Here is a 46,584-nt window from a genome sequence, read left to right on the forward strand (position 1 = left end):
AATGATGTTCGTGGTCAAGCGACGGCCTATCGGCAAGACACAGTCAAACCCCTCACCTCCCCGGCCTTGCCAGCGACCTTGCGATATCGATGATGTCGTCACATCCAGCGGTCGGATCTTCCCGGTTCCAGGCGACGCCGAGCCCGATCTTGAAGTCGATCCCCCTCACCTTCTTCAGCTCGAAGCCGCGGTTCGGCAGGTCCTGCGTCCATTCCGGCACGAAGCCGATGCCAAGACCGGCTGACACCAACGACACCAGCGAGAAGGTGTCGTCGCAGGTATAGGCGACATTGTCGGTGAGATCATGCTCCTCGAACTTCTCCGCAAAATAGCGCTCGCTGTAGGAGAGGTTCTGGCGGGAAAACGAGATGATCTTCTCGGACCGCAGATCCGCAAGATCGATCTCGCTCTTCAAGGACAGCGGGCTCTGCTTGGCGACGGCCAGCAGGTAGCGTTTATGGGCAATCGAGAAGAAGCGCAAGGAGCCGATATTCTCCACAGGCCGGATGAAGCCGAGATTGATGCGGCCTGCCTCGATATCGCGGATGATGTCATTGGTGGTGCCGCTTTCGATATGCAGGCGGATATCGGGATATTTGCGGGCAATGCGCGCAAGGAACGCCGGCAGCACGCCGACCGTGGCGGGATCTGCAATTGCAGTCGCCTCGCATTTGGTCCGCCGCGCTCAGGTCAGTGGCATCGCCACTGGTCGCATCGGCGTGCCCGTCGCTCCGCGCAATTTGATGCATGCGCCGAAGAAGGCAAATTCGTAGAGCTTCTCGCCGGCAAGTTCCTCGAGGTAAGCCATTTCCAGAATGGGAACACCTGCTTCCGCCAGCAGATAGGTGTGTACGGGAAAGAAGTTCAATTCATGCGCCGAGGGCGTCTGTTCGAGTGTCAGGTTGTCGGCGCCGATCATGATGGCACCGTGCTTGGCAATAAACTCGGCTCCCTCGCGGTTGAGGCCAGGTGTATTCCTGGTGAAGGCCAGGTCGGGCCATAACAGCATCTGGCCAGTGCGAAGCAAAACGACATCGCCTGGCAGAATTGTTAGGCCCTGCTTCTTAAGGCAGTCCACGATGTCGGATTTGCCGATTGGATGGCTCGGCGGCAGCGTATCGACACCATACATAGCCGCGATATCGAGAAGAATGCCGCGTGCAAAAATCGGCGGATATTTTTCCGGACCGCAAACATCCCAGGCACGGCTGCCGAGGTGATCACGCGCCGTGAAGCCATTGAAGATCTCGCCATTGTAGCCGAAGTGGTTGAACGTATCGATATGGGTGCCGCAATGGGTGTACATCGAGATGCTGTCGCCGGAATAGGCGACAAGCTCGTTTTGTTCGCGCGTCACGCCCATCGTGTTGGCGACGATTTCACCCTGCGGCGTGTGGGTCATCCATATCTGATAAGGCTGGTCGCCGGCACCGAACCAGCCGGGCATGCCGACGAAATGGTCGACCGAGAGGTCAAAGACCTTCGAGGCATCGGTGCGGCCGATGATCGCCGAGCGCGACCGGGCGTCGATCAGGTTGAGCATGCCGATTTCGTCATCGCTGCCGTAGGGGCTCTTCGTCACCTTATGGAATTCGGCATTGTAAGCGATGATCTTCCTTTTTGTCGCCTCGTCGACATAGCATGCCATGCACATTGCAACTCTCCTTGTTCGCGTTCGCAGCCGCGGGAGCGACCGCCTTCAGATCGTTTCGCCGCGAATGATCGGCTCGGCGCCAAGCGCCACCGACAGCAGCTGTTCATCAGTCCGCGCCAGCCCCGACAACAGGAAGCCGACGGGCATGCCGGCGTCACCCGCTCCGCAGGGGATCGACACGCCGCACCAGTCCAGAAAATTGCCGAGCAGCGTGTTGCGCAGTGTCTTGCCATTGGTGGCGACGAAGAGTTGGTCATCCGCCTTCAAGGCTTCGAGCGGCGGCGCCACATGCGCAACCGTCGGGAAGGCGATCAGTCGGCCGCCGACTTGGCGATCCACCGCCGCGATCAGCCGCGTGCGGGCGGAGAGAATGTCGAGATAGTCCGAAAGGGTGATCCTCTCCCCCAAGCTGGTGCGCGAGACTACGCGCGGGTCGATCAGTCCGGCATCCGGCCCCGTGATCCGCGCCCGGTGCAACCAGTAGGCCTCCGCCGTCACCAGGGCTCCATGGCTTGCCATCAGCTGCAGAATTTCAGCAAAGGCCGGGATCTCCAACCGCGTGAACACGACGCCGGCGCCCGACATACGCTCGACCGCCGACTCGAAGGCTGTAACAACACCCGGCTCGGCATCGTCGAAGACGGTGTTGGTGGGAATGACGACCTCCAGCCCGGCAAGCGGATGGCGTCTGACCGTCGGCGCCGTGGCTCGACGCATCGCCGCGTCGATCCAGACGGCATCCTGCACCGAGCGGCAGAACGGCCCGAGCGAATCGAGGCTGCCGGCAAGCGGAAATACGCCCGCCATCGGATAGCGCCCACGCGTCGCCTTGTAGCCGACGATGCCGTTCAGCGCGGCCGGGATCCGCACCGAACCGCCGGTGTCGGAGCCGATCGAGACTGGCACGAGACCAGCCGCCACCGCCACGCCCGAACCGGAGGACGAGCCGCCCGGAATGCGGGCGACATCCGTGCTGCGGGGGTTTTTCGGCGTGCCGAAATGCGGATTGATCCCAAGGCCAGAGAAGGCGAACTCGCTCATGTTGACCCGGCCCATTGCGAGCATGCCGGCCGCAGCGAGCGCAGAGACGACGGCGGCATCCGCCTCAGCCGCTGCCTGATCGCGAAGAAGCAGCCTGGACCCTGCCGCCGTGACGCTACCGGCAACATCGAATAGATCCTTCCAGGCAACCGGAATGCCTTCGAGCAAGCCACGTGAACGACCTTCTTTCAGCCGCTTCGACGAGGCATGCGCCTCCGCCATTGCCCGCTCCCGCGTCAGCGAAACGAAGATCGCTTTGTCGTCATGGTCCTCGATCGCCCCAAGGACCTGCTCCGCCACAGCAACAGGATCGACGCTGCCGCCCTGGATGAGGGTGGACAACTGGGCGATCGAGAGGGAGCCGTAAGAGAGTGTCATTTTGTCGTTCCAGTTCTACTCACGCCGCCACGAACTGCATCCAGCGGCGCACGAGGTAATTGTGTTCGTCCATGGTCGTGTTCCAGACGGCGATCGAGTTGGCGCGCTGCCAGTAGGAGCCGCCGCTGCGCACCGCCCCCGCTTTGACCCGAAGGAGCCCGTCAGGGCCTGGCAGGTCAGTCGCGGCCGGCAGGCCTTCGTACCAATAGTCCCATTCGGCCGGCGTCATGTGCGGCCGCGAGCGTGCCGGCGTCGACATGTAATAGCCCTGCCGGGCCACCACCGCGCCGGGCCAGCCGGAGATCCACCAGTTAAGATAATCGTAGGCCGCGTCGAGCATCCGGCCGGAGAGCCGCTTCGACAGGCAGAGCCCGCCATGCCAGGCTCGGTAACCCTCGGCGGGATTGGCGAGTTCGACGGGAAAGCCGCGCAGATTCAGCTTGCTGATCCCGAGCGACCACATCGACTGGATCTGCGTGTCGCTCTTTGTCATCAGGTTCGCCGCGTCCTCGGCCGAACGCCAGAAGCCGCGGAAAAAGCCGGCCTTCTTGCGCTCTTCCAAAATGTCCAGCAACCGGTCGATCTCCTCGATACTCATGTTGCCGAGATTGTCGAAGGTCATCAGCCCGGCGGACTGCGCCGCAAGCGCTGCATCGAAGATGCCGATCGCCGGCTCGTTGACGAGGGCTGCGCGTCCGTGCCAGCGCGGGTCGAGCAGTGCCGCCCAGGAGGTCATCTGGTTGGAATTCGCCGCATCCGTCCGGTAGGCGAAGCTGTCAAAATTATGCGTCGTCGGCAGCATCGAAATGCGCTGCGAGGGCGTCTCGGCAAGCGCCAGGTTCGGCTGGACGAAAAGCTTGGTCACCGGCGCATCGCCCTGCCCGATCCGCGCATTCGGCCCGATGCGGCCCGTCTTGGTCAGATCAGTGATCTCGTCCCAGAGAGTGATCCGCTCGATGTCTATCGGCYGCACGGCGCGCCAGTACCAGACGATATCGAGATTGTGGAAGCACTGGTCGTAGATGTCGTAGGTCATCGGCTCCAGCGCCGCCTTGTGCTGGGCGGTCATGAAGTCCTGGTTGTCGAATTCAATGTCCATGCCGAGATCGCGCTCGGCACCGAGCCGAAGTTCTTCCAGCAGCGAAATCGCCGTGCCCAGGATGCGCAGCTTGATCCGGCCCTCTGTATGGAGAGCGGGCGTCGGAAAACTCTTCGGCGTCGGCATTTTTCTCATGGCTGCATCTCCTCGACCCGCTCCGGCGCGCGCTGTGCCGCACCGAGCCCGTTGAAGGCGTTGAACGATCGCTCGATCGCCGCGGGCGCGATGCCATCGACGATGAAGACGATAAGGGAACGCCGGTCCCCGCCTGGCCAGGATTGCATATGAACGGGCGTATGGACCAGATGCTGCACCCCGTGGATCGCTACGGGAAAGTCTTCGCCCTCGATGTTGAGAATGCCCTTGACCCGAAGGATACGGTCGCCGTGCCGGTTCAGCAGCATGGTCAGCCAGATGCCGAAGGCTGTCCAATCGACAGTGCCTTCGCTCACCAGCACGATGGACCGAATGCCGCCAGAATGTTCGCCGGCAAGAACAGGCCCCGGATCGTCGCAATAAAAGCCGCCCGGCGATTGCATCGCCTCGGCGCGGCCGGTTGTCGTGTCCTCCAGCAGCCTGATGACATCGAAGACATTGTCCGACGAAAGGACGATCGGCGCATCCGGATTGATCTGCCGGATCATCGCCATGACCCGCGCGACTTGGCCAGCCTCGGCGATATCGGGCTTGGTCAGCACCAGAATGTCGGCCACCGCCACCTGCCGCATAGGCTCGCGATAGGCGGCAAGCTGTGTCCCCGCATTGACGGCATCGACGGTGGCGATGATGCCTGAGGACCTGAAATGATGCCGCAGAACCGGATCGGCCTTCAGCGTCGAAAGAACGGGGAAAGGATCGGCAAGCCCCGTGCTCTCGATGACGATCCGGTCGAAGGGCGGGACGATGCCGCGCTCGCGCTTCGAATGCAGGTCGCGGATCGCGTCTGCCAGTTCGCCCCGCACCGTGCAGCAAAGGCAACCGGATTGCAGCAGCACCATGTTCTCGTCGATACGCTCGAGCAGGTGATGATCGAGCCCGACCTCGCCGAATTCATTGATCAGCACCGCGGCGTTCGAGAACGCCGGATCGGTCAACAGCCGGCGCAACAGCGTCGTCTTGCCGGATCCGAGAAAACCGGTCAGCAGCGTGACGGGCGTGAATACCGGAAAAGTATCAGTCATGGCCGCTCGCCTCCAGCCGGTCGAGAAGCGGCTCGGCCAACGGATCGAGCGGCCGGCCCGCAAGCCGCTCGGCCGCCGGCCAGAGGTGTCCGAGATCCTCGATGATCTCGGTCTTTCCGGTTCGGGTCGACAGCAGGAACGATGATCCCTGCCAGTCTGAGATGGAGAGACCGAAGGCATCGAGGATGCGGTTGGCGATCACAACGCGGCGGGCGCGCTCGCGTCGGCGGTCGATCCGCTCGGCGGTGCGGGTATAGACCCCGGGCCGCGCGACCGCGTCGGCCCAATGCTCGCTACCTCCCAGAACGCCGCAGAGCGAACACATTGCCTTTGCCTCCTACTTCTTGCGCGGGAAGCGTTTGGCGAAATCGTCGGCGATCTCGTTCATCGTCACGAACTTGACGCCAGGATGCTTGATCATGTGGGCGTAGAGACGCTCCAGCATCATCAGAACCTGCGGCCGGCCGGCGACATCAGGGTGGATCGTGATCGGAAAGACGGCGTAGTCCATCTCGCGATAGACCCAGTCGAACTGGTCGCGCCACATCTGCTCGATGTCGTGTGGGTTGACGAACCCGTGGCTGTTCGGCGCCTTCTTGATGAACATCATCGGCGGCAGGTCATCGAGGTACCAGGACGCCGGGATCTCGATCAGGTCGGTCTCGTGTCCACGCTTCAGCGGCACCATCCAGTCGGACGGCTTTTTCGAATAATCGATCTTGGTCCAGCTGTCGCCGACGCGGACATAGTAGGGTGTGAAGTCGTTGTGCATGAGCGAGTGGTCGTACTTGATGCCGCGCTCGAGCAGGAGCTCATTGGTGACGTTGGAGAACTCCCACCAGGGCGCCACATAGCCGGTCGGCCGCTTGCCGGAGAGCTTGGTGACGAGGTCGATGCACTTGTCAAGCACCTCCGTCTCCTGCTCGCGCGTCATGGCGATCGGATTTTCATGGGTGTAGCCATGGATGCCGATCTCGTGGCCGGCATCGGCGACGGCCTGCATCTGTTCCGGGAACGTCTCGATCGAGTGGCCGGGGATGAACCAGGTGGTCTTGATGCCGAAACGATCGAAGAGCTTCAACAGCCGCGGGCTGCCGACTTCGCCGGAAAACAGGCCGCGCGAGATGTCGTCCGGCGAATCCTCGCCGCCATACGAGCCGAGCCAGCCGGCGACGGCGTCCACGTCGATGCCGAAGCTGCAGAAGATTTCTTTTGCCATTGCGGGGGTCTCCTTGTGATGGTCTCGTTGGTCCGGCTTTGATCGGCCGGTTTTCAGTGGGCGGGAATGAYGGTGGCGTTTTCCGGCTTCCAGGCGAGCGCGACCGGCGCATCGACCGGAAAGGCGCCGGGCGGATACTTGTCGACATGAGCTTCGAGCGCCAGCATGCGTCCATCCGGCAGGGCGACCGAAAGATGCGAGATATGCCCGACCATGTCGAAGCGGCGGATCCTGGCATCGATGACATTGCCACCGGAAGCCTGAGCGATCGCGTCGCGGCCGCCCTTGTCGAGCGCATGCACCTCGATCGCTTCCGCCGGGATCACGACACTCACCGCATCTCCGTCGGCGACCGCGCCGTTGGCATCGCCGGTGAGAAGGCCGAGAGGTGTATCGACCACGACATGTCCCTTCTCGTGGCCCTTGACTGCACCGTTGAAGATCGTGTTGCGGCCGATGAACTGCGCGACGAAAGGCGTGTTCGGCCGCGTATAGAGCTGGTGCGGCGGACTGATCTGCTCGATCCGGCCCTGGTTCATCACGACGATCCGGTCGGACAGTGCCAGCGCTTCGGACTGGGCATGCGTGACGAAGACGAAGGTCACGCCGAGTTCGTGCTGCAGCAGTTTCAATTCGCTCTGGATCGTCTTGCGCAAATTGGCGTCCAGGGCGCCGAGCGGCTCGTCGAGCAGCAGGATATCAGGCTCGACCACAAGGCCACGTGCAAGCGCGATGCGCTGTCGCTGGCCGCCGGAAAGCTTGTCGCATCGCTTGTCGGCGACGCCCTCGAGACCGAGCTTTTCGAGGATACGATCGACTTTTGCATTCCGCTTCGCCTTCGGCATGCCCTTCACGTCGAGGCCGTAGCCGATATTGTTGCGCACCGTCATGTGCGGGAAGAGCGCATAATTCTGGAAGATCATCGAGGTCGGCCGCTGAGCCGGGCCTATATCGTTGATCCGCTCGCCCCTGATCATCAGATTGCCGGAAGAGATGCTTTCGAAGCCGGCGATCATCCGCAGCGTCGTCGTCTTGCCGCAGCCGGACGGACCGAGAAACGCGATGAACTCGCCCTTATCGACGGCGAGGTTGAAGTCGATCACGGCCGGCGTTCCGTTATCGTAGACCTTGCCGATCTGGTAGAGTTCGAGGTCATGTATCATGTCTGTCATTCCGGGTTGCGGGTGGAAGGACAGGCGACCGGAGCCGCCTGTCAGGTGGCGCCTTCACCGCATCGCAGATGGGATGAAGGAGCGCTGGGAGCGACGCATCAGGCGCTGAGGAATTCGTCCCACTTCTGGATAAGGTGATCGTATTCGTCCGGCCACTGGTGCCAGTAGGCGACGTTTGCCGCGCGGGTCTCGAGCGAGCCGCCATCGCGCAGATCGCCCTCCTTGATGCCACGTTCCGCCGCACCGACCCACGGCTTGCCTTCGTACCAGAAGGCATATTTCTCTGGTGCCATCTTCTGCTTGATGTTGGTGGTCGGCGAATAGTAGCCCTGCTCGGAGACCGTGATGCCTGGTTCGCCCGACAGCCAGTAGTCTGCATAGGCGACAACGGCTTCCTTGTTCGGCGTGCCCTTCAGCATGGTATTGCCGATGGACCAGGCGCGATAGCCTTCCTTCGGGATGGCGTATTTGCAGGGCTTTCCCTGCGCCTTGACGGCCATGACGGCCGGCTGCCAGGCGTCGCAGACGACGATTTCGCCGGATGCCAGGAAGTTGACGAGTTCGCCGAAATCGCCCCAGAGCGCGCGGAACTGGCCCTCCTTCTTCTTCGAGATCAGGAACTTTGCGGCTTCGTCGATTTCCGCGGCGGTCGGATTGCCGGGGTTCTTGACGTTGGAGAGGCCGAGCGTGTTCATCGCCATAACCGCCTGGCCGAAAGCAGTCAGCGGGTCGGTGTTGAGGCCGGACTTGCCCTTGTACTTGCTGTCGAAGATCGCAGTCCAGCTGTTGGCTTCCTCGTCGGAGAGCACGTCCGGATTGTAGCCGACGGAGTCGAAGTTGAAGACCGAAGGCACCATCCAGAGCGCCGTCTGCGTCTCGTCCGTCCAGATCTGGCCGACGATCTGCGCCTTGGCGTCGAATTTTGGATCGGGCTTGGTGAATATCTCGCGGATATTCGACCAGCTCTTCAGGCCCGAGGTTTCGATCGGGTCGGCATTGTCGGTCATGACGACGGAGGGAAGGCGCTCGCCGATCGTTTCCCAGACGTCATAGTCCTTCGAACCGGAAAGGATGCGGGTCTGCGCATCCGGGAAGGTCGCCGCGGTGCCTGATGTCGTGCCGACGCCGCTTGCCGCCTTAAAGTCGGCCAGGATGCGTTCCTGCACGGTGACCGAAAGGCCGATCGTGCGCAGCTGCTCGCCGGCAAGGCCGGTGGCCTGGGCATAGGCTGTCCGCGAGGAGAGGAAGTGTGTACCGCCGCCGATGGCAAGCGCCATGGCGCCCGCGGATCGTTTCAGCAGCGAACGTCGATTCATGTCCATCGAAATTGTCATTGTCGTTCTCCGGTTTTTTGTTCCCCGGGATGGCCTCCATGACCACCCATCGTTCTCGTCCGGCCTCGGCGTCAGGGCGGGATCGGTCCTGACGCACCCTCCGTCAGTATCGGCCCACCAGGAGCCCCCCATCCACGACCAGCGTCTGGCCGGTCATGTATCTCGCGTTGTTCGACGCCAGGAAGACGATCACGTCCGCGATGTCCTCCGGTTCGCCGAGCCGCCCCATCGGGATGAAGGCGCTTGCCGCTTCGGCGCCCTTCGGTCCCAGCGAATTTTCTTCCGAGAGAAGCTGTGCGGTGCGGATGTAGCCGGGTGCCATGCCGTTGACGCGGATGCCGTCGCGGGCAAGTTCGACCGCCAGGCCGCGCACGAGGCCGACGACGCCAGCCTTGGCGGCGGAATAATGCACATGCTCGTCCCAGCCGTAAGCAACACCCATGATCGAGGAAAGCGCCACCACCGCGCCCGATTTGCGTGCCTTCATGCCGGGTGCGGCTGCACGGATCACCCGGAAGATGCCCTTGAGGTCGATGTCGAAGGTCAGTTCCCACCGGTCGTCATCGAGCACATCGAGCGGCGCCTTGTGGGCGATACCGGCATTGGCAATGATCACGTCGAGGCGGCCGTGACGTTTCTCCACGTCGGCGACCGCAGCATCGACCGCCGACGTCGAGCGAACGTCGAGCTCGATGAATTCTGCCGAACCGCCCGCAGCCTCGATCGCCGCCGCGGCAGCGCGCCCTTCGTCCTTCAGGACATCGGTGACGATCACGTGATCGCCGAGGACGGCGAATGCCTTGGCGGTCGCCTTGCCGATGCCGATGCCGGCTCCGGTGATCAGCACGATGCGGGGTGTCGAAGAAATCGCGGTCATTGTGTTTTCCTGACTAGAGCATGACATCGCCGGAGTTCGGGCCAAGCGTTTGGCCGACGAACAGGCTGGCGGCGGGCGATGCGAGAAACGAAACGGTGGCGGCAACCTCTTCCGGTTCGCCGAAACGGCCGAGCGGCAGTTCGGCGGCCTTGCGGACGCGCCACTCCTGCGAGAGTTCGCGCACCAGCGGCGTATTGATCGGCCCGGGAGCAACGGCATTGACGCGCACGCCCCGCGTCGAGACCTCGCGGGCGAGTGATTTCGTCATGCCGATGATCGCCGCCTTGGCGCCGGCATAGTGGACGAGCTCGATGCCGCCGATCTGGCCGAGCTGAGAGGCGACGTTGACGATGACGCCATTCCCGGCAGCGAGCATCGATGGCAGAGCGAGCTTGGTCATCAGAAAGGTACCGCGCACATGGATCGCGAACATCCGATCGAAATCCGCGACCTCGAGGTTCTCGAACAGTGCCTGGTGGACGATGCCGGCACAGTTGACGAGCAGCTGCGGATGGCCGAAGGCCGAAACTGCGACCTCGTAGACGCGCGCGGAATCCATCTCGGAAGAGACGTCGCCAGCCGCCGCTGCCGCCGTGCCACCGGCAGCCGTGATCTCCTCGGCCACCGCTTGCGCACGGTCCAGGTGGAGATCGTTGACGAGCACGGCGTACCCGTCCCCAGACAGCCGGGCTGCAATTGCGCGGCCGATGCCGGATCCTGCGCCCGTGACGATGGCTGAGGGTATAGACATCACGCCTCCTCCTGGATCGCGACGCGCTTGGCGCGGCGCATGGAAAGCATCATCAGGACGGCGTAAATGCCGAGCAGCGCGAAGGAGAAGATCGTCGTCAGCACCCCGAAGGCGAAGACGTTCGGATGCACTTCCACGGAGAAGGTGCCGTAAATGGCGAGCGGCAGCGTCAGGTCGCGGCCGGAGGCAAACAGCGTGCGCGAGAATTCGTCATAGGACAGCGTGAAGGCAAAAAGCATGGCCGAGAGCACGCCTGGAAAGATCAGCGGGAATGTTACCTTGCGGAAAGTGCGTGCCGGCGACACGCCGAGCGACCACGACGCCTCCTCGACACTCTGGTCGAAGCGGTTAAGGATCGCCAGCATGACGAGAAAGGCGAAGGGATAGGTGTAGACGACGTGCAGCACGAAGGCCGTTCCCCACCAGTGCCGGTCGATGCCGAGTGCATTGGCGACGAGCGCCATGCCGAGGCCGACCAGAACGCCGGGAACCATCATCCCGAGAACGATGAGGTAGAAGACGACGCCCGAGCCGGGGAACCGGCGACGGAAGGCCTGCGCCGAGGTGACGCCGAGCACGGTGGAGACGATCATCGTCATCACCGAGAGCACAAGCGAGCGCACCAAGGCTTCGTTGATCGGCAGCGGCGCGATGCGCGACGGCGGCGTCAGACCGAAGAGATGCTTGTACCAATAGGTCGACCATTCGATGATCGGGAATTGCGGTCCGCCTTCCGGCCCTGTCTGGAAGGACAGAATGGCGAGCACTACCATCGGCGCGTAGAGGAAGATCAGGAAGAGCGCCGTGTAGACGCCGAGGGAGAACTTGATGCCGCCAGCCTGCATGTCAGAGTTCCTTCCTGAGATCGACGACGCGCAGCAGTGCGGCGACGACAATGCCCATGAGCACGGTGAGCACGACACCGACGACGGCGGCGAAGGCCCATTTCAGCGATCCGACCTGGGTGACGATGATGTTGCCGAGAAGGTTCACCTTGCGGCCGGAAAGTGCGGCAGCCGTCGCGAACTCGCCGAGCACCATCACGGAGACGAAGATCGCACCGACCACCACGCCCGGCATGGTGAGTGGCAGAATGATGGTGCGGAAGATGCGCCAGAAGCCGGCGCCGAGATCCTGCGCCGCCTCGATGACGCTCTGGTCGATGCGGCCCATCATGAAGGCGATCGGCCCGACCATGAAGACGCAATAGATCTGCGTCATGCCGATGATGACCGAGAGCTCGGAAAACAGGAGTACCTCGATCGGCTGGTTGATGATGCCGAGACCTTGCAGGATGAGATTGATCGCCCCCTCCTTGCCCAGCATCGGCCGCCAGGCGAGCACGCGGATCAGGAAAGAGGTCCAGAAGGGGATGACGCAGAGAACGAGAAGTGCCGTCTGGATCGTCTTGTTCTTGACGAAGAGACCGACATAGAGCGCTGCCGGGTAACCGACGACCAGCGTCGAGACGAGTACGATCAACCAGATCCTGACGGTCGTCCAGAGAGCGCTGAGATAGGTGTCCGTGGTAAAGAAGGTCACCCAGCTCTTGATGKTGAGATCAGGCGTGATCTTGAAGGTCGTCTGCGTCCAGAAGGACACGTAGATCATCATCAGGATAGGAGTCACCAGGAAAAGCAGCATCCAGATGACGCCCGGCGCCAATAGCCAGAGCGTCTTGCTGGATGCCTTCTTGACCGGTTCCACGACTGTTTCGGACTCGGCTGTTGTGGCACTTATCGACATCAATCAGTCTCCCGTCCCGCGCTGCGCGGCAAGAGTGTCAGGCATAAACGAGGGCATCCCGGCGCTTCCAGACGAGCGCGTAGCGCGACTGTGGCGTACAGGCCGGCGGCTTGCTCCGGCTGAGGTGCGATTCCACCTCGAAGACGCGGCCGTCATCGAGCGAGAAGAAGGAGTTGATCGCGGCGCCCGAATATTCGTCGGCGACGAAGGTCGCCTCGAGCTTCACCTCGTCGTCGGCGACCGGCGCTTCGGCCGGGCGGATCGCGACACGGTCGTAGCGGATGGCGTAGCCGGTGCGGTCATCGCGGAATTGTGTCTGGTCGCCGAGAGGGAAAGCGCCGTAAGGGCCGAGGAAACTCCCGCCGGCGAGCCGGCCTTCGAAGAGATTATAGCAGTTGAGGAAGCCCGCCACCGACAGCGATTTCGGCCGATTGTAGATCGTGTCGGCGTCAGCCGCCTGCGCAATCCGGCCGCTGTCGAGCACCAGCACCATGTCGCCCATGGCAAGCGCCTCGCTCTCGCTGCCGGTCACGTGCAGGAAGGTGACGCCGCAGCGCTCGCGGATCAGCTTGAGCTCGCTACGCATGCGGGCGCGAAGATTGGCGTCGAGCGCGCCAAGCGGCTCGTCGAGCAGCACCAGCGACGGTTCGGTCACGAGCGTTCGCGCCAGCGCCACGCGCTGCCGCTGCCCACCGGAGATCTGCGCAACGCCGCGATCTTCGAGGCCCGACAGGCCGACGAGAGCAATCATGTCCTTGACCCTGGCCTGCACGATAGCGGGATCGGTTATGGGGTTTTCGACACGGTTTTCCAGCCCGAAGGCAATGTTGCCGGAGACCGACAGATGCGGAAAGAGTGCAAAATTCTGGAAGACGAAACCGATATCGCGCCGGTGCGGCGGCATCGTCTCGATCCGTTGCCCCTTGAACGTCACCGTGCCGAGGTCCGGCTGCTCGAAGCCGGCGATGACCCGCAGCAGCGTCGTCTTTCCCGATCCGCTCGGCCCCAGAAGAGAAACGTAGCTGTCATTCGGCAGCGACAGGTCGATGCCGTCGAGCGCGTTCAGCATACCATAGGTCTTCGTGACACCTGCGAGCTTGAGAACCGAAGACAAGAGCCTCTCCATTTTGCGCCGGGCACGGATCGTCCGCCCTACCGTCGCGCCTTGCGAAACGGCAGCCGGAACCGTTCGTGTGCGGTAAGCACACGGCGGAAATCGATCGGCAGTCTGACGTTTTTGTCGTTCACCTCAGGAATGCTTCTGGCGGCATCCCTATGATGAATTGATGGCATAAATGATTTTTGTATTCAATAGACTTTTTCTAAAACAATTGACCTTTTGGGACAGGTGACACGCAGCCGCAGATCAGTAGCATTGCAATGAGAGGAAGACCAAAAAGCGAGACATCGGAAACCACATCAAATATGCGCAGTTTTTGAGCGTATTTCTGCCGTAAACCGCATATTTCCGCACCAAATGCGCTTTCATCGTGCAGCCATTCGCCCCGCCCTGGTCCTTTGCAACGCAAAATAGTCTGGACGACTGCGGAGCAACCCGCTCACTCAACGTCACTTAAAAATGCAATTTGGGTATGCAAAAGACATTTATTTTGACATGGTCTGAAATGACAAAATAAACTAAAGAGAATTCCCGCTTTGTTGCCATCCGCTCTTGGATGGAGGATGCCCCGCCCGATGATACGCAATCTCCCAGGACAGACGGCCCAGCGTCGGTACGAGATTGCCGAGCACATTCTGCGCGACAATATCGTCGGCGGGCAGCTGCCGCTTGGGCTGGTTCTGCTCGAGGGGCCGATCGCCGATATTCTTCAAACGTCCCGCGCGCCGGTGCAGCGCGCCCTGCTTCGTCTGGAGGCCGATGGCCTCGTCCACCGCTTCCAGGGACGTGGCTTCCTCGTCGGTCCGCAGGATGCGGGTCTCATCCCGAACCGCACTGATATCAAGTCCTTCGGCCTTGTCATCGCCCAGCACGCCGACGAGGCGTTGCAGAGCCGCTCGTCCTGGGCACGCATCTACAACACGGTGGAGCGCGACGTGGCCGGCTGCGTCGTCTTCGGCCAGTACCGCATTATCGAGATCGAACTCGCCAATCATTTCAAGGTCAGCCGCACAGTTGTGCGCGACGTCCTGAGCCGTCTGCAGGAACGCGGTCTCGTCCGGAAGAACCAGAGTTCCCACTGGATCGCCGGTCCGCTGACGGCCCAGACRATCAAGGATCATTTCACGCTCCGACACATGCTGGAGCCCTCGGCACTGAAGGCCGGCGCTGGCGCCGTCGACCGCGAACGCCTGACCGAACTCTTCATCCGCCTGGCTGGTCTCGAAGCTTCGCAGCCGGTCGACCACCTCGAGAAACTCGAGGAACTTCAGGAACAGATGATCGACATCTGCGTGCTGACGACGTCCAACGAGAAGACACGGGAGCTGATCCGAAACAACCTGCTCCCCGTCAACGCTGCCGAGCAGCTGCTGCGTCATCTGGGCTTGCCTGATGATCCGACCGCCATCACCGAGATGCGGCTGATCGTCGAGCTTCTTATGCGCGGCGCCGTCGACGCTGCGGCCGCGATGCTGGGGACCCATCTCGACGCCTCCATGAAGCGCATGATCGCCCAGATGAAGATCGTCGCCATCATTCCCGGTCCGAGCGTGACCGCCGATTACCTGACGCGCGTCGAGTGATCGGCCAGCCATCGTCGTCACCTCACGCTAGGCTTTGGCGGAGGCGGTCGAGCAATTTCGCCTGATCGGCCCTCGCCTTCAACGCCTGATCCATCGTCACCTCGACGAACCGCGCCGGCGTATGCGGCTGCAACTGACCGATAAGGTCCATGTCCGCCGAAATCACCGTACCGACCATGAAATAGCCGCCGCCGGAGACCGCGTCGCGATGGAGGATGATCGGCTCCGTCCCGCCCGGCACCTGAATCGAGCCGTAGGGGTAGCAGCTGTCAACGATGTTCGACGGATCCGAACCGGCTCCAAAGGGCTGCTTGCGGTCCAGGAACTCGAGCTTGCGCCCGCCACGGAAGCGGTAGCCCATGCGGTCGGCCTCAGGCGCAACTTTCCACTCGTCGGCGAAGAAGCTTGCCTTGGCGGCATCCGTCAACCGGTCCCAGTAGAGCCCCGGCAGTACACGCAACTTTGCCGGCGTCTCGGGCCTGCGCCGCAGCTCCTCGGCGACGCTTTTTCCGTCTTCGGCAAGGCCGGCCTTTCCGACAGGCAGTTCGTCACCGGCCGCCAGTGCCCTGCCATTGTAGCCCCCGAGTGCACCGATCGGATAGGTGGACCGACTGCCGAGCGCTTCCGGCACGTCGATACCGCCCGCGACCGCAATCAGGATGCGTGCGCCCGATTTCAGGAAATCGAAGCTCAACACCTGGCCAGCCTTGACCTTGAAGGCCGTCCAGCCGGGCTGCGCCACGCCGTCGACCTTGGCCGGTATGTCGGCACCGGTAACGGCTACGAGCCTGTCCTCGGTAAATTCGAGCTTCGGCCCCATGAAGACCGCCTCGAGACCCGCCGCCCCTTCGTCGTTGCCGACGAGCAGATTGGCGGCCCGCATGGCGTAGCGGTCCATGGCACCACCGATCGGGATGCCGAGGTGGAAATAGCCGGGACGGCCGAGATCCTGTACGCTCGTCGATAATCCCGGATGCAGCACCCTAATGGTCATTGAGAATGCCCTCCAGCGCGGCGTTGTAACCGTCGATGTCCTTGCTGAATTCGCGCAGATCGAACTGGACTTCGCGGATCGGCGGGCTGAAGAGCCTCTTGTCGACCTGCTCGACCGCCGTGTCGTATCCGTCGCGATCGACTGGCTTGAACTTGACGATGTCGCCTGGCCGGAAGAACACCATGAAGTCGCGCAGGTAACTCGTTTGCTGCGTCGGGTCGAAGATCGGCATCGGCGTTACGCCGAACATCTGGTAGCCGCCGGCGCCACGCACCGAATAGATGCAGCCAAAGCACCCGCCATGGCCGACCGTCAGTTTGGGCGTATCGGTGCGCGGCCTCAGATATTTCGGCACTTCGATCTGCCGCTGTCGCTCTACCATCTGGTACATGAAGGGCAGCCCCGCCACGAACCCGACCATCGACACGAACCAGGGGGAACCGGCATGCGCGGTAACGAAATCATCGACGCCGCCGTAGCCGTTGATCCGCGCGGCATAGTCGAGATCCGTTCCACCGGGCTCCTGATGCCGCTCGCGAAAGCGCATCAGCGTCTCATGCGTCCACGGATCATTGTAGAAGACCGGGATCTCGATGATGCGGGTCTTCAGGACTGGCTCGGACTTTTCCGCCACGCCCTCGATCGCCTTGACCTCCCGCAGGATGTCGTCCGGCTTGATGAGATCGGGATTGAACCTCACCTGGAACGAGGCATTGGCCGGGCAGATCTCGGTGACGCCCTTCATCTGGCTTTCCCGGACCGCGGTCGCCATGGACAGGCTCTTGAAGAAGGCTTCGAGCGACATCTCGTTGCTGCACTCGACGAAGAGGTGTTCGTCACCTCCGAACGTATATCGCGCAGGCATCAGGCAACCTCCTGGGTCCGGCTGGCCAGAGCGGGGAAATCCTGCTCGAGCCATTGTTCGAGAAAGCGCGTGTGGACGGCACCCTTGGCGATACTTGCGTCACGAGCGAGCGCCAGATGCAGCGGCACTGTCGTCGGCACGCCTTCGATGGTGAGAGCCGTCAGCGCCGCGGCGAGCCTTTCAAGGCAGGCCTCGCGTGTCTCTGCGTGCACGATCAGCTTGCCGAGGAGGGAATCGTAGAAGGGCGGGATCGTGTAACCCTCATAGAGCATCGTATCGAAACGGATGCCTTCACCTTCCGGAACGGACAGCGACGTGATCGTGCCCGGCGATGGCTGGAAGGCCTTGAACGGGTCCTCGGCATTGATGCGGCACTCGATCGCATGTCCTCGGGCCACGATGTCTCGCTGGGCGACCGATAGGGGCGCACCACCAGCGACCTTGAACATCTCCTGTACCAGGTCGAACCCGGTCATCATCTCGGTCACGGGATGCTCGACCTGGATGCGGGTGTTGACCTCGATGAAATAAAAGGCGCCCGTTTCGTCGTCGTATAAATACTCGACCGTGCCGGCGCCGTGATAGCCGACCTCGCGTGCAAGCGCCACGGCGCTCATGCAAAGCCGTTCGCGCACTTCGACAGGCAGCACGAAGGAAGGCGCCTCTTCCCACACCTTCTGGCGCCGCCGCTGCAACGAGCATTCCCGTTCGAAAAAATGCACGAAATTCCGTCCGTCGCCGAAAATCTGTACCTCGACGTGCCGGGCGCGGCCGATGACCTTTTCCATATAAAGCCCGCCATCGCCGAAGGCGGCCAACGCCTCGGACGAAGCCAGCGGAAACTGCTGTTCCAGCTCGGCGATGCTGTCGACGATACGGATGCCACGTCCGCCGCCGCCGGCCGCCGCCTTGATCATGACAGGAAAACCGATCTCGGCTGCGAACAAACGCGCCTCGTCGAGCCGAGCGATCCGCCCGGTGCTGCCGGGCACCGTCGGCACGCCCGCCTGTTCTGCCACCTGCCGCGCCGCCACCTTGTCGCCGAGCGTGCGGATCGCATCGCCGGACGGGCCTATGAAGATCATCCCGGCATCGCGCACCGCATCGGCGAAGTCACCGTTTTCGGAGAGAAAACCATAGCCTGGATGCACGGCATCGACGCCGGCCGCCTTGGCGGCGGCAATGACGGCATCGATGTTCAGATAGGATTTCTTGGGCGCCGGCGGACCGATGTTTACCGCCTCATCGGCCAACTTCACGGCCAGCATGTCCGCGTCTGCTGCGCTGTACACCTGCACGGTCCGGATGCCGAGCGCCTTCGCCGCCTTGATGACGCGAATGGCAATCTCCCCGCGATTGGCGACGAGCACCGAGCCGATCGTCATGCCTCGACCTCCGCGATGACCTGTCCGGCCATGACAGGCTCCTCATTGTCGACCAGGAATGAAATCGCCTTGCCGGCAACTCCGGCTGGAACCTCCTGGAATGTCTTCATGACCTCGATGACGCCGATCGTCTCGGCCTCGGTGACATCGTCGCCATCCGCTTTGAAAGGCGGCGCATCCGGGGCTGACGCCCTGTAGAAGGTGCCTGGCAGCGGTGAACGGATTTCAATCTTGCTCATGGTCGGTCTCCGCAAAAGTCTAATGGCCAAGGATCTGCGACACCGGCGCGATCCGGATTCCGGCACCGACCAGCAGTTCGCGCACGCTGAGAACGATATCGAGCGCGCCGAGCGTATCGGAATGAAAGCAGATGGATTCAAATTCGATGTCGATGTCGTTGCCCGTGACAGTGCGGACCCTGCCTTCCTGGCAGGCGCGCAGCACTTTGTGGGCCAGCACCATCGGATCGGGACGGCCGGCATCGCGGGTAAAGACGATCGAGCCACTGTCGTCGTAGTCGCGATCTGCATAGAACTCTCGCACGACAGGCTGACCCGCATCAAGCGCTGCCCTGTGCGTCGCCGAACCGCCCATGCAAAAGACAAAGGCATTGGGCGAGACGGTGCGCATATACTGGACGAAGATCTGCGCCAAATCCGGATTGACCGCCATCTCCATGTAGAGCGCTCCATGCGGCTTGACATGCTGCACCGGTACGCTGTGACGGCGGGCGAACTCGCGCAGAGCCCCCACCTGATAGATGATGTCGTTGACGAGCTCCTTGCTGCTGGAGACAATCTTGCGGCGGCCAAATCCCTGCAAGTCGTTATAGCCGGGATGGGCGCCGACCCCGACGCCATGGGCAGCCGCAAGTGCCACAGTCTCGTTGATGAGGTTCGGATCGCCGGCATGGAAGCCGGTGGCGATATTGGCCGAGCTGATGTGCGAGATCAGCAGCAAATCCTGCGTATCGCCGATCCGCCAGCGGCCGAAGGCTTCTCCCATATCGCAGTTAATGTCGATGATGCTCTTCAAACTGTCTATCCGCCGTTACCCTCTGACAAAACGCTACGTGACAAAACAGGATTTGAAAAATTCAATTTTTGGGTCATCATTATCGATAAATCAGATAGCAACGCTTAAATCGGAGGCAAAAAATAGCTTTGAATTTCAATCGCYTGCTTCGATTTCCCCTCTGTTGCGCAGTCTCAGGCATAAAACGAATGCAGCCAATCGAATTTATTGACGCCGGTTTCAGATATTTCGATGGGAGATACAGACCATGAGCCTCAGCTTCCGCCAGCTCCGCTATTTCGTCGCAACGGCCGAACAGGGACAGATTTCTTATGCGGCCTCACAGCTCTCCATCTCTCAGTCGGCAGTGACCACCGCTATCAAGGAGCTGGAAAAGTCGATCGGCGTTTCTCTTTTCATCCGCATGCCGCAGGGCATGGAGCTGACCGCTGCCGGCCGGCAGTTTCTTTCCTATGCCTACGAGATCCTCGCCAAGGTCGATGAGGCGACGCATCTGAACTATGTCAGCAGCGATATCGAAGGAGATCTGACGGTCGCAGCAACCTACACTGTGATTGGCTATTTCCTGCCACTTCACATCGAGCGCATGCGCCGGCTCTACCCCAAGCTCCGCATCCAGCTCTACRAGGTGAACCGCGAGTCGATCGAGGAAGGCCTGCTTGCCAACCGCTACGACATTTCGGTGCTGCTAACCTCGAATATCCTCAACAGCGCGCTCACCACGGAAACGCTTTTGCGTTCCATTCGAAGGCTTTGGGTGCCGGCACAGCATCCGCTGCTGAAGCGCGTGGGCGTCGGTTTGCGGGATATCGCCGAGGAGCCCTACATCATGTTGACCGTAGACGAGGCGGCCTACTCATCGCTGAAGTACTGGAGTACGACGCCCTATCAGCCGCGGGTGATGCTGCGCACCTCTTCGATCGAGGCGGTGCGCTCGATGGTCGCCAACAGCCTCGGCGTCGCGATCCTGTCTGATATGGTGCACCGCCCCTGGTCTCTGGAGGGCCGGCGGATCGAGACCGTCAGTATCAAGGATCCCGTGCCACCGATGGACGTTGGTCTCGCCTGGCGCGCCAATATCGAGTTCACACCGGCTATGCATGCCTTTCGCAGGTATTTTCAGCAGGCATACGGCCTGCCGGGTACCAATGCATGAGTTTTGCGTTTCATCATGTGCCATCGACAGGACAATTTCAGAAGCCGGGACCGACTGCGTCGGACAGGGCCATTCGCTTCAGGCTCCTGTCTGGTCGTCGGTGGCACCCTCCATCAAGCCATCGAAGACCTCCATCATCGCATTGGTGATGGCCTGCCCGAGCGCATTGCCGGCCCCACGGACATCGTCCTCGGTGCCATCGCGCGCCGCGCGGGCGAGCTCGAAACCCTGATCAGCTACAATCTGCTTGGCCACCTCGATGGCCCAAAGCCCGAAGTCCCCACGATTGTCGATCTGCATTGCCTCTTCCATTATCCGCTCCTATGTCTGGATCGCCTCCTGTTCCACAGGCTCAGATGGATGGCAACCGAGCCCTGCGGCAGGATCGGAGGGTACTCAAAGATACGTTCGGCGGGAGATCAGTGTCATTCGGCATGTGCCCTCGCATTCCTCGGTGGCAGCGGGTGGGGGGTGCCGCAGCTGTCCCCTTCCTGATCAAATCTTGCCAATCGGTCATCAAGCGCTCCTTCGCGCCCTGATGAAGCCGACGCCATTGATAATGTCCTCGACAATCTCAAAGGCGTTAACGCGTTTACGTACATTTGCTGACACGAAGCGGCGATGGGGCGCCCTGCGCCTCCTTGGAAGTAATTCGTGGCAGTAGATGGATCACACCGCGAGCATGGCGAACGCGGCAAGAGCCATTACAGCCGTAGCGGCCCATCCAAAGATCCTCATGACGACCGGGCGGTGTGGTAAAGGAGCTTGCGTTCTAGAGCCAGAGCGCGATACTGGGGCGCGGTTTTTGATCCGTCGGCGTGCCTGACGATTACCTCCCTGCGTATTTAGAAGCTCTGAGCGCTTCTCTTACCTAGAGGTTCGCCGCGTCCGATAACGTTCTTCCTGGAGGTCCCAATGCGCCGAGTCACTTCTCAATACATTCAATTCCGAAATTTTGAGAAGTTGATGGATCATGCGCACATTGAATTTGGGCATTCTGGCCCATGTGGATGCAGGCAAAACCAGCCTTACTGAACGACTACTTTTTGATACCGGCGCAATCGACAAGCTCGGCAGCGTCCACGGTGGAAACACACATACCGACAGCCTCGAACTCGAACGACAACGCGGCATCACCATCGCAGCAGCGGTGGTGTCGTTTTCGGTAGGCGACCTCATCGTCAACCTCATCGATACGCCCGGGCATCCAGATTTCATCGCGGAGGTTGAGCGGGTGCTCCAAATGCTGGACGCTGCTGTGGTCGTCGTTTCAGCTGTCGAGGGGGTGCAACCGCAGACCCGCGTGCTGGTGCGGGCGCTTCGACGCCTTCGTATTCCGTTTGTCTTCTTCATCAATAAGATCGACCGTCTCGGCGCACGTTACTTCGAACTCCTCGACGAGGTGGCCGCGCAATTGGCGGTTCGGCCTATTGCAATGGTAGATATCGCCCACCCGGGGAGCCGAGGGGCGAAGGTCCGTCTCTCAGACATGGCGCAAGAGCCCTTCTTTTCCACGCTCTGTGAAGCTCTCGCGGCGAACGACGAGGCACTGCTCGATGACTATGTCTCATTTCCTGATCGGCTGGGCGTCGCAAGACTGAAGGCGGCTCTGACAGATCAGGTTGCGAAGGGGCTGCTGCACCCGGCTTATTGCGGGATAGCGATGACTGGTCTCGGCGTGCCGGAATTGATCTCGGCTGTCGAAACCTTGCTACCGAGTAAGCAACCGGACACAGATGGGCCGGTCAGGGGAAAAATCTTCAAAATCGAACGCGGATGGGGCAGCGAAAAGATCGCCTATCTCAACCTGACATCAGGTACCATTACGACCCGCAACCACCTCGAGCTGCCGTGGGGATCACCGAAGGTGACGAGCATACAGCTCTTTGGTGAAGGACGATTGGAAAAGGTAAATCAATTCAGCGCAGGACGCGTCGCGAAGATCGGGGGACTGAGCGGTGCCCGCATCGGTGACGAAGTTGGGGGCGGCAGACCTCTGTCGGTAGATTTTCATTTTGCGCCACCTGCCCTTGAAAGCCGTGTTCTGCCGCTTCGACCGTCGGACAACGCGGCACTATGGGTAGCGATGCAGCAACTGTCGGAACAGGACCCATTGATCAATTTGCGCACCAATGATGATGCCAGCGAGATGTTCGTCTCGCTCTATGGCGAGGTGCAGAAGGAAGTCATCCAGGCGACACTGCTGAATGACTTTCGCCTCGAAGTGACCTTTGAGGCAAGCACGACAATTTGCGCGGAGAGATTGTTAGGCACCGGATGCGGACTTGAAGTGATCTTCAAGGAGTCGAATCCGTTTTTGGCAACGATTGGACTGCGCGTCGAGCCACGACCGGAAGGGGCAGGTAACAGCTTTGCCTTGGAAGTTGAGGTCGGACAGATGCCCCTGAGTTTCTATCGCGGGGTTGAAGATACGGTCTTCGAGACGCTCAAATCCGGTGTATACGGCTGGCAGGTGATCGATTGCCACGTAGCCATGACTGCCGCCAAGTACAGTTCGCCATCCAGCACTGCAGCCGACTTCCGAAACCTGACGCCTTTAGTCATGGCGGACGCGCTGTCATCGGCGCAAACAATCGTTTGCGAACCATTCGATTATTTCCATCTCGAAGTGCCGATGACGGCTTTGACGGCGATCCATGCCTTACTTGCGAAGTCGGGCGCAGCCATCAAAGAATCACTAGTCAACGATGGCACTGCACGATTGAGAGGGACGATTGCATCGGCAATGGTTCAGAGCATTCAGCGGCAACTGCCGGGATTGTCGAACGGTCTTGGCGTGTTTGAACATTCTTTCGACCACCATGCACCTATCTCCGGTCCGCAACCTTCAAGGCCGCGTTTGAATGCCAATCCGTTCGACCGTGCCGAATACCTGCAAAGCATCCGCCATGACCGTTAGCGGGCCGTCCAATGCGGCCATTACACAACCAGGCCGACTCCGGAGGCGGCACGTCGATGTGCCGCCAATCTTCTGGCGCTATACTTTGCTTAGTCAGGGACGCAACCGCTTGGGAGTGCGGCTGAGCAGCGTTACCTCCCTAATGCTGGCAGTATTTAGCATGCGCATCAGGAGGCGACCTAGACCTGTGCCCATGCCCCCGTGCGGAGGGCAACCATACCTGAAGAAGTCGAGGTAATCAGAGAGCGCGTCCAACTTGTGTCCTTGCTCGGCGGCTTGAGCCACTAGGCACTCGTAGCGATGCTCTCTTTGCGCCCCGGTCGTTATCTCCATCCCGCGCCACAATAGGTCGAACCCCTTCGTCTGGTCGGGTCGGTGGTCGTGGCGCATGTGATAGAAGGCGCGGCCGCTCGCCGGATAGTCGGTAATAAACAGGAACTCGTGGTTCGTGGTTGCGGCCATGTGCTCGGCAAGGATTCGCTCGCCCTCAGCGCCCAAATCGTCGCGCCTCGGGAGAGCGTGCCCCAGCTCTTTTAAAGTGTCACGCGCCTCTTCGAACGTAAGCTTAGGGAACGGTATAGCCGGTGACACAACGTCGACGCCGAAAAGCCTCATGATTTCTTCGCCATGAGCATCAGCGACAGCGGCAATGGCATGAGATAATAAACGCTCTTCGATCGTCATCAACTCGCGATGGTCCTCAATCCACCCAAGCTCCATATCGATTGACGTAAACTCAGTCTCGTGACGTGAAGTGAAAGAAGGTTCGGCGCGGAAAGCTGGGCCGATTTCGAAGACCTTTTCCATCCCTCCGGCGATTGCCATTTGCTTGTAAAACTGAGGTGATTGAGCAAGGTAGGCCGTTGTGTCGAAGTATTTGACGGCAAACACTTCCGCGCCGGACTCACTGAAGGTCCCCATCAGCTTAGGGGAATGGATTTCGCGGAAACCAAGTCGACGCCAGAAGCCACGCATCGCGTCCTCCAGCGTAGTCTGCACGGCAAAAACGAGTTGCTGAGCCGGATAACGCAAGCTCACCTGTCGATGGTCAATCCACTTGTCCAGTCCCGAGTCTTCAGCAACTGGAAGGCGGGCATCAGCCAGGCCGGCAATGTCGACGCTCTCAATTGCGACTTCCAGACCGCCTAGTTTGACGCTGGGAGCGGCGCTCACCCTTCCCGTTATAATGACGGAACTTTCAGGCGTGAGAACGTCGAGCGTAGCGGTGAGATCGGAATTGTCTTTTGTCTGCGTGAGCTGAACTTTCCCAGTAGCATCACGAAGAATGATGAACCGCATTCGCTTCTGGTCGCGGATTGCCTCGGCGAATCCACATAGCTTGACGCGCTGCCCGATAAGTGAAGGCAGGTCCGAAATAAAGGAACGCGTCAAAGGTAAGGTATGCAACATGACTTTCTCCTGAAACGGAAGCCGGATCGGAGAAGCCAAAGACACAGCACCTTCCGAAACCGGCAGGGGCTGTGGTGATCTATGAGCTACGCTAAGAAGCGCACACGGTATCCACGACCCCGAAAGAGTCGTTATTATTGATCGTTGTTTTCAACGACGTGCTCATGAGGGCACGTTAGTCTCAAGAAGATCGAAATGTAAACCCCATAGCCGTCTGTCCGCTACTTTTAGTTGGCCTCTATCGTCGGTCAGGTCATGCTCCTCGAATTTTTCCGCGAAACAGCGCTCGCTGTAGGAGAAATTCTAGCGGGAAAACGAGATGATCTTCTCGGAGCGCAGATCCTCGAGATCGATCTCGCTCTTCAAGGCCAGCGGGCTGTCCCTAGCGACGGCCAGCAGGTAACGCTCATGGGCAATCGCGAAGAAGCGTAAGGAGCCGATATTCTCCACCGGCGGGATGAAGCGGAGATTGATGCGGCCTGCCTCGATATGGCGGATGATGTCATCGGTGGTGCCGCTTTCGATATGCAGGCGGATACCTTTGCAAGATCCAGCGGGGATCGGGCGTTGCTTCTCGCTCGACGCCGCCTTGACTTCAACGCATTGAGAAACGCTCAGGTCGGAAGGTCGCCAGCATGGGATGCTCGGTATCCGTCACAAGCTCGAACGCGAGCAACTCACCTACGATGAGACCGAGTGTTGCGCCGCTATGGCTGAACGCCACGTAATAGCCTGGGATAGCCTTGATAGCCCCAATCACTGGCTCCCCGTCGCCAGGGATGGGCTTGCCACCAACGCCGATAGAAGCGACCTCGAGTTGCGGATTGCCTTCCATCACCTTCGAAGCTTCTGCCAGAAGCTCTGCAACCACGCTATCGTCGATATCATAGCTGCCGTCTGCGCGCACTGTCACGCCCTCGTCGGCCGCCCAGTCGGCATCCAGCGAGAAGGTGCCGCCTGGCGCTGGGCGAACAGCGACGCGCGGTGTATTCAGAACAGCGCGCAGTGGATGGGCGAGCGGCCGGGTCTGCACAAGAAGGGCGATGGGGGTCCCATCTGAGATGATCAGCCCGCTTTCCGCAGCCATCTTCGGCACGGCTGGGCCGGTCGCGAGCACAACAGCATCCGCTTGATGGCGGAAACCATTTCTAGTTTCGGCGCCAATCGCACGACCACCGTCAATCACGACCCGCGCAGCCCCTTGATCCGTCACCAGAACGCCCCCGAGCGCAACAAACTCCTCAAGAAGGACACCAATCAGCGTCGGCAGATCGACCCAACCTTCGCCGGGATTGAAGATTGCGCCCTGCGGGGTGATTGCGCCCGCGTCGACACCTGGTACGATGCGAGCGACTTCGGCTGCGGAAAGCCTCTGCGCGTCATAGGCAAGCGAAACCTCGTGGCGATAGGCTGCTTCGATCTCGTTGCGCTCGTCGTGCGCGTCCCAGGTCAGTCCCCCATCAAAACGAAGCCATTCCGCATCGGGATTCTGCGCGGCGAGCGTGCGATAACGGTCGATGCCGGCCATACGCAGCTGATGATATGGCTCAGAGCGCATGCGCGCCGAGTTCAGCCAGGAGAGCGAGCGGCCGGATGCGCCGTTGGCGGGCGAGCCGTCATTGAGGATCGTGACCTTGATGCCGCGCCGCGCAAGTTGCACGCCCGTTGAGACGCCGAAGATACCGGCACCGATGATGGCGGTCGAAGAGATGGTGTTGTTGGTCATGGTTGGCTTTCAACTGATTGTTATATGGATGGGTGAAGCGGTCAGGGCTCTTCCCAGTGGCCGCTGGCGGCGGAGCGGAAAAGCGCGTCGATCGCCTTCATGTTCGCGATTGCATCGCCAAGCCCGGTCTCGACAGGCTTGCCGGAGAGAACGGCTTCAGCAAATGCGTCGACCTGTTCGCGATATTGGTCGATTGGCGCGATTGCGATCTCCTCACGACCGCCCCCGGCCAGATCGCGGCCATCGTCGAAGATAAGGACCGTCGCCTCATCGCCCGGTGCGTTGAAAGGAATAGGGATTTCCAGACGCCCGCGCGTTCCAAGCACCGTAACCTTCTGCGTGAGAGCGAGCTGTGTGGAACAGGTGAAGGCAAGCTGCCTTCCCTCCGGGAAGGCCAGCAGCCCGCTCGTCAGGCGGTCCGTGCCAAAGACGGGATCGCGCTCCATGAGCGCAATCGCCCGAACCGGTTCCGCGTCGAACAGGAAACGCGCCGTGTTGATGGCATAACACCCGACATCGAACAGACCGCCGCCACCAATTTCAGCCTGGTTTCGTACGTTCCCGGGGTCGTCGAGATAATAGGAGAAGATCGTCTGGATAACCCGCACTTCGCCGAGGCGTCCCCCGGCGATCAACGCGCGTGCCGTCTTCCATTGTGGATGGTGGCGCACCATGAAGGCCTCTGCGACCGGCAGGCCGGYCGCCTTTTGTGCCGTCGCCAGTGCTATCGCCTGCGCGGCATCAAGCGCGATCGGTTTCTCGCAGAGCACTGGTTTTCCATGCTCCAGCGCCTTGATCGTCAGTGGCACATGCAGATGATTGGGCAAAGGATTGTAGATCGCATCTATTTCCGGATCGGCAAGCAGATCCTCGTAGCTGCCATAGGACTTGGCGATGTCGAAGCGCGCCGCCATCTCTTTGGCCTTGTCGGCATCGCGCGAAGCGATTGCTGCGACGCGCCCCAGGCGACTGGACTGGATGGCGGGAATGACCGCCTTGGCAGCGATGCCCGCGCAACCGAGCACGCCCCATCGTATCGTTCGTGTCATTTTTTCTTCTCCCGACGCTTAGAGCACTTCCGCAAGGAAGCGCTGGAGACGCGGGCTCTGCGGGTTGTCGAATATTGCCTCTGGCGTGCCTGCTTCCACCACGCGTCCCTCGTCCATGAAGACGACCTGATCGGCGACCCTGCGGGCAAACCCCATTTCGTGCGTAACAACGACCATGGTCATGCCGCGCATGCCGAGTTCGGCCATGAGGTTGAGGACGCCCTTGACCAATTCCGGATCGAGTGCACTCGTCACCTCATCGAACAGGATGACTTCCGGTTCCATGGCAAGCGCACGGGCAATGGCGACGCGCTGCTGCTGGCCGCCGGACAGACCGCCCGGACGATGGTGCTGGCGGCTGGCAAGGCCGACATCGGCAAGCCTTGCCTTGGCGATGCGTTCTGCCTCGGCTGCCGGCAGGCCTTTGATTTTCGTCAGTGACAGCATGACGTTTTCCAGCGCCGTGTGATCCGGAAAGAGGTTGAAATGCTGGAAGACCATGCCGACCCGGCGGCGCAGCGTTTCCGGCCTCATGGAGAGAATGCTTTCACCGTCAATGAGAATATCGCCGCTCTTGGGCTCGACCAGACGGTTGAGCCCACGCAAAAGGGTGGATTTGCCAGAACCGGACGGGCCGATGATGCAGGTGACGCTGCCCGGCTTTACCGAAAGGTCGACTCCCTTCAGCACGTCAAGGTCGCCGTAGGCCATACCGAGACGGCGCACATCGAGGCTGCCGCCCTTGAACGAGACATCGGTCGCGCGAGCGGCACTGTCGAGTTCACTGACTTCCTCCAGCCCACTGGTGATGACAAAGGGGCGCGGCTTGCCAATCCGCAGGCGATTGTCGATCGCGTTGACGACATGGGTGAGTGGCACTGTGACGATGAGATAAAACACACCCGCCAGCAGGAGCGGTGAAAGGTTGCCGGTCACCACCGCCTGGTCCTGTCCTACGCGAAAGATCTCGCGCTCGGAGGCCAGAAGCCCAAGGAAATAGACAAGGCTTGAATCCTTGACGTTGCCGATGAATTGGTTGACGAGGGCCGGCAGGACGCGTCGCACGCCCTGCGGCACGACGATAAGCCGCATGCCCTGGCCGTAGCTCATCGATAGCGCCCGGCAAGCCTCCATCTGGCCACGATCGACGCTCTGGATACCAGAGCGGAAAATTTCGCCGATATAGGCGCCGGCAATCAGGCTCAGCGCCAGGATGCCAAGCGGGTAAGGCGACGGACCGAAGAGTTCGCGGCCAATGCGGGCAAAGCCCTGGCCTATCAGGAGAATTGTGACGATGGCGGGAAGGCCGCGAAAAATATCGGTATAAAGACGAGCGGGGATGCGCAGCCAGGGCGAGCGGGAAATGCCCATGATCGCGAGCACCATGCCGATGGCGACGCCAAGCACCGTCGAGGTCGCAGCCAGGATCAGCGTATTCTTCAGACCGACCGTGATCATCGTCGGCAGCACTTCAGCCATGGCATCCCAGTCGAGGAAGCTGCGGCGCAGGTTTTCAAGCCAGTCCATTCGGAAATCCCTTGAAAGAAAGGCCGGTCCGACCAGTGAAGGCCGGACCGGAAGGCGGCATTACTGCTTGGGAAGATATGCCTGCGGCATCGGTGTACCGGGGAACCATTTTTCGTGCAGCTTTTTCCAGGTGCCATCCTGCATCGCTTCTTTCAGGCCCTTGTTCAGCGCCTCGCGCAACGCATCGTTACCCTTGCGGATGACGAAACCGGCGGGCGCATCGAAGCTTGGAATGTTGACCGCAATCTTCAGAGCGGGATAGCGGGCGGAGTAGTCCTTCGCAGCCTCGAAATCGAGGAAGTGGGCGTCCACCGTGCCGTTATTAAGCGCGGAAACGGCAGAGTTATTGTCCGGGAACTTGACGAGATCTGTGCCGGCAAAGTTCTTCTCGGCATAGATTTCCTGCAATGTGCCCTGCACGACGCCGAGACGCTTGCCCTTGAGGCCGGACGCGTCGGTAATACCAGCCTCGGGAGACAAGACGCTTAGGAAACCAGCCAGGTAACCGTCGGAGAAATCAACGGTCACCTTGCGCTTGTCCGTCGTGCCAATCGCAGCGGCTGCGACATCGAAGCGGCCGTTGGCGACGGAGGGCATCAGGGCCGAGAACTCCTGGCCGGTGAAGACCACCTGCTCCTTCTTAAAGCCGAGGCGTTCGGCGACGTTGAGGAAAAGCTCGATGTCGAAACCGGTAAAGTTTCCGTCCGCGGTTGTGAAGGCATAGGGCTTGGCATCGCCCATCGTGCCGACACTGATCGTGGCGGCATCGATGAGGCCAAGCGGATTGTCGGCAAGTGCCGGCGTCACTGCGCCAGCAAGGGCACCGAGCGTGACCGCGATCGAGGTCGCGCGAATTTTGGCAAAGGCGGATGTGAAGGCTTGAGTAAATTGCATTGCATTTGTCTCCTCTGGCGGCGTTGGTCTGCGATAATTTTGAGGCGCATRGGCCCCATCCGGACGGCGGCATGATCTCACCCACCCGGCCCCAGCAGTTCGCATGTCGGAAGTCTTTTTATGTTTGAGACCGGTCTCAATACCGAAGAGACCGGTCTCTTTTGTTATTGGCAATTGTTATATTCGCATTTGCCACTCGTCAAGTTCTCTTGTAAGCCTACCGGTTATGGACAAAAGCGCGCCAAAATCGGTTTCCGTCACAGTCGCCGACGTCGCGCTCAAGGCCGGCGTCTCGAAGGCAACGGCTGCACGCGTGCTGGGCGGCTACGGAACGGTCAGCGACCGGGTGCGCGAGACCGTCACAGCCGCGGCTCGCTTACTCGATTACCGACCGAACGAGCTTGCTCGCAGCATGACGACGGGACGCTCCGGCACGATCGGAGTGGTAGTGGGTGATATCGAGAATCCCTTCTTCAGCCTCGCGGTGCGCGGCATCTCCGATGTCGCCCGGCGGGCGGGATTCACTGTCATTCTCATCAATTCCGGTGAAGATGTTGACGCGGAAAGAGCGGCCATGCGCACTCTGCTTGCCAAGCGTGTCGATGGCGTCATCGTCTCGCCGGCAAATGACCATGATGTCGAGCACCTGCATGAGGCTATCCGCTCCGGGTTGCCCCTCGTGTTGCTCGACCGCGCAAGCGACACACTCGATGTCGACACCGTGATTGCTGACGACCGGCATGCCGCCGAGAACATCACGCGTCGCCTGATTGCGCTCGGCCACCGGCGCATCGCCTATCTTACCGCCTGCGACACGCCGGACCATAGCTTCCGTGCGGTGGAAGACATCAATACCGGCTCGGTGCGCAGGCGCATCGAAGGCTATCTCGGTGTCTGCCATGAGGCTGGCTTGATCAACATGGATAAATGGGTCCAGGTTGGTGCTATGACGCCAAGTAAGACGCACCGTATCGTCAGCGAAATGCTGCAATCGGCGCAGCGTCCGACGGCGATCATTGCATCGGACAGTATTATTGCCCTGGAGGTGTTCAAGGTTCACCGTCAGCTGGGGCTTAGCATCCCAGACGACGTGTCGCTAATTTCGTTTCACGATGCGGACTGGACGTCGGTAACGACGCCCCCTGTTACCGTCGTGCGTCAGCCGGTCTACGATCTCGGAGCAAAAGCAGCCGAACTGTTGGTCGATCGATTAAGTCGCGAAGGTCAGTCTGCCCGCAAGGTAGTTCTGAAAACGGAGTTCGTTGAACGCGCTTCCACGGCAAAGTGCGTTGATCGCGTTGACTGCTCTTGAAAGGAATCGAACCACCGATCTGCAATCTGTTTGAATTCATCACGTTCGTGGGCACGAATGAGCACTTTCGTCAACAATTGCGAGATACGGTATATAGAGGAAACGTACTCGCTTGCGGCCGTCACTTCCTCGATGAAGGCAAACACTCCAAGTCAGCAAGCGTCACGTTGACTGTCGCAGCGGATAAGCCTGTCATTCTCAATGAGCTGGTTGGCCGTGAGCTTCCATGCGCAGCATGGAACCACGTCTCCCAGCTTGCCGTCGACACCTTTCAGAGAGTTATGCGGCTCGCGACCCTATTTGGCAGGTTGATTGGGCGAGACCCGGCTCCGTCTCCACGGCACTCCGAGCTCACGTTCTCTTCTCGCGTGGCGACGTATAATTCGATCCGATCCCGACCTCGTGCCTTCGACTGATAGAGAGCTTGATCGGCTTGATTGCGCAAGTCTTTCAGATCACCAACACCATCCCAGAGAGCGACGCCAACGCTTGCGCTGGGCCTTACGATTGCCGCGCCGGCAGAAAATGCAAGGGTATTGATCCCCCGCCTGATTTCATCAGCTTTCGCCAACGCCGTCTCTTCGGTTTGGTTACTTAAAAACAGCCCGAATTCTTCTCCACCAAGGCGGCCATATGACGTTTCCTTTCCCGCGACGACGGCTATGGCTCGCGCAACACCGGCCAGCACGACATCGCCGGTCTCATGACCGTAGCTATCATTGATGCTTTTGAAATAATCGATATCGATCATGATGAAGGCGTGTCCTAGCCCCGGTATCCTTGGAAGGGATGCGAAGAAGCGCTGCCGGTTCGGTATTCCGGTTAGGGAATCCGTATTTGCCAGATGTCTCAACTGCGCTTCGACCCGCTCCTGCACGAGCACGAGCACGAACAGGGCAAGCGAGAAGTGGCAGATAATCAGCAGAAAGAACGCGTAGCGGGGTGCAATTGGGCCATAGTCCGGAAAGACCATTCCGACGGTGACGAGCACCGAAAATACCGTCGCGGCCAAAAGAGATGCAAGGAGGCCCCACCTTGCCGGCAGACGATCCGCAAAAAAGTCTCTCAGGACGCTGGCACCGGAGGCAGTAAGGAAAGCTGCGGCAGCCGCATTGAAAATCGCGGCGCGCGTCGGATTGTCCGCATACCAGCGCATCCCCCCAACTGCGGCCGACAGGATCAGCGCGGCGGCGAGCAAAAGCCAGTCAGACCTTTTTTGCTGGCGGCAACTCAGCTGGAGCAATCCCATCGCCATCAGCGAATAGCCTGTGACGCCGACGGAAAAGCTTCCGAAAGTCCAAAACTCGAATGCGACCAAGCCCTCCTCTCCCATTCCGGCAATCGTTGATGCGAAGGCAAGAAGGCAACAGCCGGTCGCGAGAAGACCAAGCCCAGGTTCTCTGGACCGCCACCTGACGTAGGAAAAGCAGATCGCGCCGACGATGAAAGAAGATTTATGGAGAAGAAGAACTGTCGCAAGATCCATCGTCAAACCGAATACCAGCTGGGACAAGGACGCATAATCGCTAATGACTACTTTTGAATGAACCGGATTAAAAGGCGGAACGTCGGGAGGCGGCCGGTCCCAAGTGCTCGCAGCAATCGCTTCCTCACGAAGGTTTGGCATGCTTCTCGCCGTTCCATTGTTGCCGATGCTCGCCGGAGCATGTATCCGATCGCCGAAAACCTAGTCGCAACACGCTCAGAGGCCATACTTTTTCTCGCAGCCAACTGGCCTGAGCCGAATAACTAAAATGCCATCGTGTAGGATATTGCCGCGCTTACCGCGCTGGCCGGAGGCGATCTGGGCTGTACTTGGCCCTCTCGTCCGGGTTGCATTCAGCTGATAGGTCCCCTCGATGCTGTGGCAGGCATTGCTAGGGGCGTCGATGTATACCTTTTCTCGATCGGCATGATGCTGTCGTCCAAGCTCGGCAGAAGAGAAGGCTTGTTCGACTGGATTGCCGCCATTACGATCTCGCACACCAAGGGTTTCCCCAGGCGCCTTTCGTGCTCGTCTATCTCGTTGGCCTCGTTGTAACGGTTTTCCTTTCAAACCACGCGACCGCCGTGGAGCTCACGCCTGCCGTTTATGCAGCTTGCCGATCCGCCCGGGTTCGGGACCCGATATCTTATCTGCTGATATGCGCCTTCATCGCCAATGCGGCGAGCTTCCTGCTGCCGATCTCCAAACCGGCTAATCTCGTGATCTTCTCCGGCGGTGAAATGCCGCCTTTGTCACGCTGGCTGTCGACATTCCTACTACCGTCGATCGTTTCCATCGCTGTCACGTTCATATGCTTCTATTGCACGCAGCGGCGCACCCTTTCGGAAGAAAGCCTCGCCGTCAGTGCCGCCCGAGCGGTTGTCAAGGACCAAACACCTGGCATTATCCGCGGGGCGCAGCATCTTATCAATTTGAACATCCGACCCACCCAGCGTGACCGACGGCACAGTGCTCTCTGAGCACCCGCCAAAAATCTCCAAGAGCAAGCGGCGCCTCAGTTGGCTCCCATGATCATCCCGATCAGTTCCGGAACCGACTCCTTCTTTGGCACTACCGAGCCTGCAATCCGCCCCTGCCGCATGACAACGGCCCTGTCAGCCACTTGGACCACGTGGTCCATGTTGTGGCTAATTAGAATTACCGAAACGCCGCGCTCCGGAAGCGACTTGATCAAGCGGAGCACCTGAGCTGATTCACGTACACCGAGTGCGGCGGTAGGCTCATCCAAGATGACCACCTTGCTCGCGAACGCCACCGCTCGAGCGACGGCAACCGCTTGACGCTGTCCGCCGGACATCAGCCCGATCTCCTGACCAGGATTCAACGCCTTGATCCCGAGGTTGTTTGCAGCGCCGACCCAACCGGTTGCCTCCCGAGTCTTATTCAGGAAGCCAAAGGGCCCCATCCAACTCGGCCATGTCTTCTCGCGACCGATGTAGAAATTGGAGGAGACATCCAGATTGTCCAAAACGGCGAGATTCTGAAACACCGTTTCTATGCCGGCACGACGCGCATCGCCCGCCGAACTCAGCGAAAGCTTCTCGCCAGCTAGGTGGATATCACCTTCATCGAGCTGCATGACGCCGCTGATCGCGCGAACCAATGTAGTCTTCCCAGCTCCGTTGTCGCCGAGGAGAGCGAGGATCTCGCCTTTGTGGAGGGTTAGGTCCACACCGCCCAGGGCAGTGACGAACCCGTAGGATTTCACGGCGTTGCGCACCTCTAAAACAACGTTGCTGTTCATCGCATTGCCCTCGCCGCACGTGCACGGAGTTTTTCTTCGAAGTAACGACGGAGAACGTCGAGTTCGAGCGCCAAGAGGATGGAAGCGCCAATGGCAATTGCTTCCCAGAATGGAGAGACGCTCATCAGGTTGAGACCATTGCGGATGACACCGATGATTAGAGCGCCGATCAGGGCGTTGACGATATGGCCCCGACCGCCAAAGAGGCTGGCCCCGCCGATGATCACCGCCGTAACGGCGTCCAGTTCCATTCCCACACCTGCGAGCGGTGAAGCGGCATCCGTGCGGCCGGCATAGATCAGCCCGGCGATGCCTGCGGTCATGCCCGACAGCATGTAGCAGCTCATGATGACCCGGTCCCGCGGAACCCCCAACCATCCCGCAACATCTGGGTTACCGCCAACGGCATAGATCCACCGGCCCCAAAGCGTCCTGAGCGTCAGAACCGCGAGCACCAGCGTAACGAACGCAACGAGTATCGCAGGGACCGGAACGCCCCCAATCGACCCATTGCCAGCGGCTTGCACGAGAGGTGCCATCCCGATGTGCTCGGTGCCACCGCTCAGAAGAAGCGCCATGCCTCTACCGATACCCAGCGTCGCGACGGTGACGATCAAAGGCTGCGGAATTCCACCCTTCACGATCATGAAGCCGTTGAACAGCCCGAAGAGTGCACCTGCCGAAAGGAAGACCACGACATGGAGTAGACCGTTGTCGATGCCGGAATCCATCATCAAACCGGACAGGACCACCGTCAGACCAAGGACGCTACCTACCGAAACATCGACCCCCCGCACGATGATGACAAGCAGCTGCCCTAGCGCCAGTGTTGCGATCATCGTTGTCTGCGTCAGGAGGTTCTGGAGATTCCGAACCGTTAGGAAATACTCATTGAGGAAGCTCATTATGATTATGAGCGCTATGAGGATCACCGCCGGTCCCGTTCTCAGGATACGCAGCCCCAATCGAATACCGGGTGCTTTCAAAGCTTCGGAGCTGTCCAGCTCCGGCGTAGTCGGTTGGGCATTCGCCGCACCTGCCACGTTATCTGTGTTGGTGGATGACATGATCGAAACCTTCTGACGTCGGCCGCCGAGCCGAAATCGGCTGAAATTACAACTTTGCGCCCCTGAGCGTCGCCCTGGGGCGCTGTCTCACGCCGGTGCCGTGAATTACTTAGCGGCGAGCTTCGCCTTGAGGTCCTTCACGTAAGCCTCGGCGTTGTCCTTGGTCAGCGGTGTGGCGACAGGCACGACGGTTACCGGCTCAACGGCTTCGTTCTTGGCGACCTTGACGGCGGTATCGATCGCGGTCGAGCCGATAGCTTCGAAAGGATACGGCACGGTGTATTTCCAGTTGCCATCGGACGCGACCGCCTCTGCACCATACAGCTGGCCGCCGATCGACCCCAAAGGCACCTTGCTGCCGCTGGATTTGAGCGCTTGGAGGGAACCCTGTGCGGACACGTCGAACACGTTGAAGATACCGCCCAGATCAGGCGAAGACGTCAACATGTTTTCGGTGATCGTCCGCGCGCTGGCGGGATCGCACTTGGCATCGGCGTCCATAACGACGTTGTACTTTTTCGACTCCGTTGCCTTCTTGAAGCCATTGATAAAGGCATCGGTGTCCGGATTGCCAAGCAGGCACCGGATGATGCCGATCTTCGCCCCTTCGGGTACAATCTGGGCAAACAAATCGCCGGCCTTACCCGATGCGCCAGGAATGTCGTAGAGCACGTCGGAGGCGTGCCCCTTCAACTCGGGTAGACCGGTGTCAAAACCGACGACCTTTATGCCCTGCGCCTCTGCCTTCTTCAGCGCTGGGTAGAGCTGTGCGGCCGCACCGCCATGGTTGATGGCGATTACGTTGTAGTTTTCTGTCATCGCCTTTTCGATGGCGGTGATGAAGTAGTTGGCATTGGTGCGATCTGGACCAGCAACGATGTCGATCTGGACGTCCGGGAATTTCTTCGCCTCCGTCTCCGAAGCCTTGTGCATTCGAACGAACGACTGGTCACCCAGGTACGGATAGATCACAAGCACCTTGGGCTTGTCCGCCGCATATGCGGTAGTGCTCAGCATAGATGCGGCTAGCCCCAGCAGAATGCCGGCTTTCACTGTCAATTTCATTGCTTCCTCCACTTCCCGTTACGATCGATGTCGCTCCAATCTGAAGCTCACTGTGCCGCCTCGACCTCCTGCGGCTTTCGCTGCCGATACTGTCTGTCCCGGGCATCGAACATGTGAAGCGAGCGCATGGCCCGCCGTAACTCTTCATCCGCAGCTAGGCGTCTGTATTCGGCGTAAAGCTCCTGATAATCCGCCAAGCGATCCTGGTTCGGCTCGAACCTCTGGTGGCTGCGTGCCCCAAGTTGCTCAGCGCCCTCGGCAAACGAGCCGACAATCCCAGCCGCGACGGCACCGTGGATTGCGGCACCGAGCGCAGTCGGGTTTTCAACGTCGGGAACCTCAATAGTCCGCCCCAAAACGTCCGCCATTGTTTGGACGAGAAACGGGTTGTTGCGTGTGAGACCGCTCGTCATGATCACGCGCCGGACAGGAACGCCCGCAGCGAGGGCCAAGTCCAGGATGGTTTTGGTTCCGTAGCAAAGAGCTTCGATCAGGGCCCGATAAATCCCCGCAGCCGTCGATTTGAGGCTCAGGCCAACGAGTAGTCCGGAAAGGGCTGAATCCGCGAGCGGGATGCGGTTGCCGGCAAACCAGTCGAGAGCCATGACGCCGCCTTCGCCTGGGCCGAGCGCTCGGGCGGCTTCGTTGTAAGAGGCGAAGTTTTTTGAGAGGTCGGGGTCGCGAGGAAACGTCTTGACGTACCATGCCAGCATATCACCGAAGGCCGCCTGCCCCGCCTCGTAGCACCATAGGTTCGGCAGAACAGCACCAAATGCCGCTCCCTCAAGACCGGTCGGCAAGCCTCGTCCCTCGTCGTCCAGGATAAGGAATCCGGCAGAAGTTCCGAGCGCGCCAACGAACACACCTGGGGCGACGGCACCGACAGCAGGCAGAACAACGTGACTGTCGATCACTGCGACGGAAACAATGGCATCGCCCAGGAGGCCGGTGCGTTGACGCCACTCAGCTGTCAAAACGCCTGCCGCGCTACCGACCTGCGAAGGCGGAGACAGCCGCCGAGTCAGCCCGGGCACGACATCTTGCGGGTAGCCTGACGCTGCGGAGAATTGCGCCTTGTAAGAGGCGAAGTCCAAGCTTCGCATTTCGTTACCGGTAAGCTGCCATACGAGCCAGTCGCCCGCCTCGATGAAACGGTCCGTATCGTCCCAGATTCCGGGTGCCTCGGAACTCAGCTGAGCCGCCTTCGCGATCAACCATTCTCCAGATAGCTTGCCACCAAAGTTTTCGAGATACTCCCCGCCGCCAGCGTTGATCGCATCCGCCTGAGACTGGGCCGAGTGCTTCCACAGCTTCACATAGGCGTGTGGGTCTTCCGGGTTGAGTTCAGCGAGGGCCGTCCCATCCGCTCTCGCGGGCATTGGTGACGAAGCTGTAAAGTCGATACCAATTCCGTCAATGGTCTTTCCGCTTCCTAGCGCGGAAAGAATTTGTTCGGCGGCCTCCGTGTAGTCAGAGGGAACCTGTAGGACGAAATTCGCGGGCAAGGCATGGCCCATAAGGGAATTCGTCAAAATACCATTGGTGTAGGGGTGGACGTGATGTCCCTCCTGTGCGCCGGTCCGGGAATTCACCAGGATACCGCGGGCTGACTCCGATCCGAAATCCATGCCGATGAGATAGGTGTCGGCCATGCCGTTATCCTTTTCTCGCTTCGAGCATCGTTCTGACACGATCAACGACAGCCTTTGCAGTGATGTTGAAGTGTTCGAAAAGCACCTCGGCGGGGGCGGACTCGCCGAACGTGTCGATACCGACGACGGCTCCCTCGAGACCGACGTATTTACGCCAGTAGTCCGTCACTCCGGCCTCGACAGCGAGGCGCGGCAGGCCGCGCGGGAGTACGATGTCCTTGTAGGCGTTCTCCTGGCGGTCGAAGGCGAAGGTTGAGGGCATCGATACGACGCGAACGTGAATGCCTTCCGCGGCGAGCCGCGTCTGGGCTTCTATGGCCAGTCCAACTTCAGAGCCCGTCGCGATAACGACCGCAGCAAGTGCTCCCCCCTCCTGCTTGAGGATGTATCCGCCGCGCCGGATGGCCGCCAGTTTGTCGGCGTCGCGGGTCTGGAAGGGAAGATTTTGTCTTGAGAGGATCAGACTGGTTGGGTTGGAGACATTCTCGATCGCGACATGCCAGGCGACAAGCGTTTCCGCTGTGTCGCAGGGCCGCCAGACGTCCATGTTCGGCATTAAGCGCAACGTCGAAAGCTGCTCGATCGGCTGGTGGGTTGGGCCGTCCTGCCCCAGTGCGATAGAGTCATGCGTAAATACATGGATAGCGCCGACCTTCATCAGCGCCGCCATCCGCAAAGCATTGCGGGCATATTCGGAGAACATCAGGAAGGTGCCGCCGTACGGACGTACGCCACCATGGCGCAACATCCCGTTCATGATCGCGGCCATGCCGAATTCGCGGACACCGTAGTAGATGTAATTGCCAGAACCGGACTGGCCAAGCGCACGCGTTCCGCTCCACATCGTGAGGTTCGAACTTGCCAGGTCGGCCGATCCCCCAACCAATTCGGGAACCAGCGGCGCGACAAGCTCCAGAACGTTCTGGCTCGCCTTTCGGGTCGCTATCGTTTCAGCTTTCGCGACTACGGCCTTGAGGCCCTCTTCCATCTTTGCGGCAAATTCCGCCGGCAGCTCGCCGCTCATCCGGCGGTCGAACTCCGCTGCAAGCACTGGGTATTCGGACCGATAACGGTCGAAAACCTGCAGCCATTTTGCTTCTCGCGACGCTCCTGCAGCAGTGGCGTTGAATCCCTCGTACACCGTTGCTGGGATGTCGAAAGGCTCGTCATTCCAGCCCAATGCCGCCCGGGTAAGTGCGACCTCGGCAGCACCGAGCGGGGAACCGTGGCTATCGTGGCTATCGGCCTTGTTGGGCGACCCCTTGCCGATCGTGGTGCGGCAGCAAATCAGGGTCGGTCGGTCGGTCTCCGCCTTCGCCTCAGCAATTGCACGATCAACGGCTTCGACGTCGTGACCGTCGATCCCGCGGATCACGTGCCAGCCATAGGCTTCGAAACGCTTGGGAGTATCATCGGAGAACCATCCGCCGACATGACCATCGATGGAGATGCCATTGTCATCGTACACTGCGATGAGTTTCCCAAGGCGCAGCGTACCTGCGAGTGAACAAGCCTCGTGACTGATCCCCTCCATCAAGCAGCCGTCGCCCAGGAAAACGTAAGTGTGGTGATCGACGATGTTAAGTTCGCTCCGGTTGAACTCAGACGCCAAAAGCCGTTCGGCGATGGCCATCCCGACCGCGTTAGCTACACCCTGCCCCAGTGGACCGGTCGTCGTTTCCACACCAGGGGTGTAACCGAATTCCGGGTGCCCTGGTGTCCGGCTATGCAGTTGCCTGAATGCCTTGAGATCCTCGACGGTAACGTCGTAGCCGGTCAGATGAAGGAGGCTGTACAAGAGCATCGAGCCATGACCATTCGACAGAACAAAGCGGTCGCGGTTCACCCAGTTAGGGTTGGCCGGATTATGCTGAAGATGACGTGTCCAGAGAGCAACCCCGATTTCCGCCATGCCCATCGGCATACCAGGGTGACCTGATTTGGCTGCCTCCACGGCATCCATTGAAAGCGCTCTGATGGCGTTGGCGAATGTGGCGTTGCTGTGAGACATATTTTCCATGACTTTATTCATGCGGGAATAAGGGCTGACCTAAGCCACCGGTTGTGGCTTAGGCCGTTGCTTGGGCAAAATCGGCCGCGGTCGCCGCCCCGGTCATTATCGCTACGGCGTCGGACATCGTGACGACCCGTGGATTGACCACGGCAGCACGCCTTCCAAGCCTGTGAATGTGGATGCGGTCGGCGATCTCGAAGACGTGGGGCATGTTGTGGCTAACGAGGACGATCGACAGTCCCCGCTCACGAACGCCCTGGATCATGTCCAGAACCTTCCGCGACTCCTTTACACCGAGCGCCGCGGTGGGTTCGTCCAGGATGATCACCCGTCCACCGAACGCACAGGCCCTCGCAACAGCGATGCCCTGGCGCTGGCCACCCGAGAGCGTCTCCACGCTTTGATGGATGTCCTGAACAGTCATCAATCCAAGGTTTGAGAGATGACGCCGTGCTTCAGCTGCCATCTTTGCTCGATCGAGTAACCGAAACATCGAACCGCGCATGCCGCCGACCCTCATTTCCCGTCCGAGAAAGAGGTTATCGGCGATGGAGAGTGCCGGCGACAGCGCGAGGTTCTGGAATACCGTTTCGATACCGGCTGCTCGCGCGTCCATAGGGGACTTAAAGGCAGTCAGCTTGCCGTCCAGCCTGATTTCCCCCGCGTCCGGGATGACCGCGCCGGCGAGCGCTTTGATCAAGGTCGACTTGCCAGCCCCGTTGTCCCCGATAACCGCAAGGATTTCCCCCCGGCGCAGCTCGAAGTCGGCGCCGTTAAGCGCGACGACATTGCCGTAGGTCTTGGTGAGGCCACGACCTTCAAGAGCGAGTCTCTGGCTCATGCCGCAACCCTCCGAATCCACTGATCAACGCCGACGGCGGCTACGATTAGAATTCCGACGGAGAACTCCTGCCAAAGCGCATCGAGCCCAGCGAGTGCGAGACCGTTGCGAAACACACCAACGATTAATGCCCCGATCAGGGTTCCGACGATCGTCCCGCGACCACCGAAGAGGGAAGTTCCGCCGATGACCGTTGCCGTGATGGAGTCAAGGTTTGCAGTCGAGCCTGAGGTGGGGCTGATAGCGCCCACGCGTCCGATCAGTGCCCAAGCGCCGATCGCCGAGATAAGACCAGCGCATCCGTATACCGCGAGCAACACGCGCCGTGTATTGATACCGGCAAGTCGAGCAGCATCGGGGTCATCACCGGTGGCGTAGACGTGCCGACCGAACGCTGTGCGGTTGAGTACGTACCAAGCGCCGGCGGCAAGAGCGAGCATGAGGACGGTCCCCATGGTGATGCGCGCTCCGCCGATTTGAAGGGCTGCGCCCATCCACTGCAGGATCGGAGCAGCCTCGGCTACTTCCTGCCCGCGGATTGTCTGGCTGCCGGAGTACCATAGGTTCAGCGCACCGAAGACGCTCCAACTGCCCAAGGTAACGATGAAGGGAGGTAGGCGGACGTAGGTGACAAGCACGCCGTTGATCAGGCCGCAGAGAAGCCCGGCTGCTAGTCCGATAAGGAAAGCGAGTTCAGGTGGCAAACCGGCGACGATTGCGAGGCGACCCATCATGGTCGATGTCAGAACCATGATAGCCCCAACAGACAGGTCGATACCGGCGGTTAGGATGACGATCGTTTGCGCTATGCCGATTATACCGATGATCGTAACCTGCTGCAGAATGAGCGACAGATTGAAGGGCTGGAAGAACCGTCCGCCAACGACCACCGAGAAGACAATGACGCTAGCGGCCAAGACGATGAAGGGCACCATCGTTGGGTTGCTGTGAAGAAACCGCTGCAGCCGACCGAGGGGGCTATTACGCTTGTTTTCGAATACAGCGACCGCGTCGTCACTTTCTGAAAGACGTGCTTCGAAGCTGGCCGACGTCGCCGCCACCTCGTTTGAATCTGTCATGAGGATACACCCTATTTGGGCTCGCTATGAAGCTGCTGACGCTGGTCCCGCTGATCGACGGCGGGACCAGGTAGCGAGCTGCTCGAAAGCGAGCGGAGTTAGGTTGACGATAGTGTCCGGGCGCAAAGCACCCGGAGCACCAACGGGATYAACCCCAGCATGCTTTCAAGGCCTCATCGGACGTGATCGAGTCGACGCCGGGGACCGGTTTGTCGGTCACGAGCGTGACACCTGTGTTGAAGAAGGGAAGACCTGGGCTGGCCTCTGGCTTCTTGCCGGATTTCACGTATTCCACGATAGCCTCGACACCGAGCGAAGCCATCTTCAACGGATACTGCATCGATGTCGCACCGATCACGCCTGCCTTGACGTTCTTTACGCCCGGGCAACCGCCGTCGACTGACGTAATGAGCACTGACCCCTCTTTTCCGGTTGCCTTGAGCGCTTCGTAAGCACCGGCAGCGGTCGGCTCGTTGATCGTGTAAACGACCGACAGGTCGTTATCCTTCTGGAGAAGCGTCTCCATGCCCGTACGGCCACCCTCTTCCGATCCCTGGCCCCACTGATGGCCAACGATGCGGTTGTCGTCTTCATCGAGGTAGCGCGAGACATCCTTTGGATCGATGCCAAAGCCCTTCATGAAGCCCTGATCTCGGGCAACGTCGACAGTCGGCTGGTTCTCCAAAGCATCCAGGAATGCCACCTTCGCTTTGGTGGGATCTGCAACGCTTTTTGCAGCCCAGGCACCGATCAATTCGCCCGCCTTGAAGTTATCCGTTGCAAAAGTGGCATCGGCAGCGTTAGCCGGCTCGAGCGGGGTGTCGAGAGCGATAACAAGAATGCCCGCCTTGCGAGCCTGCTCGACGGCGGAAACCAGCGCCTTCGTGTCACTGGGAACCACGAGAATACCCTTCGCGCCCGCGGAGATCAGGTTCTCGACGGCGGCCACCTGGCTGTCGTTGTCGCCGTCGAACTTCCCGGCAAAGCTTTGAACCTTCACTCCACCGAGTTCCGCCGCTTTCGAGGTCGCACCCTCACGAATCTTGGCGAAGAACGGGTTAGCGTCCGTTTTGGTAATAACGCCGATGAGGATGTCCTCGGCAAGGACGCTCCCTGGCAAGCCAGCAATGCCAGCGCCGACGAGAAGTGCAGCTAGGCCCAAGCGCCGTGACGAGACGCTGTTGTGCAAGGCGTTTTTAAGCTGACGGATCATTTAAGTACCTCCCAGATTGACGAACCGAGACCCCACCTCCGAGGCCAATCGGTCTAAACGCGAACGTTAATGAACCGTGTTCTGCTCTCTGTCAATCATATCACCCATATCTTTTGTATAATTTTATACGTAATTAGCGACTATTAAGTTGATTTTCATCCGCGGTTTTGGAAAAAATCTTCGTGCCGGCCTCGTCACGCGGCGCAGGAAATGTAAGAAAATGAGCATTCATGACTGACAGGATCCATCCATGCCCAGCACCAACCAAACCCACGGGAAAACCAGGCAGAGCGGTGCGGGCGATGTCAGCTCCGACAAAGCAAGCGGACAGATTCTCTCACTTGTAGGATCTGGCAGAGCCCGATCGCGGAGCCTGTTGACCGAACTGTCGGGCCTCTCTCGAGCGACAGTTCATCAGAAGCTGGGGAATCTGATCGATGCCGGGCTGATCAGAGAAACGGAGGAAACGCTTCCAAGCGGGGGCCGCCCGACTCGGGCGTTGGACCTGAACAGGGATTTCGCGGTCGTACTATGTGCCGACATTGGCGAACAGCATATTCGGGTAGCACTTACCGACCTTCGCCCGGCGATATTGGCGGAAATTTCCGAAACGTTCGATATCCTTCGCGGCCCGACGATCGCCCTTGAGTGGATCGAAGAGCAGTTTGAAGCGCTTCTCGCTGCCACCGGTAAAGCTACGAGCGATGTGATTGGAATCGGTATCGGCCTTCCAGCACCCGTGGACTACGCCAATGGCCGTGTTGTAGGACCGTCGGTCCTGGTCGGATGGGATAATTTCGACATCCGTGGGCATCTTGGCCAAAGATTTGGCGTGCCGGTCTATGCAGAGAACGATGTGAATCTTCTCGCTCTCAGTGACCATCGGCTACGCCGTTCGACTGTCAGCGAAATGGTTTTCGTGAAGATTGGTACGGGCATCGGGAGTGGAATTATCACTGAAGGCCGGCTCTACCGCGGGGCTCAGGGTGCCGCTGGTGATATCGGACATATACAGTTTGCTCGGGAGCCAGCGCCCCTATGTCGATGTGGGAAGGTCGGCTGTGTTGAGGCGCGGGCGGCAGGTTGGGCGATTGCTCGTGAACTTCGTGATGAAGGGATCGAGGCTCGAAACGCACGAGATGTAACCCAGCTAGTGCGGGCGGGCCAGCCATTAGCTATCCATCTGGTACGTGAGTCCGGACGCATCCTTGGCGAGGTCATGACCAGCCTTGTAAGCATCCTGAACCCAGAGATGATCGTAATCGGCGGCACGCTAGCAATATTGGACGATCATCTCCTCGCCGGCGTTCGGGAACTTGTCTACAAACGTTCGCTGCCACTTGCTACCAGAGAACTGGATATAGTCATCTCGCCTCCGGACCCTGACGCCGGGATTGTCGGCGCGGCGTTCCTCGTCATTGAGGAACAAATGAAAGAGGCGAACGTAGACGGCGTAATAACGCGCCACAGCCAGCGACTCTCTAAGCGCTCTTCGCTTGTGTCATAGAAAATCCGCGTTTTCTGCAGGCGTCGCAACTGACGGGACTGAGGTCATTGGCTTATTGCGCGAAGAACGCAATCTGGTCACCGTTCGCGCTCGCGGTGACCCTGATCTCGATGAGTGTGACGAAGGTCAATCTCATGGGTATCGGGTCAGAGCGAACCGTATGTAGTGGGTAAGCGCTAAAGGAGGTATGCCCCAAGTCCTTCGTCGAAATCCTGCACTAAGACGAACAAGAGTTGACGACCGGAATGAGAGCGCTAGGGCGGCCGTGGTCACAATTTGCACCCGGGTGCACCAGCGGCCCTTTGGTCGGAGGAAGACCGAAGCCGAAACGCCCTCGTTAGCTTGAGTAGCGAAGCTACGAGGTGCTGATTGACACCATCGGCGGGACCAACATTGCTGCTCTTCTGCGGTGAAGCAACCAATTCGCCAAGAAATGACTTCGCATCATCTAGCGAGTTATCATTCGGCACGTCGGGGTCAAAGGCGTCTGCGACCTAGCKCGCGTTTGCATTGTCGATCTCAAGATGTTCCATAAACGCCGCTTCGTAGCGATGATAAGACAATGCCGCGCATCGGAGCTTCCGGCATAGGCTGCGCCAGGGGCGCGAGAAAGCGGGAATTCGCGTCACGCGCGGGCGTGAGGAAGAGCAGCCGCAGGAGCGTCATCGTCAGCGGTCCGAAGGAGACGCGGGACCGACTGCCCCACGACTGCGTGTTCCGCTTTCGGGCCGATCGCCCATAGCCGTCACCGCGCCACTTATTGCCGGCCACTCCCGACCCCCTTTCGGGCAGGCGACGTCTTCTGCGTCAATGCTTTCGTTGGTCGCTGCCACGCGTCGCCCTCAAAAGGCTCTCGGCCTCGAGGATCGCCTCGTCGATGCGTTCGACCACTCTGCCAAGCACTGGGTTTTTCTCGGCAATCGGTCTGGCAGATTTCAAACACTGAAGAATGAGCTCCACTCGATCCGACATGTCATCTCCATGCGCATGGAAACCTGATTGGAGTGTAGCATTTCGGCTCATGGCGGCGACCCTATACTTGTGATGGTGCCATCGGGATCATCTCCTGCTAATTGGGCATGCCAGTGGCAAAACGCATCATCTGCAGAAATCTCCCGCGCCCTTACCTGCCCGGCCGTACCAGCGACCGCGCGATATCGATGATGTCGTCACGGCCGGCGGTGGGATCTTCCCTGTTCCAGGCAACACCGAGCCCGATCTTGAAGTCGACGCCCCTCACCTTCTTCAATTCGAAGCCGCGGTTCGGCAGATCCTGCGTCCATTCCGGCACGAAGCCGATCCAAGACCGGCCGAGACCAGAGACACCAGCGAGAAGGTATCGTCGCAGGTGTAAGCGACATTGTCGGTCAGATCATGCTTCTCGAACTTTTCCGCAAAATACCGCTCGCTGTAGGAGAGGTTCTGGCGGGAAAAGGAGATGATCTTCTCGGAGCGCAGATCCTCGAG

Annotated in this window: 39 protein-coding genes and 4 pseudogenes; 6 read left to right on the forward strand and 37 right to left on the reverse strand. The window is 60.0% G+C overall.

Annotated elements, in window-relative coordinates:
* Positions 1–52: 52 nt before the first annotated feature.
* The 14 genes and pseudogenes from AC1D35_RS20950 to AC1D35_RS21015 form a co-directional block, all read right to left on the reverse strand.
* Positions 53–646 (reverse strand): annotated as a pseudogene (locus tag AC1D35_RS20950) (LysR family substrate-binding domain-containing protein); the annotation flags it as partial.
* Between the two features lie 39 nt (positions 647–685).
* The gene (locus AC1D35_RS20955) at positions 686–1,654 is read right to left on the reverse strand and encodes a cyclase family protein (protein ID WP_113335351.1); all 969 of its coding nucleotides are present in this window, start codon (positions 1,652–1,654) and stop codon (positions 686–688) included.
* A gap of 45 nt (positions 1,655–1,699) precedes the next feature.
* Positions 1,700–3,073: an amidase gene (locus AC1D35_RS20960; protein ID WP_477939901.1), complete on the reverse strand. Its 1,374-nt coding sequence runs from the start codon at positions 3,071–3,073 to the stop codon at positions 1,700–1,702.
* Between the two features lie 19 nt (positions 3,074–3,092).
* Positions 3,093–4,307 carry an ABC transporter substrate-binding protein gene (locus AC1D35_RS20965; RefSeq protein WP_477939902.1) on the reverse strand — a complete coding sequence of 405 codons (1,215 nt, stop codon included), beginning with the start codon at positions 4,305–4,307 and terminating at the stop codon, positions 3,093–3,095.
* Complete coding sequence (locus AC1D35_RS20970) at positions 4,304–5,353, reverse strand: CobW family GTP-binding protein (RefSeq protein ID WP_477939903.1); 1,050 nt, start codon at positions 5,351–5,353, stop codon at positions 4,304–4,306. The genes AC1D35_RS20965 and AC1D35_RS20970 overlap by 4 nt, the downstream gene beginning before the upstream one ends.
* A complete protein-coding gene (locus tag AC1D35_RS20975; RefSeq protein WP_477939904.1) occupies positions 5,346–5,678 on the reverse strand; it encodes a hypothetical protein in 333 nt (110 codons plus the stop codon). Before AC1D35_RS20975 ends, AC1D35_RS20970 begins: the two co-directional genes overlap by 8 nt.
* A 12-nt stretch (positions 5,679–5,690) precedes the next feature.
* Entirely contained in the window at positions 5,691–6,572 is an 882-nt protein-coding gene (locus tag AC1D35_RS20980) for a polysaccharide deacetylase family protein (protein WP_477939906.1), read from the reverse strand.
* A 53-nt stretch (positions 6,573–6,625) separates the two neighbouring features.
* Complete coding sequence (locus AC1D35_RS20985; protein ID WP_477939908.1) at positions 6,626–7,735, reverse strand: ABC transporter ATP-binding protein; 1,110 nt, start codon at positions 7,733–7,735, stop codon at positions 6,626–6,628.
* Between the two features lie 107 nt (positions 7,736–7,842).
* Positions 7,843–9,078 carry an ABC transporter substrate-binding protein gene (locus AC1D35_RS20990; RefSeq protein ID WP_477939910.1) on the reverse strand — a complete coding sequence of 412 codons (1,236 nt, stop codon included), beginning with the start codon at positions 9,076–9,078 and terminating at the stop codon, positions 7,843–7,845.
* 103 nt (positions 9,079–9,181) lie between these two features.
* A complete protein-coding gene (locus AC1D35_RS20995) occupies positions 9,182–9,955 on the reverse strand; it encodes an SDR family NAD(P)-dependent oxidoreductase (protein WP_477939912.1) in 774 nt (257 codons plus the stop codon).
* Between the two features lie 13 nt (positions 9,956–9,968).
* A complete protein-coding gene (locus tag AC1D35_RS21000) occupies positions 9,969–10,706 on the reverse strand; it encodes an SDR family NAD(P)-dependent oxidoreductase (protein ID WP_477939915.1) in 738 nt (245 codons plus the stop codon).
* The gene (locus tag AC1D35_RS21005; protein ID WP_477939917.1) at positions 10,706–11,551 is read right to left on the reverse strand and encodes an ABC transporter permease; all 846 of its coding nucleotides are present in this window, start codon (positions 11,549–11,551) and stop codon (positions 10,706–10,708) included. Before AC1D35_RS21005 ends, AC1D35_RS21000 begins: the two co-directional genes overlap by 1 nt.
* A 1-nt stretch (position 11,552) precedes the next feature.
* Complete coding sequence (locus tag AC1D35_RS21010) at positions 11,553–12,452, reverse strand: ABC transporter permease (RefSeq protein WP_477939919.1); 900 nt, start codon at positions 12,450–12,452, stop codon at positions 11,553–11,555.
* A gap of 37 nt (positions 12,453–12,489) precedes the next feature.
* Complete coding sequence (locus AC1D35_RS21015) at positions 12,490–13,578, reverse strand: ABC transporter ATP-binding protein (RefSeq protein WP_477939921.1); 1,089 nt, start codon at positions 13,576–13,578, stop codon at positions 12,490–12,492.
* 557 nt (positions 13,579–14,135) lie between these two features.
* Here AC1D35_RS21015 and AC1D35_RS21020 point away from each other — a divergent pair.
* Entirely contained in the window at positions 14,136–15,155 is a 1,020-nt protein-coding gene (locus AC1D35_RS21020) for a GntR family transcriptional regulator (protein WP_477939924.1), read from the forward strand.
* Between the two features lie 22 nt (positions 15,156–15,177).
* On the opposite strand, the gene AC1D35_RS21025 is transcribed toward AC1D35_RS21020, so the two are convergent.
* Genes AC1D35_RS21025 through AC1D35_RS21045 form a run of 5 tightly spaced genes read right to left on the reverse strand, consistent with a single transcriptional unit; the run spans position 15,178 to position 19,434 of the window.
* Positions 15,178–16,149: a 5-oxoprolinase subunit C family protein gene (locus AC1D35_RS21025; RefSeq protein WP_477939926.1), complete on the reverse strand. Its 972-nt coding sequence runs from the start codon at positions 16,147–16,149 to the stop codon at positions 15,178–15,180.
* Positions 16,139–17,014 (reverse strand): 5-oxoprolinase subunit B family protein, encoded by an 876-nt coding sequence (locus AC1D35_RS21030; protein ID WP_477939928.1) that lies wholly within the window; start codon positions 17,012–17,014, stop codon positions 16,139–16,141. The genes AC1D35_RS21025 and AC1D35_RS21030 overlap by 11 nt, the downstream gene beginning before the upstream one ends.
* On the reverse strand, positions 17,014–18,399 hold the full coding sequence (locus AC1D35_RS21035; RefSeq protein WP_477939929.1) for an acetyl-CoA carboxylase biotin carboxylase subunit: 1,386 nt from the start codon (positions 18,397–18,399) through the stop codon (positions 17,014–17,016). Before AC1D35_RS21035 ends, AC1D35_RS21030 begins: the two co-directional genes overlap by 1 nt.
* Positions 18,396–18,638, reverse strand: a complete 243-nt coding sequence (locus AC1D35_RS21040) for an acetyl-CoA carboxylase (RefSeq protein WP_113335004.1) — start codon at positions 18,636–18,638, stop codon at positions 18,396–18,398. The genes AC1D35_RS21035 and AC1D35_RS21040 overlap by 4 nt, the downstream gene beginning before the upstream one ends.
* A 19-nt stretch (positions 18,639–18,657) precedes the next feature.
* Positions 18,658–19,434, reverse strand: coding sequence for a 5-oxoprolinase subunit PxpA (locus tag AC1D35_RS21045; protein ID WP_477939932.1), 777 nt, complete (start codon positions 19,432–19,434; stop codon positions 18,658–18,660).
* Between the two features lie 247 nt (positions 19,435–19,681).
* Between AC1D35_RS21045 and AC1D35_RS21050 the strand changes: the two genes are divergently transcribed.
* Positions 19,682–20,590, forward strand: a complete 909-nt coding sequence (locus AC1D35_RS21050) for a LysR family transcriptional regulator (RefSeq protein ID WP_477939933.1) — start codon at positions 19,682–19,684, stop codon at positions 20,588–20,590.
* A gap of 78 nt (positions 20,591–20,668) precedes the next feature.
* Here AC1D35_RS21050 and AC1D35_RS21055 read toward each other — a convergent pair whose 3' ends face one another.
* Complete coding sequence (locus AC1D35_RS21055) at positions 20,669–20,902, reverse strand: hypothetical protein (RefSeq protein WP_477939935.1); 234 nt, start codon at positions 20,900–20,902, stop codon at positions 20,669–20,671.
* 661 nt (positions 20,903–21,563) lie between these two features.
* On the opposite strand from AC1D35_RS21055, the gene AC1D35_RS21060 reads away from it, so the two are divergent.
* Positions 21,564–23,510, forward strand: coding sequence for a GTP-binding protein (locus AC1D35_RS21060; protein WP_477939937.1), 1,947 nt, complete (start codon positions 21,564–21,566; stop codon positions 23,508–23,510).
* 93 nt (positions 23,511–23,603) lie between these two features.
* On the opposite strand, the gene aspS is transcribed toward AC1D35_RS21060, so the two are convergent.
* The 6 genes and pseudogenes from aspS to AC1D35_RS21090 all read right to left on the reverse strand — a co-directional run bounded on the left by aspS (position 23,604) and on the right by AC1D35_RS21090 (position 30,116).
* Complete coding sequence (gene aspS / locus AC1D35_RS21065) at positions 23,604–24,920, reverse strand: aspartate--tRNA(Asn) ligase (RefSeq protein WP_477939939.1); 1,317 nt, start codon at positions 24,918–24,920, stop codon at positions 23,604–23,606.
* A 306-nt stretch (positions 24,921–25,226) separates the two neighbouring features.
* Positions 25,227–25,457, reverse strand: a pseudogene (locus AC1D35_RS21070) (LysR substrate-binding domain-containing protein); the annotation flags it as partial.
* A 58-nt stretch (positions 25,458–25,515) separates the two neighbouring features.
* On the reverse strand, positions 25,516–26,646 hold the full coding sequence (locus AC1D35_RS21075) for an NAD(P)/FAD-dependent oxidoreductase (RefSeq protein ID WP_477939941.1): 1,131 nt from the start codon (positions 26,644–26,646) through the stop codon (positions 25,516–25,518).
* A 41-nt stretch (positions 26,647–26,687) separates the two neighbouring features.
* Positions 26,688–27,695: a Gfo/Idh/MocA family protein gene (locus AC1D35_RS21080; RefSeq protein ID WP_477939943.1), complete on the reverse strand. Its 1,008-nt coding sequence runs from the start codon at positions 27,693–27,695 to the stop codon at positions 26,688–26,690.
* 18 nt (positions 27,696–27,713) lie between these two features.
* Positions 27,714–29,222, reverse strand: coding sequence for an amino acid ABC transporter permease/ATP-binding protein (locus tag AC1D35_RS21085; protein WP_113334948.1), 1,509 nt, complete (start codon positions 29,220–29,222; stop codon positions 27,714–27,716).
* A gap of 60 nt (positions 29,223–29,282) precedes the next feature.
* Entirely contained in the window at positions 29,283–30,116 is an 834-nt protein-coding gene (locus AC1D35_RS21090) for an ABC transporter substrate-binding protein (protein ID WP_477939946.1), read from the reverse strand.
* 226 nt (positions 30,117–30,342) lie between these two features.
* Here AC1D35_RS21090 and AC1D35_RS21095 point away from each other — a divergent pair, with 226 nt between their 5' ends.
* Complete coding sequence (locus AC1D35_RS21095; RefSeq protein ID WP_477939948.1) at positions 30,343–31,428, forward strand: LacI family DNA-binding transcriptional regulator; 1,086 nt, start codon at positions 30,343–30,345, stop codon at positions 31,426–31,428.
* A 271-nt stretch (positions 31,429–31,699) separates the two neighbouring features.
* On the opposite strand, the gene AC1D35_RS21100 is transcribed toward AC1D35_RS21095, so the two are convergent.
* Positions 31,700–33,055 (reverse strand): GGDEF domain-containing protein, encoded by a 1,356-nt coding sequence (locus AC1D35_RS21100; protein ID WP_477939950.1) that lies wholly within the window; start codon positions 33,053–33,055, stop codon positions 31,700–31,702.
* 127 nt (positions 33,056–33,182) lie between these two features.
* Between AC1D35_RS21100 and AC1D35_RS21105 the strand changes: the two are divergent.
* Positions 33,183–33,774: pseudogene (locus AC1D35_RS21105) on the forward strand (SLC13 family permease); the annotation flags it as partial.
* Positions 33,775–33,929: 155 nt separating this feature from the next.
* Here AC1D35_RS21105 and AC1D35_RS21110 read toward each other — a convergent pair.
* The 8 genes from AC1D35_RS21110 to AC1D35_RS21145 form a co-directional block, all read right to left on the reverse strand.
* Complete coding sequence (locus AC1D35_RS21110; protein WP_113334945.1) at positions 33,930–34,679, reverse strand: sugar ABC transporter ATP-binding protein; 750 nt, start codon at positions 34,677–34,679, stop codon at positions 33,930–33,932.
* Positions 34,676–35,746, reverse strand: coding sequence for an ABC transporter permease (locus tag AC1D35_RS21115; protein ID WP_115038270.1), 1,071 nt, complete (start codon positions 35,744–35,746; stop codon positions 34,676–34,678). The genes AC1D35_RS21110 and AC1D35_RS21115 overlap by 4 nt, the downstream gene beginning before the upstream one ends.
* A 105-nt stretch (positions 35,747–35,851) precedes the next feature.
* Positions 35,852–36,811, reverse strand: coding sequence for a sugar ABC transporter substrate-binding protein (locus AC1D35_RS21120; protein ID WP_477939954.1), 960 nt, complete (start codon positions 36,809–36,811; stop codon positions 35,852–35,854).
* A 47-nt stretch (positions 36,812–36,858) separates the two neighbouring features.
* Positions 36,859–38,463, reverse strand: coding sequence for an FGGY-family carbohydrate kinase (locus tag AC1D35_RS21125; protein WP_477939956.1), 1,605 nt, complete (start codon positions 38,461–38,463; stop codon positions 36,859–36,861).
* Positions 38,464–38,467: 4 nt separating this feature from the next.
* Positions 38,468–40,474: a transketolase gene (tkt, locus tag AC1D35_RS21130; RefSeq protein ID WP_477939964.1), complete on the reverse strand. Its 2,007-nt coding sequence runs from the start codon at positions 40,472–40,474 to the stop codon at positions 38,468–38,470.
* 58 nt (positions 40,475–40,532) lie between these two features.
* Positions 40,533–41,318, reverse strand: a complete 786-nt coding sequence (locus tag AC1D35_RS21135) for an ATP-binding cassette domain-containing protein (RefSeq protein WP_477939958.1) — start codon at positions 41,316–41,318, stop codon at positions 40,533–40,535.
* Positions 41,315–42,397, reverse strand: coding sequence for an ABC transporter permease (locus AC1D35_RS21140; protein ID WP_477939960.1), 1,083 nt, complete (start codon positions 42,395–42,397; stop codon positions 41,315–41,317). The genes AC1D35_RS21135 and AC1D35_RS21140 overlap by 4 nt, the downstream gene beginning before the upstream one ends.
* A 148-nt stretch (positions 42,398–42,545) precedes the next feature.
* Positions 42,546–43,610, reverse strand: a complete 1,065-nt coding sequence (locus tag AC1D35_RS21145) for a substrate-binding domain-containing protein (protein ID WP_477939966.1) — start codon at positions 43,608–43,610, stop codon at positions 42,546–42,548.
* A 250-nt stretch (positions 43,611–43,860) separates the two neighbouring features.
* Between AC1D35_RS21145 and AC1D35_RS21150 the strand changes: the two genes are divergently transcribed.
* Positions 43,861–45,117, forward strand: a complete 1,257-nt coding sequence (locus AC1D35_RS21150) for an ROK family transcriptional regulator (protein ID WP_113334937.1) — start codon at positions 43,861–43,863, stop codon at positions 45,115–45,117.
* A gap of 807 nt (positions 45,118–45,924) precedes the next feature.
* Here the strand turns inward: AC1D35_RS21150 and AC1D35_RS21155 are convergent.
* Both AC1D35_RS21155 and AC1D35_RS21160 read right to left on the reverse strand, forming a co-directional pair.
* Positions 45,925–46,089, reverse strand: a complete 165-nt coding sequence (locus tag AC1D35_RS21155) for a hypothetical protein (RefSeq protein WP_477939962.1) — start codon at positions 46,087–46,089, stop codon at positions 45,925–45,927.
* 151 nt (positions 46,090–46,240) lie between these two features.
* Positions 46,241–46,584: pseudogene (locus tag AC1D35_RS21160) on the reverse strand (LysR substrate-binding domain-containing protein); the annotation flags it as partial.

This window comes from Rhizobium sp. P1_E6 (assembly GCF_056405875.1).

Coding starts and splice junctions, on each gene's coding strand:
- AC1D35_RS21100 (WP_477939950.1), bottom strand. CDS start 33,055: ATGCCAAACCTTCGTGAGGAAGCGATTGCTGCGAGCACTTGGGACCGG.
- AC1D35_RS20975 (WP_477939904.1), bottom strand. CDS start 5,678: ATGTGTTCGCTCTGCGGCGTTCTGGGAGGTAGCGAGCATTGGGCCGAC.
- AC1D35_RS21030 (WP_477939928.1), bottom strand. CDS start 17,014: ATGCCTGCGCGATATACGTTCGGAGGTGACGAACACCTCTTCGTCGAG.
- AC1D35_RS20960 (WP_477939901.1), bottom strand. CDS start 3,073: ATGACACTCTCTTACGGCTCCCTCTCGATCGCCCAGTTGTCCACCCTC.
- AC1D35_RS21005 (WP_477939917.1), bottom strand. CDS start 11,551: ATGCAGGCTGGCGGCATCAAGTTCTCCCTCGGCGTCTACACGGCGCTC.
- AC1D35_RS20970 (WP_477939903.1), bottom strand. CDS start 5,353: ATGACTGATACTTTTCCGGTATTCACGCCCGTCACGCTGCTGACCGGT.
- AC1D35_RS20980 (WP_477939906.1), bottom strand. CDS start 6,572: ATGGCAAAAGAAATCTTCTGCAGCTTCGGCATCGACGTGGACGCCGTC.
- AC1D35_RS21025 (WP_477939926.1), bottom strand. CDS start 16,149: ATGACCATTAGGGTGCTGCATCCGGGATTATCGACGAGCGTACAGGAT.
- AC1D35_RS21060 (WP_477939937.1), top strand. CDS start 21,564: ATGCGCACATTGAATTTGGGCATTCTGGCCCATGTGGATGCAGGCAAA.
- AC1D35_RS21095 (WP_477939948.1), top strand. CDS start 30,343: ATGGACAAAAGCGCGCCAAAATCGGTTTCCGTCACAGTCGCCGACGTC.
- AC1D35_RS20990 (WP_477939910.1), bottom strand. CDS start 9,078: ATGACAATTTCGATGGACATGAATCGACGTTCGCTGCTGAAACGATCC.
- AC1D35_RS21150 (WP_113334937.1), top strand. CDS start 43,861: ATGCCCAGCACCAACCAAACCCACGGGAAAACCAGGCAGAGCGGTGCG.
- AC1D35_RS21055 (WP_477939935.1), bottom strand. CDS start 20,902: ATGGAAGAGGCAATGCAGATCGACAATCGTGGGGACTTCGGGCTTTGG.
- AC1D35_RS21085 (WP_113334948.1), bottom strand. CDS start 29,222: ATGGACTGGCTTGAAAACCTGCGCCGCAGCTTCCTCGACTGGGATGCC.
- AC1D35_RS21140 (WP_477939960.1), bottom strand. CDS start 42,397: ATGACAGATTCAAACGAGGTGGCGGCGACGTCGGCCAGCTTCGAAGCA.
- AC1D35_RS21125 (WP_477939956.1), bottom strand. CDS start 38,463: ATGGCCGACACCTATCTCATCGGCATGGATTTCGGATCGGAGTCAGCC.
- tkt (WP_477939964.1), bottom strand. CDS start 40,474: ATGTCTCACAGCAACGCCACATTCGCCAACGCCATCAGAGCGCTTTCA.
- AC1D35_RS21015 (WP_477939921.1), bottom strand. CDS start 13,578: ATGGAGAGGCTCTTGTCTTCGGTTCTCAAGCTCGCAGGTGTCACGAAG.
- AC1D35_RS21040 (WP_113335004.1), bottom strand. CDS start 18,638: ATGAGCAAGATTGAAATCCGTTCACCGCTGCCAGGCACCTTCTACAGG.
- AC1D35_RS21135 (WP_477939958.1), bottom strand. CDS start 41,318: ATGAGCCAGAGACTCGCTCTTGAAGGTCGTGGCCTCACCAAGACCTAC.
- AC1D35_RS21035 (WP_477939929.1), bottom strand. CDS start 18,399: ATGACGATCGGCTCGGTGCTCGTCGCCAATCGCGGGGAGATTGCCATT.
- AC1D35_RS21120 (WP_477939954.1), bottom strand. CDS start 36,811: ATGAAATTGACAGTGAAAGCCGGCATTCTGCTGGGGCTAGCCGCATCT.
- AC1D35_RS20955 (WP_113335351.1), bottom strand. CDS start 1,654: ATGTGCATGGCATGCTATGTCGACGAGGCGACAAAAAGGAAGATCATC.
- AC1D35_RS21115 (WP_115038270.1), bottom strand. CDS start 35,746: ATGTCATCCACCAACACAGATAACGTGGCAGGTGCGGCGAATGCCCAA.
- AC1D35_RS21000 (WP_477939915.1), bottom strand. CDS start 10,706: ATGTCTATACCCTCAGCCATCGTCACGGGCGCAGGATCCGGCATCGGC.
- aspS (WP_477939939.1), bottom strand. CDS start 24,920: ATGTTGCATACCTTACCTTTGACGCGTTCCTTTATTTCGGACCTGCCT.
- AC1D35_RS21075 (WP_477939941.1), bottom strand. CDS start 26,646: ATGACCAACAACACCATCTCTTCGACCGCCATCATCGGTGCCGGTATC.
- AC1D35_RS21110 (WP_113334945.1), bottom strand. CDS start 34,679: ATGAACAGCAACGTTGTTTTAGAGGTGCGCAACGCCGTGAAATCCTAC.
- AC1D35_RS21090 (WP_477939946.1), bottom strand. CDS start 30,116: ATGCAATTTACTCAAGCCTTCACATCCGCCTTTGCCAAAATTCGCGCG.
- AC1D35_RS20995 (WP_477939912.1), bottom strand. CDS start 9,955: ATGACCGCGATTTCTTCGACACCCCGCATCGTGCTGATCACCGGAGCC.
- AC1D35_RS21155 (WP_477939962.1), bottom strand. CDS start 46,089: ATGTCGGATCGAGTGGAGCTCATTCTTCAGTGTTTGAAATCTGCCAGA.